Origin of the sequence: Desulfurivibrio nitratireducens, assembly GCF_044068515.1 — a bacterium.
Lineage (GTDB): Bacteria > Desulfobacterota > Desulfobulbia > Desulfobulbales > Desulfurivibrionaceae > Desulfurivibrio.
This window is the reverse complement of record NZ_JBIPKI010000005.1, coordinates 1-55,517: the sequence shown is the minus strand read 5'-3', so window position 1 is coordinate 55,517 and position 55,517 is coordinate 1. Positions and strand designations below refer to the sequence as shown.

Annotated in this window: 53 protein-coding genes and 1 pseudogene (1 of these 54 running past the window's edge); 16 read left to right on the top strand and 38 right to left on the bottom strand. The window is 63.4% G+C overall.

Features of this window, described 5'->3' with window-relative positions:
• The 13 genes from pdxA to ileS all read right to left on the bottom strand — a co-directional run.
• A protein-coding gene (gene pdxA, locus ACHHTY_RS03315; protein WP_395492638.1) for a 4-hydroxythreonine-4-phosphate dehydrogenase PdxA crosses the window boundary here: on the bottom strand, positions 1–785 show its 5' portion. The gene continues 292 nt to the left of window position 1, outside the view; only the first 785 of its 1,077 coding nucleotides appear in the window; the start codon lies at positions 783–785; its stop codon lies beyond the left edge, outside the window.
• 122 nt (positions 786–907) lie between these two features.
• Positions 908–1,270 carry a YraN family protein gene (locus ACHHTY_RS03310; RefSeq protein WP_395492637.1) on the bottom strand — a complete coding sequence of 121 codons (363 nt, stop codon included), beginning with the start codon at positions 1,268–1,270 and terminating at the stop codon, positions 908–910.
• Between the two features lie 2 nt (positions 1,271–1,272).
• Entirely contained in the window at positions 1,273–1,971 is a 699-nt protein-coding gene (locus ACHHTY_RS03305) for a ribonuclease HII (RefSeq protein ID WP_395492636.1), read from the bottom strand.
• A gap of 95 nt (positions 1,972–2,066) precedes the next feature.
• The gene (rplS, locus tag ACHHTY_RS03300) at positions 2,067–2,414 is read right to left on the bottom strand and encodes a 50S ribosomal protein L19 (protein ID WP_395492635.1); all 348 of its coding nucleotides are present in this window, start codon (positions 2,412–2,414) and stop codon (positions 2,067–2,069) included.
• A gap of 120 nt (positions 2,415–2,534) precedes the next feature.
• Entirely contained in the window at positions 2,535–3,146 is a 612-nt protein-coding gene (locus ACHHTY_RS03295) for an RNA methyltransferase (RefSeq protein WP_395492634.1), read from the bottom strand.
• The gene (gene trmD / locus ACHHTY_RS03290) at positions 3,143–3,949 is read right to left on the bottom strand and encodes a tRNA (guanosine(37)-N1)-methyltransferase TrmD (RefSeq protein ID WP_395492633.1); all 807 of its coding nucleotides are present in this window, start codon (positions 3,947–3,949) and stop codon (positions 3,143–3,145) included. Before trmD ends, ACHHTY_RS03295 begins: the two co-directional genes overlap by 4 nt.
• Before the next feature lie 168 nt (positions 3,950–4,117).
• Positions 4,118–4,666, bottom strand: a complete 549-nt coding sequence (gene rimM / locus ACHHTY_RS03285) for a ribosome maturation factor RimM (RefSeq protein ID WP_395492632.1) — start codon at positions 4,664–4,666, stop codon at positions 4,118–4,120.
• Between the two features lie 104 nt (positions 4,667–4,770).
• Positions 4,771–4,998, bottom strand: coding sequence for a KH domain-containing protein (locus tag ACHHTY_RS03280; RefSeq protein ID WP_395492631.1), 228 nt, complete (start codon positions 4,996–4,998; stop codon positions 4,771–4,773).
• A gap of 4 nt (positions 4,999–5,002) precedes the next feature.
• Positions 5,003–5,257: a 30S ribosomal protein S16 gene (rpsP, locus tag ACHHTY_RS03275; protein ID WP_395492630.1), complete on the bottom strand. Its 255-nt coding sequence runs from the start codon at positions 5,255–5,257 to the stop codon at positions 5,003–5,005.
• A gap of 114 nt (positions 5,258–5,371) precedes the next feature.
• Positions 5,372–6,739, bottom strand: coding sequence for a signal recognition particle protein (ffh, locus tag ACHHTY_RS03270; RefSeq protein ID WP_395492629.1), 1,368 nt, complete (start codon positions 6,737–6,739; stop codon positions 5,372–5,374).
• Between the two features lie 343 nt (positions 6,740–7,082).
• On the bottom strand, positions 7,083–8,027 hold the full coding sequence (gene fabD / locus ACHHTY_RS03265; protein ID WP_395492628.1) for an ACP S-malonyltransferase: 945 nt from the start codon (positions 8,025–8,027) through the stop codon (positions 7,083–7,085).
• Between the two features lie 135 nt (positions 8,028–8,162).
• Entirely contained in the window at positions 8,163–8,654 is a 492-nt protein-coding gene (lspA, locus tag ACHHTY_RS03260) for a signal peptidase II (protein ID WP_395492627.1), read from the bottom strand.
• Positions 8,651–11,488 (bottom strand): isoleucine--tRNA ligase, encoded by a 2,838-nt coding sequence (gene ileS / locus ACHHTY_RS03255; protein ID WP_395492626.1) that lies wholly within the window; start codon positions 11,486–11,488, stop codon positions 8,651–8,653. The genes lspA and ileS overlap by 4 nt, the downstream gene beginning before the upstream one ends.
• Positions 11,489–11,815: 327 nt before the next feature.
• Here ileS and ACHHTY_RS03250 point away from each other — a divergent pair, with 327 nt between their 5' ends.
• The 5 genes from ACHHTY_RS03250 to ACHHTY_RS03230 all read left to right on the top strand — a co-directional run bounded on the left by ACHHTY_RS03250 (position 11,816) and on the right by ACHHTY_RS03230 (position 17,459).
• Positions 11,816–12,574 carry an ATP-binding protein gene (locus ACHHTY_RS03250; protein WP_395492625.1) on the top strand — a complete coding sequence of 253 codons (759 nt, stop codon included), beginning with the start codon at positions 11,816–11,818 and terminating at the stop codon, positions 12,572–12,574.
• A 558-nt stretch (positions 12,575–13,132) separates the two neighbouring features.
• Positions 13,133–13,831: a cell division ATP-binding protein FtsE gene (locus ACHHTY_RS03245; RefSeq protein ID WP_395492624.1), complete on the top strand. Its 699-nt coding sequence runs from the start codon at positions 13,133–13,135 to the stop codon at positions 13,829–13,831.
• The gene (locus ACHHTY_RS03240) at positions 13,828–14,808 is read left to right on the top strand and encodes a cell division protein FtsX (protein ID WP_395492623.1); all 981 of its coding nucleotides are present in this window, start codon (positions 13,828–13,830) and stop codon (positions 14,806–14,808) included. The genes ACHHTY_RS03245 and ACHHTY_RS03240 overlap by 4 nt, the downstream gene beginning before the upstream one ends.
• An 82-nt stretch (positions 14,809–14,890) precedes the next feature.
• Entirely contained in the window at positions 14,891–16,054 is a 1,164-nt protein-coding gene (locus ACHHTY_RS03235; RefSeq protein WP_395492622.1) for a murein hydrolase activator EnvC family protein, read from the top strand.
• A gap of 82 nt (positions 16,055–16,136) precedes the next feature.
• The gene (locus ACHHTY_RS03230; protein ID WP_395492621.1) at positions 16,137–17,459 is read left to right on the top strand and encodes a S41 family peptidase; all 1,323 of its coding nucleotides are present in this window, start codon (positions 16,137–16,139) and stop codon (positions 17,457–17,459) included.
• A gap of 289 nt (positions 17,460–17,748) precedes the next feature.
• On the opposite strand, the gene ACHHTY_RS03225 is transcribed toward ACHHTY_RS03230, so the two are convergent.
• The 10 genes from ACHHTY_RS03225 to ACHHTY_RS03180 form a co-directional block, all read right to left on the bottom strand.
• Positions 17,749–18,330, bottom strand: a complete 582-nt coding sequence (locus ACHHTY_RS03225; protein ID WP_395492620.1) for a FumA C-terminus/TtdB family hydratase beta subunit — start codon at positions 18,328–18,330, stop codon at positions 17,749–17,751.
• Between the two features lie 250 nt (positions 18,331–18,580).
• Complete coding sequence (locus ACHHTY_RS03220) at positions 18,581–19,417, bottom strand: fumarate hydratase (protein WP_395492619.1); 837 nt, start codon at positions 19,415–19,417, stop codon at positions 18,581–18,583.
• Between the two features lie 94 nt (positions 19,418–19,511).
• Positions 19,512–20,330 carry a 3-methyl-2-oxobutanoate hydroxymethyltransferase gene (panB, locus tag ACHHTY_RS03215; RefSeq protein WP_395492618.1) on the bottom strand — a complete coding sequence of 273 codons (819 nt, stop codon included), beginning with the start codon at positions 20,328–20,330 and terminating at the stop codon, positions 19,512–19,514.
• A complete protein-coding gene (gene ruvB, locus ACHHTY_RS03210; RefSeq protein ID WP_395492617.1) occupies positions 20,327–21,406 on the bottom strand; it encodes a Holliday junction branch migration DNA helicase RuvB in 1,080 nt (359 codons plus the stop codon). The genes panB and ruvB overlap by 4 nt, the downstream gene beginning before the upstream one ends.
• Before the next feature lie 61 nt (positions 21,407–21,467).
• On the bottom strand, positions 21,468–22,103 hold the full coding sequence (gene ruvA, locus ACHHTY_RS03205) for a Holliday junction branch migration protein RuvA (protein WP_395492616.1): 636 nt from the start codon (positions 22,101–22,103) through the stop codon (positions 21,468–21,470).
• Positions 22,100–22,648, bottom strand: a complete 549-nt coding sequence (ruvC, locus tag ACHHTY_RS03200) for a crossover junction endodeoxyribonuclease RuvC (protein ID WP_395492663.1) — start codon at positions 22,646–22,648, stop codon at positions 22,100–22,102. Before ruvC ends, ruvA begins: the two co-directional genes overlap by 4 nt.
• Entirely contained in the window at positions 22,645–23,394 is a 750-nt protein-coding gene (locus ACHHTY_RS03195; protein WP_395492615.1) for a YebC/PmpR family DNA-binding transcriptional regulator, read from the bottom strand. The genes ruvC and ACHHTY_RS03195 overlap by 4 nt, the downstream gene beginning before the upstream one ends.
• Positions 23,395–23,552: 158 nt before the next feature.
• Complete coding sequence (locus ACHHTY_RS03190) at positions 23,553–24,146, bottom strand: RlmE family RNA methyltransferase (RefSeq protein ID WP_395492614.1); 594 nt, start codon at positions 24,144–24,146, stop codon at positions 23,553–23,555.
• A 462-nt stretch (positions 24,147–24,608) separates the two neighbouring features.
• Entirely contained in the window at positions 24,609–25,469 is an 861-nt protein-coding gene (gene rsmI / locus ACHHTY_RS03185; protein ID WP_395492613.1) for a 16S rRNA (cytidine(1402)-2'-O)-methyltransferase, read from the bottom strand.
• Between the two features lie 44 nt (positions 25,470–25,513).
• Positions 25,514–26,323, bottom strand: a complete 810-nt coding sequence (locus ACHHTY_RS03180) for an ATP-binding protein (protein ID WP_395492612.1) — start codon at positions 26,321–26,323, stop codon at positions 25,514–25,516.
• Positions 26,324–26,684: 361 nt separating this feature from the next.
• Here ACHHTY_RS03180 and ACHHTY_RS03175 point away from each other — a divergent pair, with 361 nt between their 5' ends.
• The 4 genes from ACHHTY_RS03175 (at position 26,685) to cmoB (ending at position 30,320) form a co-directional block, all read left to right on the top strand.
• Positions 26,685–27,884, top strand: coding sequence for a TraB/GumN family protein (locus ACHHTY_RS03175; protein WP_395492611.1), 1,200 nt, complete (start codon positions 26,685–26,687; stop codon positions 27,882–27,884).
• 91 nt (positions 27,885–27,975) lie between these two features.
• Positions 27,976–28,443, top strand: coding sequence for a YhbY family RNA-binding protein (locus ACHHTY_RS03170; RefSeq protein ID WP_395492610.1), 468 nt, complete (start codon positions 27,976–27,978; stop codon positions 28,441–28,443).
• Between the two features lie 69 nt (positions 28,444–28,512).
• The gene (gene cmoA, locus ACHHTY_RS03165; RefSeq protein WP_395492609.1) at positions 28,513–29,235 is read left to right on the top strand and encodes a carboxy-S-adenosyl-L-methionine synthase CmoA; all 723 of its coding nucleotides are present in this window, start codon (positions 28,513–28,515) and stop codon (positions 29,233–29,235) included.
• Between the two features lie 110 nt (positions 29,236–29,345).
• Positions 29,346–30,320: a tRNA 5-methoxyuridine(34)/uridine 5-oxyacetic acid(34) synthase CmoB gene (gene cmoB / locus ACHHTY_RS03160; protein ID WP_395492608.1), complete on the top strand. Its 975-nt coding sequence runs from the start codon at positions 29,346–29,348 to the stop codon at positions 30,318–30,320.
• Between the two features lie 102 nt (positions 30,321–30,422).
• Here cmoB and ACHHTY_RS03155 read toward each other — a convergent pair whose 3' ends face one another.
• The 3 genes from ACHHTY_RS03155 to ACHHTY_RS03145 all read right to left on the bottom strand — a co-directional run bounded on the left by ACHHTY_RS03155 (position 30,423) and on the right by ACHHTY_RS03145 (position 33,251).
• Positions 30,423–32,150 carry a Na/Pi cotransporter family protein gene (locus ACHHTY_RS03155; protein ID WP_395492607.1) on the bottom strand — a complete coding sequence of 576 codons (1,728 nt, stop codon included), beginning with the start codon at positions 32,148–32,150 and terminating at the stop codon, positions 30,423–30,425.
• Positions 32,151–32,286: 136 nt separating this feature from the next.
• A complete protein-coding gene (locus ACHHTY_RS03150; protein WP_395492606.1) occupies positions 32,287–32,910 on the bottom strand; it encodes a nitrite reductase in 624 nt (207 codons plus the stop codon).
• Between the two features lie 92 nt (positions 32,911–33,002).
• On the bottom strand, positions 33,003–33,251 hold the full coding sequence (locus tag ACHHTY_RS03145) for a hypothetical protein (protein ID WP_395492605.1): 249 nt from the start codon (positions 33,249–33,251) through the stop codon (positions 33,003–33,005).
• Between the two features lie 95 nt (positions 33,252–33,346).
• Between ACHHTY_RS03145 and ACHHTY_RS03140 the strand changes: the two genes are divergently transcribed.
• Entirely contained in the window at positions 33,347–33,766 is a 420-nt protein-coding gene (locus ACHHTY_RS03140) for a hypothetical protein (RefSeq protein WP_395492604.1), read from the top strand.
• 139 nt (positions 33,767–33,905) lie between these two features.
• Here ACHHTY_RS03140 and speA read toward each other — a convergent pair whose 3' ends face one another.
• The gene (speA, locus tag ACHHTY_RS03135) at positions 33,906–35,831 is read right to left on the bottom strand and encodes a biosynthetic arginine decarboxylase (protein ID WP_395492603.1); all 1,926 of its coding nucleotides are present in this window, start codon (positions 35,829–35,831) and stop codon (positions 33,906–33,908) included.
• Positions 35,832–36,122: 291 nt separating this feature from the next.
• On the opposite strand from speA, the gene rhlB reads away from it, so the two are divergent.
• Positions 36,123–37,700, top strand: a complete 1,578-nt coding sequence (rhlB, locus tag ACHHTY_RS03130; protein ID WP_395492601.1) for an ATP-dependent RNA helicase RhlB — start codon at positions 36,123–36,125, stop codon at positions 37,698–37,700.
• Between the two features lie 15 nt (positions 37,701–37,715).
• Here the strand turns inward: rhlB and ACHHTY_RS03125 are convergent, their stop codons facing one another.
• Positions 37,716–38,342 carry a phosphoesterase gene (locus ACHHTY_RS03125; protein WP_395492600.1) on the bottom strand — a complete coding sequence of 209 codons (627 nt, stop codon included), beginning with the start codon at positions 38,340–38,342 and terminating at the stop codon, positions 37,716–37,718.
• A gap of 384 nt (positions 38,343–38,726) precedes the next feature.
• Between ACHHTY_RS03125 and ACHHTY_RS03120 the strand changes: the two genes are divergently transcribed.
• From ACHHTY_RS03120 to ACHHTY_RS03105, 4 genes are read left to right on the top strand one after another with little or no spacing between them, the layout of a single operon-like run.
• Complete coding sequence (locus ACHHTY_RS03120) at positions 38,727–39,287, top strand: hypothetical protein (protein ID WP_395492599.1); 561 nt, start codon at positions 38,727–38,729, stop codon at positions 39,285–39,287.
• Between the two features lie 13 nt (positions 39,288–39,300).
• Positions 39,301–40,551: an exonuclease SbcCD subunit D C-terminal domain-containing protein gene (locus ACHHTY_RS03115; protein ID WP_395492662.1), complete on the top strand. Its 1,251-nt coding sequence runs from the start codon at positions 39,301–39,303 to the stop codon at positions 40,549–40,551.
• A 12-nt stretch (positions 40,552–40,563) separates the two neighbouring features.
• Positions 40,564–43,896: an AAA family ATPase gene (locus ACHHTY_RS03110; RefSeq protein ID WP_395492598.1), complete on the top strand. Its 3,333-nt coding sequence runs from the start codon at positions 40,564–40,566 to the stop codon at positions 43,894–43,896.
• Positions 43,897–43,944: 48 nt separating this feature from the next.
• Complete coding sequence (locus ACHHTY_RS03105) at positions 43,945–44,799, top strand: deoxyribonuclease IV (protein ID WP_395492597.1); 855 nt, start codon at positions 43,945–43,947, stop codon at positions 44,797–44,799.
• A gap of 37 nt (positions 44,800–44,836) precedes the next feature.
• Here the strand turns inward: ACHHTY_RS03105 and ACHHTY_RS03100 are convergent, their stop codons facing one another.
• From ACHHTY_RS03100 to ACHHTY_RS03060, 9 genes are all read right to left on the bottom strand, one after another.
• Positions 44,837–45,292, bottom strand: coding sequence for a YHS domain-containing (seleno)protein (locus ACHHTY_RS03100; RefSeq protein ID WP_395492596.1), 456 nt, complete (start codon positions 45,290–45,292; stop codon positions 44,837–44,839).
• 109 nt (positions 45,293–45,401) lie between these two features.
• Positions 45,402–45,830, bottom strand: coding sequence for a CBS domain-containing protein (locus ACHHTY_RS03095; protein ID WP_395492595.1), 429 nt, complete (start codon positions 45,828–45,830; stop codon positions 45,402–45,404).
• Between the two features lie 90 nt (positions 45,831–45,920).
• The gene (locus tag ACHHTY_RS03090) at positions 45,921–46,862 is read right to left on the bottom strand and encodes a 1-phosphofructokinase family hexose kinase (RefSeq protein ID WP_395492594.1); all 942 of its coding nucleotides are present in this window, start codon (positions 46,860–46,862) and stop codon (positions 45,921–45,923) included.
• 57 nt (positions 46,863–46,919) lie between these two features.
• Complete coding sequence (gene polX / locus ACHHTY_RS03085) at positions 46,920–48,647, bottom strand: DNA polymerase/3'-5' exonuclease PolX (protein ID WP_395492593.1); 1,728 nt, start codon at positions 48,645–48,647, stop codon at positions 46,920–46,922.
• A 20-nt stretch (positions 48,648–48,667) separates the two neighbouring features.
• The gene (locus ACHHTY_RS03080) at positions 48,668–49,174 is read right to left on the bottom strand and encodes a sll1863 family stress response protein (protein WP_395492592.1); all 507 of its coding nucleotides are present in this window, start codon (positions 49,172–49,174) and stop codon (positions 48,668–48,670) included.
• A gap of 72 nt (positions 49,175–49,246) precedes the next feature.
• Positions 49,247–50,137, bottom strand: a complete 891-nt coding sequence (locus ACHHTY_RS03075) for a sugar phosphate isomerase/epimerase family protein (RefSeq protein ID WP_395492591.1) — start codon at positions 50,135–50,137, stop codon at positions 49,247–49,249.
• Positions 50,134–51,531, bottom strand: a complete 1,398-nt coding sequence (locus ACHHTY_RS03070; RefSeq protein ID WP_395492590.1) for a hypothetical protein — start codon at positions 51,529–51,531, stop codon at positions 50,134–50,136. Before ACHHTY_RS03070 ends, ACHHTY_RS03075 begins: the two co-directional genes overlap by 4 nt.
• 79 nt (positions 51,532–51,610) lie before the next feature.
• Positions 51,611–51,880, bottom strand: coding sequence for a hypothetical protein (locus ACHHTY_RS03065; protein ID WP_395492589.1), 270 nt, complete (start codon positions 51,878–51,880; stop codon positions 51,611–51,613).
• Between the two features lie 479 nt (positions 51,881–52,359).
• The gene (locus ACHHTY_RS03060; RefSeq protein ID WP_395492588.1) at positions 52,360–53,676 is read right to left on the bottom strand and encodes a ferredoxin reductase family protein; all 1,317 of its coding nucleotides are present in this window, start codon (positions 53,674–53,676) and stop codon (positions 52,360–52,362) included.
• Positions 53,677–53,944: 268 nt separating this feature from the next.
• Here ACHHTY_RS03060 and amrS point away from each other — a divergent pair, with 268 nt between their 5' ends.
• Complete coding sequence (amrS, locus tag ACHHTY_RS03055; RefSeq protein WP_395492587.1) at positions 53,945–54,958, top strand: AmmeMemoRadiSam system radical SAM enzyme; 1,014 nt, start codon at positions 53,945–53,947, stop codon at positions 54,956–54,958.
• Between the two features lie 61 nt (positions 54,959–55,019).
• Here the strand turns inward: amrS and ACHHTY_RS03050 are convergent.
• Positions 55,020–55,517: pseudogene (locus ACHHTY_RS03050) on the bottom strand (hypothetical protein); the annotation flags it as partial.

Sequence of the window (55,517 nt, the reverse complement as noted above, 5' to 3'; positions counted from 1 at the left end):
GGCGGCCAGGGACCAGTGAGCGCCAGATCATCCCCGGCCTCCGCCGCCACCCGGGCAATGGCCGGGGCGATTATCTGTTTCTCCTCGTGGCCGAACATGCCCCCCTCCCCGGCATGGGGATTCAGGGCGGCCACGGCGATCCGGGGCCGGGCCAGGGCGAAATCGCGGCGCAAGGCCGCGGCGGTCAGCCGAATAACCTGTTCTACCGCCCCGGCGTCGAGGGCGGCGACCACCTCGCCCAGGGGCCGGTGGATAGTAACCAAAGTTACCCGCAGCCGCTCTCCGGCCATCATCATGGCATATTCAGGGCTGTTGCACAAGGCGGCAAGCATTTCGGTATGGCCGGGATAATGATAGCCCCCGGCGTTGAGCATCTCCTTGCCGATGGGACAGGTCGTCATGGCCGCCAGCTCCCCGGCCTGCACCAAAGCCACCGCCTCGGCGATATAGCTCCCCATGGCCCGGCCGCCGGCCACAGTCGGCCGGCCCGGTTGGGGCAGAGGTTCCAGGGCGGACAGGGGCAGAACGTTGAGTTCCGCCGGGTCAGGAATCGTCCCGGGCTGCCAGGGCTTTAATCTCACGTGCTGCCCCAGGCGGCGGGCGGCGGCGGCCAGCACCCCGATATCCCCCAGCACCACCAGGCGCCAGCCTGCCACTCCAGACTCCGGGGCCGCCAACGCACCGGCCCCGGCCAAAATTTCGTCGTGCAGGCGCAGGATGATTTCCGGGCCGATCCCCGCCGGGCAGCCCATGGTGATTCCGATTATCCGCGGCTTGCTGGTCATCAAGGTAATTCCACCGGTTGGGAGTCGGCGCCGCCGGAAATCATGCCGAGGGCCGAACCCCCTGAGGGGCTTGTGGTTTGGGCCTTGCTGCCCAAAACAGTTTAAGGGTTTCGACCTGGCTGTCAGAGCTCAAAGGCATTTTTGATGTGCTCGACGGCCGGTTTGCCGCCGGCGAAGGATACCGCCACCACGTCAAAACGGGCCGCCGCCCGGCCGGCGCTTTCCCGCAGCAGGTATTCACTGGCCGCCAGGGCAATTTTGGCCTGTTTCTGCCGGGTCACCGCCTCTAGCGGAGAACCGTAGGCATCGCTGCTGCGGGTCTTGACCTCGACAAAGACCAGCTCGTCCCGGTGCTGGGCCACGATATCGAGTTCGGCCGCCCGGGTGCGATAATTGCGGGCCAGGATGCGATAACCGGCTGCTGCGAGATGGGCGCAGGCCAGTTCCTCGCCCCGCCGCCCCAGACCCTGCCGCTGGCGGGTCATCCTTAACGGCCCTGCCGGCAGTGGTTGACCGGCTTGAAACTTAGCCGGTGAATGGGGCAAGGACCATGCTCCCGCAACAGGCGGAGGTGTTCGGCGGTGCCGTAGCCCTGGTGGCGGATGAAATTATACTGGGGATATTGAAGATGATACTCTGCCATGATCCGGTCCCGCCGCACCTTGGCGACGATGGAAGCGGCGGCGATGGAAGCGCTGCGGGAATCACCCTTGACCAGGGCCTGCTGGGGCAGGGCCAGGGGAACCTGAAACTTGCCGTCCACCAGCAAAAAATCGGGCAGGCAACCGCCGGCCCCGGCGGCCAGGGTTTCCACCGCCTTCTTCATCGCCAGCAGGGAAGCCTGGAGGATATTGAGCCGGTCAATTTCGGCCGCCGACACCACCCCCAGGCCCAGATAAACTCCGGCCAGGGCGGAAATTTCCGCCGCCAGCTCCCGGCGCCGGCGGGGAGCAAGCTGCTTGGAGTCCCGCAAGCGGCTGACGTCGCAGGCCCGGGGCAGGATAACGCAGGCGGCCACCACCGGCCCGGCCAGGGGCCCGCGCCCGGCCTCGTCAGTTCCGGCCACCAAGCGGTAACCCTGCTTCCACAAAGAGCGCTCGAAGGCCAGGGCATCGGAAACCGCCCCGGCCGCCAGGAGAACTTTCCCCCCGCCCGGCCGCCTGCCTTTGCTGGTACAACCTTTCACCAACGCCAGTAACCCGCGGATTTACGAGTTTTAAAGGACTGCCGGCCGGCGGCGGCCAAGCTGAGCACCGCTGCCGGTCGCCGGCCGTTCAGCTGCTAATTGAGGTCGCGTTCACGAATCCTGGCCGCCTTGCCCCGCAGGTTGCGGAGGTAGTAGAGCCGTGAACGGCGCACCCGGCCGTGGCTGACCAGTTCGATCTTCTCCACTTGGGGCGAGTGCAGGGCGAAGGTCTTTTCGACCCCGACTCCGTGGGATACTTTGCGGACGGTAACGCTGGCCCCCATGGTGCCGCGCCGGCGCCGGATTACCACGCCCTGGAAAACCTGGAGCCGCTCCTTGGTGCCTTCAATGATCCGAAAATGGACCTTGACGGAATCGCCGGGCCGGAACTCCGGGTGATCGTGGCGCATCTGTTCCTGTTCAATCTGGGCAATCGCGTTCATTACTGTTCCTCTTTATCAGGTTCAAGGTTCAAGGGACAAGGTGCAAATTTTATGGAGTAAAACTATCTAAAGCCTGGAGGCCGGGCCGGACCTTCGGGTCGTCCGGCCCCCGGCCGGTCCTCAGCGACAAAGGCGGTCGAGGGTTATGGCGGCGGCGGCGCGGACCGGCAAGTGGTTGTAATCGCCACCACCGCTGATCGGCGGCAGGAAGGCATCCACCCCCGCCAGGGCCGCCGGAGCCAGCCCCCAGGCCGTACCCAGCAGTATCAGGGCGGGCTTACCCACCGCCAGTTGCTGCCGGGCCTGGCCATAATCCATCCTGGCGGCCTGGTCCCTGGCGCTGGTCGCCAAAATCAGCGGCCGCTGGGCCCGGGCCGCGGAAACCTGCTCATAAAGGGCGGCCAAATCCGGCACCACCCTTACCAGTTCCAGGGCGGTCTTGCGGGCCGGGTTAAGTTTTCCACCCCGGCCGGTAAGCCAGTGAGCCAGCAGTTCGGCCACCAGGCGCTGCTGATCCTCGTACGGCGTAACCAGATAATACCGCCTGACACCGTAGGTGCGGGCGGTTCTGGCGATATCATGAATATCCAGATTGGTGACCGCCGAACCGATCACCTCGCCCTGCCGGTTCAGCACCGGATAGTGGACCAGGGCGACATCCAGTAAAGCTCCCGTCTGCGCCCCGGCGGAAACCTCCACCGCTTCGTCGTTCCCGCCTGCTCCGGTCATCATTTCTCCTCCGGGCCGGCTGTCGGCGCTGCCGGCGCCGGTCGGAGCGGGTTCACCCGCTGGGCCACCGGCAGCAAACCATGACGGGCCAACAGTTTGCGTTCCGCCGGGCTGAAGTCGGCCGCCGCCAGTAATTCCGGCCGCCGTTCCATGGTCCGCCGCACCGCCTCGCAAAACCGCCAGGCGGCAATGGCGGCATGATCGCCGGAAAGCAGGATCTCCGGCACCGCCATGCCCTCAAAAACCCGGGGCCGGGTGTATTGGGGGTATTTCAGGCCGCCCCGGCTGCCCGGACTGAAAGTATCATTCTCGGCCGAATCACCGCAGCCCAAGACCCCGGGCAGCAGGCGAATCAGGCAATCTAGCAGGACCAGGGCCGCCGGTTCGCCGCCGGTGAGAATATAATCTCCGATGGAGACTTCCCGGTCGACATAGGCGGCCCGGAAACGTTCATCAACCCCTTCGTAACGGCCGCAGACCAGAATCAGCTGCTCCTCACCGGCCAGGTCGGCGGCAATTTCCTGGTTCAGGGTCCGGCCCTGGGGGCTGAGCAGGACCACCCGGGCCGCCGGCGCCGCCGCCCGGACATGACGCACGGCCGCGGCCAAAGGTTCGGGCTTCATCACCATGCCCTCCCCGCCCCCGAAGGGCCGGTCATCGGTCATGGCGTGCCGATCCTCGGCAAAGTCCCGGATATTATGAATGTTGACGCTGACCAGGCCATCCTGCAGCGCCCGCCGGATCATCCCTTCGGCGAGGGGGGAACCGAAAAAATCCGGTAAAATCGTCAGAATATCAAAACGCACCGTAATCCGTTTCCCGGCTCCTTTTCCCGGTCGCCCGAGCAGGAACCATCATTACCTTCAGCCAACCGTAAACGTGCGACAGGGCGGCAGATTCAGACCAGCAGCTCCCAAAAATCCCTCGGGTTCCCGTTGGGGAGCAATCGCCCGCAGATGCGGGACTCTCCACCCCTACAAATCCAGGAGGCCGGGGGGCGGGGTCAGCCGCAACCAGGCCGCCTCCGCGGCCGCTCCGCCTTGGATGGTCATAAATTCTTCATGGGCCGGCACCAGGTACTCACGGCCCGCCTCGTCAACGATCACCAGGATCGGCCGGGCCCCTGTGAGCAGGAAGTCCCGCACCGTGCCGATTTCCCGGCCATCGCTGGTGCGGGCCGGCAAGCCGTCCAGCTGATGCCAGTATATCTCATCGGCCGCCAGCGGCGGCAGGTCAGCCAGGGCCACCGCCACCACCAGGCCGCGCAAAGCCTCGGCCCCGCCCCGGTCATCGACTCCGGCCAGCCGGGCAATGACGGCCTCGGCCCGGGCCCGGGCGGCCAGCAGATGATAAGAACGCGCCCGGCCGGAAGCATCGAGGAGAAAGAGCTCGCTGTCCGCCGGAAAATCACCGCCGCCGGCAAAGGGAATAATCTTTAATTCTCCCTTAACCCCTTGGGGTTTGACGATTTTGCCGATCTCCACCAGGTCGCCCCGCCGGGCTCCGGTAAATCGAATCCGCATCTTAACCGCCCATCGGGCCCGAGGAGTAAATGTCCGGCGGAACCACGGATTTGCCCGAGCGTCTCAGCGGGGCCATAAGCCCTGCTGCCGCCGGAATTTTGCCGCTACTCCATGATTTCCAGGCGCACCTTGCGCTGCTCGGGAGCAACAGCGTTGAGCAAAACCCGCATGGCTCTAGCCGTCCGGCCCTGGCGACCGATCACCTTGCCCAGATCTTCCTTGGCCACCCGCAGCTCCAGCACCAGGGCATCATCATGCTCGGCGGCGGAAACCGTTACCGCATCAGGACGATCCACCAGGCCCCGGGCAACGAAGGCAACCAGATCCTGCATCGTCTTATTCCGCCGCGGCCGGAGCCTGGGCGCCCTTCAGCAGGCTGCGCACCGTATCGGTGGGCTTGGCCCCCCGGGAGAGCCAGTCGGCAACCCGGTCCTGCTTGACCACTACCGCCGCCGGCTTCTGCATGGGGTCATAGGTGCCGACCACTTCCAGAAAACGGCCATCGCGCTTGGCCTCGGAATCCGCCACCACGATCCGGTAAAAGGGCTTCTTTTTCCTGCCCATGCGGGTCAGGCGAATGCGTACTGCCATTTGTGCCTCCTTGATTGTTGGGCTCAAACGATCTCCGCCCGCGGCTGCGGGCACCGGTGATCGTTTGCGGGAAACTCTTCCCTTTTCTTCGCAACGGTTAAATTAAAAAATGATCTAGCGGAACAATCCCTTGGGTCTTTTGCGTTTCTTCTTGCCGCCGGGCACCAGGCCGCCGAGACCGCCGGGCTTGCCGCGGAACTTCTTCATCATCTTGAGCATCTCGGTGTAGCTCTTGATCACCTTGTTGACATCCTGAACCTGGGTGCCGCTGCCTCTGGCGATGCGCTGCCGGCGGGAAGCATTGATGATCGCGTGGTTGCGCCGTTCCTTGGCGGTCATCGAATTGATCACCGCCTCCACCTTGGCCAATTCCCGTTCGTCGGGCTTGGGCGCGTTCTGGAGTTGCTTGAAGCGGTTCATGCCGGGGATCATCCCCATGATCTGCTCCAGGCTGCCCATCTTGCGGACCTGTTTGATCTGGTCGAGAAAATCCTCCAAAGTAAAGCCGTCCTGGCGGATCTTCTGGGCCAGGTCATCGGCCTTTTCCTTGTCGATGGCCGCTTCGGCTTTTTCGATCAGGGTCAGGACATCGCCCATACCCAGAATCCGCGAGGCCATCCGGTCGGGATGAAAAACCTCCAAGGCGTCCAGGCCCTCGCCCAGGCCGACGAACTTGATCGGTCGGCCGGTGGCCTTCTTGATCGACAGGGCGGCGCCGCCGCGGGCATCACCATCGAGCTTGGTCAGAACCACCCCGCTCAGGCTGAGGTCCTGGTGAAATTTTTCCGCCACCGCTACGGCGTCCTGGCCGGTCATGGCGTCGGCGACCAGGAGAATTTCGGCCGGCTGGAGGGCGGACTTTATCCGGCCCAGTTCCTCCATCAGATCATGGTCGACATGGAGGCGCCCGGCGGTATCGATAATCAGGGTATCACAGCCCTTTTCCCCGGCCCGCCAGACCGCCTGGCGGCAGATTTCCACCGGATCCTGCGCGGTCTGGGACGGATGGACCGGCAGGCCCAGCTCGCCGGCCAGCACCGTCAACTGCTCGATGGCGGCGGGCCGGTAAACATCGGCCGGCACCAGGTAAGGCTTCTTGCCCTCCTTTTGCAGCCGGCGGGCCAGCTTGCCGCTGGAGGTGGTCTTGCCCGAGCCCTGGAGGCCGACCATCATGATCACCACCGGCTTGCGGCCGCCGAAATCGAGATCGACGCTGCTGCCGCCCAGCAGTTCCACCAGTTCCTGGTGAACGATCTTGATGACCTGCTGACCGGGGGCCAGGCTTTTCAGAACCTCCCGGCCCACCGCCTTCTCGGAGACGGCGGCAATGAAATCCTTGACCACCCGGAAGTTGACATCGGCCTCGAGCAGGGCCAGCCGCACCTCCCGGAGGGCCTCCTGGATATTCTCCTCGCTCAGGGTGCCATGGCCGCGCAGCTTCTTGAAAACTTCCTGCAGGCGATCGGAAAGACTATCAAACATAGCTAAAGGTAAAAACTCCCCTAAAACGCCAAAAAGCCGGCGATGGTAACAGAGAAAAACGGTTTAACTGCCGCCGCCGCGAACCATGCGCCACAATCGCTTCAACGGCGGCTCAACAGGCAGGTTCCCCGCAACGCGGGACCCACTCCCCGGAAACGGGCAAACATACTTGGAAGCAAGGGCGATGTCAAGCACCTAAACGTTGACCGGCGCCCCTCCCGGGACGAGCAGCGCCCGCGGGACAGCGCGGCAGAACCGGCAGGCTGTAAACCCGGTTCCCGTCGGCGGTTGCGTTCACCTTGCCTGCCCGGGCCTGGAGGTTTGCCAGGACTTGCCTGGCCGACTACAGAGCTTGGCGGCAAGCGGCCAGGGTAGCGGGGCTGTCGACCTGGAGAATGGCGCAATCGTAGTCGGCGGGGATGATTTTCCTGACCAGGCCGCTTAGAACCGTCTTGGGTCCGACCTCGATGAAAGTCCGCACATCTTCGGCCATCAGGCGCTGGACGATTTCATACCAGCGGACGGTGGCCGCAATCTGGCGGGCCATGATTTCCCTGATCCGGGCGGGGTCGGGTTCCGGGGCGGCGGTGACGTTGAACAGAATCGGGGTCCGGGGGGCGGCCACCGGCACTGCGGCCAGGGCCTGGGTAAAGTCGGTCACTGCCCCGCGGATCAGTTCGCTGTGCCAGGCCCCGCTGACTTTCAAAGGGATCGCTTTGCCCCCCTGTTCCTTGGCCAGGGCCGCCGCTGCCGCCACCGCCGGAGCCTCCCCGGAAATGACGATCTGGGCGGCTGAATTATGGTTGGCGATGGCCAGGCGGCCCTGGGCCGTCGCGCCGGCTACGATCTCTCGCACCGTCTCGATATCCAGCTTGACCAGCGCCGCCATGGCGCCGGGATTGGCCGCCGCCTCCCGCTCCATCAGGCTGCCGCGCCGGGTAACCAGCCTAATCGTATCGTCAAAGCTCAGGACTCCGGCGGCGGCCAGGGCGGCGTATTCGCCCAGGCTGTGACCGACGAAAAAATCGGCCTTGATCCCGGCCCGGTCCACCGCCTGCCAGCAGATCAGGTTGATCGCGGTCAGGGCCGGCTGCAGATGGAGGGTCCGGGTCAGTTCCTCTTCCGGGCCTTCCAGGCAGAGGCGGGCCAGCGGCAGGCCGCTGATCTCGGCGGCCCTGGTCAAGAAGTCGCGGGCTTCGCCATGCTCGGCCAGAAAATCCTGGCCCATGCCGACATACTGCGAACCCTGGCCGGGAAACATGATCGCGGTTTTAGCGCCTTTATGCATAGCAACCTCCCGCCTCGAGCGGATTGAGCCCGGCTTTGGCCGGGCGCCTCAGCCGGGGCAATTCAGGCAAATTAATTAAATTAGCACGATATTGCGACTCCGGGACTGGTGCCGGCTGATTTTTTCCGGCCACGCCTACTTGCTGCCGCTGCGCCAGGAGGCCAGCAAAAAGAGCAGTACCCCCGCGGTGATGGCGCTGTCGGCCACATTGAAGGCGGGCCAGTGGTAAGCCCCCCAGTAGAAATCGAGAAAGTCGGTGACCTCCCCGGCCAGGATCCGGTCGACCAGATTGCCCACCGCCCCGGAGGCGATCAGGGCCAGGGCGTAAACATAGAGGCGGCCCTGGTGCCGGACGTGGCGATAGAGCAAGGTCAACAGCACCAGGGCCAGCAGGGCCGCCGCGATGAAGAAAAGGCGGCGCCAGGCGGTGCTTTCCCCGGCCAGCAGACCGAAGGCGGCGCCGGTGTTGGTGTAATATACCAGGCTAAAAAAGCCGGGGATGATCTCCCGGCTTTCATAAAGGGCAAAATTGGCCCGGATCCACCACTTGCTCAACTGGTCAAAAAATAAAAGCGCCCAGAAAAGCGTCAGGGGTCCGGCCAAACCGGGCAAAGATCCGGCTTTCATCGAATCGCCTCGCGGCAGCGGTGGCAGATCCCGGGATGTTCCCGGTCGTTGCCGACGCTTTCCGCCCGCATCCAGCAACGCTGACATTTCTCGCCGGCGGCCGGCCGGACCAGAACCCGCAGGCCGGCGATCTCCTCGCCTTCATAGGCGGCTTCCGCCGCTTCAGCGGCCAGCCGCATGGCTGAAACGATGGTAACCGTCTGCAGGGTTTCCCAGTTGGCGGCGATGAACTGACCCCATTCACCACCGGCGGCTATCACCACCTCGGCATCGAGGGAGTGGCCGATCACCTTGTCGCGGCGGGCGATCTCCAGAGCCCGGGTCAACTCGGAACGAACCAGCAGAATCCGCTCCCATTTGGCCAGCAGCTCCTGGTCGGCCAGCCGTTCCGGCCGGGCCGGCGGGAACCGGGCCAGGAAAACCTCGGGCTCCCGTTCGGGATCGGCGGGCAGATAATCCCAGGCCTCGGCGGCCAGAAAGGAGAGTACCGGCGCCATCAGGCGCAGCAGGCCGGCGCAGATTTCATGCATGACCGCCTGGGCGGCCCGGCGCTGGGGATGATCCGCCGGCATGGTGTAGAGCCGGTCCTTGACGATATCGAGATACAGGGCGCTCAGGCTAACGGTGCAGAAGTTGTAGAGCCCGTGATAAACCTGGTGGAACTCGAATTTTTCGTAACCGACCAGGGTCCGCTCCTTGAGCTGTTCAAAGCGGGCGAGAATCCAGCGATCCAACTCGTCCATTTCCGCTTCGGCCAGCGCCCGGGGGGCGGTGGGATCAAAGTCGTGGAGGTTGCCCAGCAAAAAGCGGACGGTGTTGCGGATCTTGCGATAGGCATCGGCCAGTTGCTTGAGAATATTGTCCGAGATCCGGATGTCGTCGCGATAATCCTCGGAAGCCGCCCAGAGCCGCAGAATTTCGGCCCCGTGGCGCTTGATGATTTCATCGGGAGCGATGACATTGCCCACGCTCTTGGACATTTTCTTGCCCTTGCCATCCACCACGAAGCCGTGGGTCAGCACCGCCCGGTAGGGGGCCTCCCCCCTGGTGCCCACCGCCGCCAGCAGGGCGCTCTGAAACCAGCCCCGGTGCTGATCGCTGCCTTCGAGGTAAAGGTCGGCCGGGTTGCGCAATGGGGGGCTTTCCTCCAGCACCGCGGCATAGCTGACCCCGGAGTCGAACCAGACATCGAGGATGTCCTCTTCCTTGACCAGCTCGGTCGAACCGCAGCGGCAACGGGCTTCGGGTCCGATAAAATCGCTGAGATCACGGCTGAACCAGGCATCGGCCCCTTCCTCGATAAAGATTGCGGTGATCCGGGCGGCGATTTTGGCGTCGTTGAGAATCCGGCCGCAATCCCGGCACCAGACCGCGGTGATCGGCACGCCCCAGGCCCGCTGGCGGGAAAGGCACCAATCGGGCCGGCCGGCCACCATGCCGTGAATCCGCTCCCGGCCCCAGCGGGGAATCCAATCCACCCCGTCGATGGCATCCAGGGCTTTTTCCCGCAGGGTGGTGTTCTCGCCGCCGATTTGGGCCGGGATATCCATCCCGATAAACCACTGCTCGGTGGCCCGGAACATCACCGGCTTCTTGCAGCGCCAGCAATGGGGATAACTGTGGGTCAGTTTTTTCTCCCCCAAAAGGGCCCCGCTCTGGCGCAGGTCGGCGATGATCCGCTTGTTGCCCTGCAAAATGAACATCCCCGCGTAAGGTCCGGCTTCGGCGGTGAAATGGCCGCGGTCGTCCACCGGCGAGAGTACCGGCAGGTTGTACTTGAGGCCGCTGAGATAATCCTCCCGGCCGTGCCCGGGGGCGGTATGGACGCAGCCGCTGCCGGTTTCCAGGGTCACGTAATCGGCGGCGATGATCAGGGACTCCCGCTCCAGGAAGGGATGACGGCAACTTTGCCCCAACAGGTCCGAAGCCGGGAAGCGCGCCAGCTGACGCTGGCCGCTCAGGCCGCATGCGGCCGCAACCTGTTCCACCAGTTCGGCGGCCATGATCAGAACTTCCCCGTCAAGCTCAACGGCGGCGTACTCCAGATCGGGATGCAGGGCCACCGCCACGTTGGCTGGCAGGGTCCAGGGAGTCGTGGTCCAAATGACTACCGCAGCCGGCAGAGAACCGTCGGCCAGCCCGCTCAGGACCGGATAAAGACTCCCCAAGGCAGTCGCCGCCGCCTCAGTCAGGGGGAATTTGACGTAGATCGAAGGCGAGGCATGGTCGGCATATTCGACCTCCGCCTCGGCCAGGGCGGTATTGCAGGAGGCGCACCAGTGGACGGGTTTGCGGCTGCGGCTGACCAGCCCCCCCAGAAGAAAGCTGTTGAATTCGCGGGCGATGGCCGCTTCATACCGGTAATCGATGGTCAGATAAGGGTTGCCCCAGTCTCCCAGAACCCCGAGCCGCTGGAACTCCTCCCGCTGCACGGCCACCCATTCAGCGGCATAACGGCGGCAGGCCTCGCGGAAGGCCAGCTTGCCCACCGCGGCCTTTTGCTCGCCCATTTCCTTGTCGACATTCAACTCGATGGGCAAGCCGTGGCAATCCCAGCCCGGCACGTATGGGCAGTTGAAGCCGGCCATCCGCTTGGACTTGAGGATGATATCCTTGAGAATCTTGTTGAGGGCGTGGCCCATGTGGAGGTGGCCGTTGGCATAGGGAGGGCCGTCATGGAGAATGTAAACTGGCCGGCCGACCCCGGCCCGCTCCAGCGCCCCGTAGAGATCTTGCTCTTGCCATTTTTGCAGCAGTTCCGGTTCCCGCTGGGCGAGGTTGGCCTTCATCGGAAAGTCGGTCTGGGGCAGGTTGAGGGTGGAGCGGTAATCCATATCAGCAAACTCCGGTTAGGCTTTCACTTGCAGGTTGCGCCGTCCGGGTCGGCGGACAACGAACTCAAATATTCGGGCATGGAGTGTTTGGGGCCCTGGCAGAGCCGGTAGCGCAGCGGGCAAGCCCGGATTTCGCAACCGGAAAAACTGTCTGCATTCCCCTGGTTTGCGCCGGTCTCCAAAGCCGACGGACAAAATAACCATGATCCGCCGGGCAAAATCGGATAAAATACCAGTTCGCCTCCAGTTTGCAAGGTAAAGAAGCAAGCCGGCCCCAGCGCAAGGCGCCGGCCAGCGGGATCATTTGAACGTACGGAGAAAAAAGCAATGCCTAAAATTATCGCCATGGCGGGCAAGGGCGGGGTCGGCAAGACCACGATCACCGCCTTGCTCCTCAATTACCTCTTGGCCGCGCAGAAGACCCCGGTCCTGGCGGTGGACGCCGACGCCAACGCCAACCTCAACGAATTGCTGGCCCTGCCGGTCCAACTGACCATCGGCCAGATCCGCAAGGAAATGAAGGGCGAGTTGCCTCCCCACATCACCCGCGACCAGTACATGGAGATGAAGGTCCACCAGGCCCTGGTGGAAGCCCGGGGGTTCGACCTGCTGACCATGGGCCAACCCGACGGGCCGGGCTGCTACTGTTCGGCCAACCAGTTCCTGGCCATGACCATGGACCATCTGGCCGGCAATTACCGCTACATCCTGGTGGACAACGAGGCGGGCATGGAGCACCTGAGCCGGATGAACCTGCGGGTCATCGACCTGCTGCTGGTGGTTTCCGATCCTTCGGCCCGGGGCATCATGACCGCCGAGAGGATCGCCGCCCTGACCGAACCCCTGGGAATTCAGCCGGGCAAGAAATGCCTGCTGATCAATCGGGCCCCGGCCGACCCCGAACCGGCTCTGCAAAACAAGATCGCCGAAGCCACCAGCCGCAGCGGCCTGGAGTTGGGCGGCCTGTTGCCCCAAAGCGCCACCCTTGCCGCCCACGAACTAGCCGGGCGCTCCTATCTGGACCTGGATGGAGGCGAGCCCGCCCTGGCCGCGGCCTTTGCCGTTTTTGACCGCATTCTGCCCTGAACTCCCGGCCGGATTCCATTCCTACAACAGGACGCCCAGCCCCGGCTGATCGCCGGATAACCTGGTTGGCACCGGCTTTCCCGGCCAATGCCGGCGGAGAGCCGGCAAACTCCTGCCGAATCAAGCCCCTGGGGACATTTAAAGCTCTCCGCCTGACCGCTTCCCGCTCCATTATCCCGGGTCGGCCGGCCCAAACACTCAAGATCCCTGTTCTTCCGGCAACTTAAAGATTTGCCCGGCCGGCGCCGGTGCCGGCCGGAAACGGCATATCTATCGAATATCAGCGGAATATCGGCGAAAAAAGTGTTATTTTTTTCGCGACTGGTTTATTGTTGGCCCAGGTTGCCGAACCTGATCGCCCGTCGCCGAACCAGCAAGTGTCCCTTCTGGTTAATCGCGTCCGTCAATTGTTGGGGCATCGTGGTTCCTCGCAAGGCGCGCAAAACGAAGGCATAGCAGGGTTATGGCGAGTTTTGCGCAACGCCGCGAGGGGCTGCGAGGGCCGACAAGTGGCGGACGCGATTAACCAGAAGGGACACCAGGATCGTTAAAGTACTCATGGCAAACTTAGCCCCGCCCACCGCCACCATGGTTGAGTGCATCAAGCTGGGGAAGATTTACCCCCCCGACGTGGAGGCGGTCCAGGAAGTTTCCCTGGCCGCGGCCCGGGGGGAGATTCTCTTTGTCACCGGCAACAGCGGGGCGGGTAAAAGCACCCTGCTCAAGCTTATCTGCCGCCAGGAAATACCCGATGCCGGCATGGTGATCATCGGAGGCCGCGATATCGCCCGGCTCGGCGCCGCCCAACTCCAGCGCCTGCGCCGGCGGATCGGCGTCGCCTACCAGGATTTCCGGCTTCTGCCCCAACTCAGCGTTTTGCGCAACGTGGCCCTGGCCATGGAGATCGACTACCGGCCGGAAAGAAAAATCCGCCGCCGGGTCGAGGAACTGCTGGCCAAACTGGATCTGGCGGACAAGCTGGAACGTCCGGTAAGCGAGCTTTCCCGGGGTGAACAGCAACGGGTGGCCATCGCCCGGGCGGCGGCCAATTCACCTGCCCTGCTGCTGGCCGATGAGCCCACCGGCAACCTGGATGAAGAGTCCGCGGCCCTGGTCCTGGCCCTGTTTGGCGAACTGGCGGCGGCCGGCGGGACGGTAATCGCCGCCACCCACGACGAAAGACTCTATCGCGCCGACGGCCACCGGGTCCTCCACCTGGATCGGGGCCGGCTGGTCGCGACTGTAGGTGCGAGATGAACAGCCGGACCGGTTCCTCCCGGGCGCCCAAAAGAAAACTCGCCAAGAATCCCGCCCGGCGGATGAAGAAAAAGGACCAGGTGGGCTTCTCCTCTTTCCTGGCCGGAATCCTGCGCCAAACCGGCCGCAACCTGGCCCGCACCTGGACCACCCAACTCATGACCTTGTTGACCGTCATGCTTTCGGTGCTGATTTTCGCCTTCTTTCTCCTGATCCATCTCAACACCATCGCCGCCGGAGCCCGCCTGGGCGAAGAGCTCCGCTTGACGGTCTACCTGGCCGAGGAGATCAATCCCGCGCTGCAACCCCGGATCGAGGAACGGATCCGCCAGTTCGGGGCCATCGCTTCGGTCCGCTTCGTTTCCCGCCAGCAGAGTTTCGAGCGCTTTGCCGCCCGGCTCGGCGAAGAACGCGACATCCTCGACGACCTCGGCCCGGACGTCCTGCCGCCGGCCATCGAAGTGATTCCCCAACCCGGCCTGCTGGGCCTGGGCGATCTCGAGCAGCTGGCCGCCTACCTGACCACCCTGCCCGACGCGGTTCGGGTGCAGTACGGCCGGGAATGGCTGCAGCGCTTCAACAACTTCAACCATTTGCTGCGGGTGGTGGTGCTGTTCAGCGCCACTCTGCTGACCCTAAATCTGATCTTCGTCATTTCCCACACCATCCGCCTGACCGTGGCGGCCCGGCGCGAAGAGCTGGAAATAATGCGCTTGCTGGGGGCTGACCAAAGCTTCATCCGCACGCCCTTCCTGGCCGAGGGCCTGCTCCAGGGCGGCCTGGGCTCGGCCCTGGGTTTGGGCGCCCTGATGCTCCTCTTTCACTGGGCCGCCGGCCAGTTCGGCGGCACCGGGATGCTGGGCCTTTTCACCTTGGAGTTTCTGTCCTGGCCCCTGCTGCTGCTGATCATCGGCGCCGGGACTTTCCTCTGCACCGCCAGCAGCCTGGTGGTCATCAACAAGTCGTTGCGGATCTGAGATGAACCCCGGCCGGCGCCCAGATCAAATGCTCTCCGCTCCCGAATCCGCTCGGTCCAAGGGGGGGGGAATCCGGTCCCGGGTGGTTGGCCTGTCCTTGCCGCTGCTGCTGCTCTCTCTGCTGGCCGGGCTCCTGCTCCCGGGCCCCGGCCCTGCCCGGGCTGAAACCGCCGCCAGCGAACTGGAACAGCAAATCGAACAACTGCGCCGCGGGATCAGTGAACAGGAAAGCCTGATCGGCACCGTCAGCCGGCGGGAAGAAAGCCTGTTGACCGAGCTGGCCCGGCTCGACCTGGAGGTCGCCGGCCAGCGCCAACTGCTGGACGCCATGCAACTCCACCTGGAACATAAACAGCAGCAGCTGGCGGTCAAACAGGAGGAGCTGGACCGAGTCCTGGAGATCCGCAACCAGGCCAGGGATCATCTCCGCCGGCGGCTGGCGGCCACCCACCAGATGGGTTCCGTCGGCCTGCTCAATATCCTCTTCACCGCCGACAGCCTGCCGGATCTGCTCGAATTGCAGGATAGCCTGCAAGCCGTCCTCGACCACGACCGGCAAACCATCAGCCGCTACCGGGAGCAAATCCGGCAACTCGAGGAAGCGCGCCTGACCCTGGAATCCGAAGAGGCCGAACTGCTGGCGGCCCAAGACGCGGCCCAGGCCCAGGAGCTGCGCCTGGCGGCCAGCCGCGAGGAGCGAGCCGCCTTTCTCAATCGGGTGCGGACTGAGAAACAGATGTACCAGCAGGCCCTGCGGGAAATTGAAGCCGCCTCCCAGCGGGTGACCGCCGCCCTGGCCGCCCAAAGCACCGGGCAAAGGCAGAACCCCGGCGGATCCGGCAGCTTCACCGCCCAGCGGGGCCGGCTCGCCCTGCCCGCTGCCGGGACCATCATCACCGGTTTCGGCCAGGCCGTAACCGGCCGCTTCGGCTCCAGCGAACAAAGTCGGGGCATCACCGTCAAAACCGAGCCCGGCGCCGAAGTACAAGCCTTTTTCGCCGGCAGCGTGGTCTACGCCGGGGTTATGGAAGGCTACAGCGGCCTGATCATTATCGATCACGGCGAGCGCTATTTCAGCCTGATTGCCCGCTTGGCGGAAATCGCGGTGGCGGTTGGAGACCGGGTGCAAAGCGGAGAATTTATCGGGCTGGCCGGCTTGGACCCGGAGGGAACAGCGGGCCAGCTCTACCTGGAGATCCGCCGCGGGGTCGAAGCCGTCGACCCTCTCCCCTGGTTTGACTTATAATTAATTGTCCATTCGGCCTGAACGTGCTATAATTATTAATGTCTTCAACCTTTTTACCTCATTCTGCTCTCGAGACTTTTTCATGAAAAATCCCTCCAAGCTGTTGACCAGACTTACCCTGCCCTTTCTCGGCGTAATTTTCGTCCTCACCCTGGTGGCCTGGCAGTTGCCGGACAGCCGGGCCGCCAAGTCCGAGGAAACCTACCGCCATCTGGAAACCTTTGCCAACGTTCTGCATATCATTCAGCAGAACTACGTGGAGGAGGTCGACGCCGAGGAAGCCATCCTGGGGGCGATTCGCGGGATGCTCAACTCCCTGGATCCCCATTCTTCCTTTCTGCGGGCGGACGATTTCAAGGAACTCCAGATGGAGACCAAGGGCACCTTCACCGGCATCGGCATTGAAATCTCGATCCGGGACGGCATGCTGACCGTGGTTTCCCCCATCGAAGGGACTCCGGCCTTCAAGCAGGGCCTGCGGGCGGGAGACCGGATTATCCGGATCGACGGCGAGTCCACCAAGGATATCTCCCTGATGGACGCGGTCAAAAAACTGCGGGGCCCCAAGGGCACCGAAGTCACCGTTTCCATCCATCGCGAAGGCTGGTCGGAATTTCGGGACATCGCCATTATCCGTGATGTCATCCCGATCCACAGCGTCAAGGCCCGGCAATTGGAGCCGGGTTTTGCCCATGTCCGGATCAGCAACTTCCAGGCCAAAACCACCCGGGATTTTCGCGCCGCCATCACCGAACTGCAGAAGGAAGGGGAGATCAAGGGCCTGATCCTCGATCTGCGCAACAACCCCGGCGGCCTCCTGGACCAGGCGGTGCAACTGACCGACGTATTTCTCGACCAGGGGATAATCGTTTCCACCAAGGGCCGGATCCGGGAACAGAACCTGGTATTCGAGGCCCGCCACAACAACGGCACCGATTACCACTTTCCCATCGTGGTCTTGGTCAACGAGGGCAGCGCCAGCGCCTCGGAAATCGTGGCCGGAGCCCTGCAGGATCACAAGCGGGCCCTGATCATCGGCGCCCCGACCTTCGGCAAGGGCTCGGTCCAGACCATCATCCCGCTCAACGACGGAGCCGGTCTGCGGTTGACCACGGCCCGCTACTACACGCCCAGCGGGGTTTCCATCCAGGCCAAAGGCATCGCCCCCGATGTCGAGGTGCATAACGAAGAAATCGCTCTGCCCGGGCCGGCCGAAAACGACCGCCCGCCCCATATGGTGATCAGGGAGCGGGATCTGCGCCAGCACATTGACAACGACGCCGGTAAAGAGGCGCCGGACGGCGTTGGGGAAAAGAACAACGAGTTGCGGGAAGAGCTTGCCCGCGACCGCCAGCTGCAGACCGCCCTGACGCTGCTCAAGGGCCTGGAAGTCTTTTCCCGCTAGTTAAAGGGGCAGCAGCACCGCATCTGCGGGCGATCAGCCCCCGCGGCATACTGGAGTATAGCCGCGGGGGCTGCTTGCCCACATCTGCGGCACTGCTGCCCCTTTAACTCCGATTACTCGGCAGATTGGCCTTTTTTGGGGGGCCAGGATCTTTCTGCTGACCCAGTTCAGTTCTCCAGCCAATCGTTCCCGGCAAAATAGTGACCGACAGCGGGGATCAAAGCACCGCATCTTGCGGCGGTCAGAGCCGGCAATTATTGCAACGCTGGCTTGCTGGTTCTGATCGCGCCTAGATCCGGTGCTGCTGCACCATCTCGTAGTAGTCGTTGCCGGCCAGGTCGTTGATCACCACCGCCGGGAATCCTTCCACTTCGAAGCGGAACATGGCCTCGGCGCCGGCATCGGCGAAGGCCACCACTTCACTTTTCTTGATGCAGCCCGACAACAGGGCCCCGGCCCCGCCAATGGTGGCGAAATAGACTGCTCCGTGCTGGAGCATCGCCTGCCTGACCTCCGCCGAGCGGGCTCCCTTGCCCATGGTGGCGGCCATTCCCAGGGCCAGCAACCGGGGTGTGTAGGCATCCATCCGGTAGCTGGTGGTGGGGCCGGCCGCGCCAATAACCCGGCCCGGGGGAGCCGGGGTCGGCCCGACGTAATAGAGCAGCTGCCCGGCCAAATCCACCGGCAAAGGCCGGCCCTCGTCGAGCAGGGCGCAGAGACGGCGGTGGGTCTGATCGCGCCCGGTGTAAATGGTCCCGGTCAGGCTGACCAGTTCCCCGGCCTTGAGGGAGGCCAGCTCACCTTGGGCAAAAGGAACCGCGATTTTACGTAATTGACTAAAGAACCGCGACTGGGCTAACGGACTGGACATAACCGACACTCCCGCAACTTTTAAATTGGCTCCGTAAAAAGCCGCGCCGCCGCCAAACCCCGCGACCGGCCCCTCATCATCATTTCCATTTTGCCCCCACCACCCCCAAGGTAATCAAGCTTAAGCAAACTGCCAATCACCCGGCAAACGCCCGGGAGTGCCGCAGGTTGCGGCAAGCGGGCAGGCGCCGCATAGTTCGCTATGCAAGCCGGCCCGATCGCCGCAAGATGCGGTGCTCCCGGGCGTTTGCCTATAGGGTGAGTTCTTTGTGGCGATGGGCATGACACTGGATATTCACCGCCACCGGCAGACTGGCGATATGGGTGGGGAACAGCTCGAGGTGCACCGCCAGGGCGGTGTTGTTGCCGCCAAAGCCGTGGACCCCACTCCCCTGTTCATTTATTTCGGCCAGAATCTCCGCCTCGAGATCGGCGGCATCGCGCCGGGAGTGGGGTTGGCCCAGGGGCCGGCAGAGGGCTTTCTTGGCCAGGTAGGCCGCTTTTTCAAAGGTGCCGCCCACTCCTACGCCGACGGTGACCGGCGGGCAGGGGTTGGAGCCGGCCGCCACCACCCTTTCCACCACGTAGCGGATAATCCCCGGCTTGCCCGCCGACGGCGGCAGCATGGCCAGGGCGCTCATGTTCTCACTGCCGCAACCCTTGGGCAGAAAGCGCAGAGTCAGCCGGTCTCCGGCCACCAGTTCCAGGTGAACCACCGCCGGGGTGTTGTCGTTGGTGTTGACCCGGGTCAGGGGATCACAGACCGAATTGCGCAGAAAGCCGTCCTTATAGCCCTGGCGGACCCCTTCTTCCACGGCGGCCAGCAGATCGCCGGCCACCGTCACTTCCCGGCCGAGTTCGACAAAAACCACGGTAATCCCCGTATCCTGGCAAACCGGCAGCTTTTCCCGGCTGGCGATATCGGTGTTGCTCAACAACAACTCCAGGACATTGCGGCTCAACTCCGAACTTTCCCGGTCCCTGGCCGCCACCAGGGCCTCGAGAATATCCGGCTCCAGGTCGCAGGCCGCCGCCATCGCCAATTCCCGCACCGCGGCGGTAACTTTTTCCCCGCTGATTATTCTCATAATGAAACCGTTCCATTTGTTTGCTGATTAATCAATGAGACAACCGTTCCAAACTGCACCACAGGGTCCCGCTGGCCGGCCCGGACCAAGGGCCTTATTCATCCAGGGGGCCGAAAGAGTGTTCCGCGGCCGGAAAGGTGCCCTTTTCTACCTCCCGGCGAAAAGCGGCCAGGGCCGCGCCGGCCTCGCCGGCCAAAGAGGCGTACTGCTTGGCGAACTTGGGCACAAAACGGGTAAAAAGACCGAGCAGGTCGTGGGTAACCAGGACCTGGCCGTCACAGTGGGGCCCGGCCCCGATGCCGATGGTGGGAATACTCAGCTCGGCGCTGATCCGCCGGGCCAGCAGGGCCGGCACGCATTCCAGCACCAGGGCGCAGGCCCCGGCGGAAGCCAGGGCCTGGGCGTCATGGGCCAGCTTGGCCGCCGACTCGGCATCCCGGCCCTGCACCTTGAAGCCTCCCAATTGGCCGGCGGTCTGGGGAGTCAGGCCGATATGACCGATCACCGGGATTCCGGCCCGGACCACGGCGGCCAGGATCGGGGCGATTTCCGCCCCGCCTTCCATCTTGACCGCGGCGCAACCGGCCTCCTTGAGAAAACGGCCGGCGTTGCGGATGGCCTCCCTTGCCTCGACCTGGTAAGAGAGAAAGGGCAGATCCCCCACCAGCAGAGTCTGCTTTACTCCCCGCCGGACCGCCTTGGCATGATGAATCATTTCAGCCATGGTCACCGGCACGGTGGAATCGTAGCCCAGGGCCACCATGCCCAGGGAGTCCCCGACCAGGATCAGATCGACGCCGGCTTGCTCGACCAGGGCCCCGAAGGCGGCATCATGGGCGGTGAGCATGGTGATTTTCTCACGGCGTTCCTTCTTGACCGCAAGGTCACGGACGGTTTTGACGGTGGTAGTCATGATTGTCTGTCCTTGGCTGGTGCCAACGGCGGGGTGTCGGCAAAAAGTCCCGGCCCCCCGGTCGCCTCCCGGCAATCGGGAGCAAAACTCCGGCCGAAGTGCTGGTAGGCGGCCCGGGTAACCATGCGCCCCCGGGGGGTGCGGACCAGGAAACCGATCTGGATCAGGAAGGGTTCGTAGACATCCTCGAGGGTGGTTTTTTCCTCGCAGACCATGGTGGCCAGGGTTTCCAGGCCGATGGGCCCGCCCCGGAACTTGTCGATCAGGGCCAGCAGAATCCGCCGATCCATTTCATCGAAACCGAGCTGATCAATTCCCAGCATGTTCAAGGCGGCGTCGGCCACCTGGCCAGTGATCCGACCCTGGGCCTTGACCTCGGCGAAATCCCGCAGGCGGCGCAGCAGCCGGTTGGCGATCCGGGGGGTGCCCCGGGAGCGGCGTCCGATTTCCAGGGCGCCGGCATCATCCAGGGGGACCCCGAGCAGGCCGGCGGAACGATGGACAATGGCCACCAGCTCTTCGGGGGCATAAAAATCGAGCCGCAGGGCCATGCCGAAGCGATCCCGGAGCGGCGGGGTCAACAGGCCGGTACGGGTGGTGGCCCCCACCAGGGTGAAACGGGGCAGCGACATCTTGACGCTGCGGGCTCCCGGACCATGGCCAATCACCAGGTCCAGCTCGAAATCCTCCATGGCCGGGTAAAGGATCTCTTCCACCACGTGATTGAGCCGGTGAATTTCATCGATGAACAGGACATCGCCTTCCTGAAGACTGGTGAGAATGGCGGCGAGATCTCCCGGCCGCTCGATCACCGGCCCGGAGGTCACCCGAATGCCGGCCCCCATTTCGTTGGCGATCACGTAGGCCAGGGTGGTTTTGCCCAGGCCGGGAAAACCGTGAAATAGGGTATGATCCAGGCATTCGCCCCGGCCCTTGGCGGCGGCAATGGCGATGTTCAGGTTCTCCTTGAGCTGCTCCTGGCCGATATACTGGCTGAGCAACTTGGGCCGCAGGGCGGCATCGAAAAGATCCTCCGGGGCGGGGGCGGGACTGACGATCCGTTCTTCCTGGTTCATGACAAAGGTTCACCAAGGTTGCCCCGGCGGCCGGCGGCCGGCGGGACGGCGGGTTCAGCTTTCATGCCAATGACCTCAAGGCCTGGCGCAGCAACTCTTCCACCGGCAAATCGGCGGCCGCTCCCGAACCGCGGCCGGGCCGCAGCCCCTCCAGGGCGGCCCGGGCCTTAACGGCCGGATAACCGAGATTGACCAGGGCCGAAAAGGCGTCCCGGAAAGACTGTTCGGCAAAATCGGCCGAAGCCCGGGCCCCGGCCGGCGCCCCCGCCCCCCCGCTGTCGCCGGCGGCCAGGAAGAATTCCATTTTATCCTTCAGTTCCAGGCAGAGCCGTTCCGCCGTTTTTTTGCCGACGCCCGGCAGTTTTTTGAGAAAAAAGATGTCATCGGCGACCAGGGCCCGGCTCAGGGCGGCGGGCGCGGCCCCGGCCAGGATATTCATGGCCACCCGCGGCCCCACCCCGGAAACGCCGAGGAGCAGTTGAAACATCCGTTTTTCGGCGTCATCGGGAAAACCGTAAAGGCTGAAGGAATCCTCGCGAACCACGGTTTGCACATGCAGAAAAAGCTCCTCGCCGACGGCCGGCAGGCGATCGTGACGGGAGGCGGGGAAAAAGACCTCGTACCCCACCCCCCCGACCGCAATGACCAGGCTGTCGGCGGCCCGCTGGACCAGTTTGCCCTGCAAAGAAGCTATCACGGTTTATCGCCTTTGGTTGGCTCTCTTGGCGCCGGCGGCTCCGCCCCGGCCACCGGCAACTGCCAGCTCTCGCGGTGGTTGGCGCCGCAAACCGCCACGGCCAGGGCGTCGGCGGCATCGGCGGAAGGGCTGGCGGCCAGGTTCAACAGGGCCCGGACCATCCGCTGGACCTGGTCCTTGGGGGCCCGCCCGTAACCGGCCACCGCCTGTTTTACCATCAGCGGACTGAATTCGGCCAGGGGCAGGCCATGCTGGCCGGCCGCGAGGAGGATTACCCCCCGGGCATGGCCCAGCTTGAGGGCCGCCCGGGGATTGGTGGCCACAAAGACATCTTCAACCGCCATCCGATCGGGACGATGGAGGGCGATCACTTCACTCAACCCCAGGTACAGGTGGTAGATCCGGGCCGCCAGACTGCCGTACCGCTCCAGCCGCAGCACCCCGCAGGCCACGAAACGCAACCGCGCTCCGTCCTGCTCGATCACCCCGTAACCGGTGATCCGGGAACCGGGATCAACCCCGAGGATGCGGCCGGCCCCATTCAGGAGATCGCCTCCATGATGGAGTCGGGGATGTCGAAGTTGGCATGGACCTTCTGGACATCGTCATTATCTTCCAGGGTTTCCAGCAGCCTCAGCAACTGGGCGGCGGTTTTCTGGTCGCTGACCTCCACCGTGTTCTTGGGGATCATGGTAATGGAAGCCTCGAGAAAAACAATCCCCTTTTCCTGCAAGGCCTCGCTGACGGTGTTGAAATCGTCGGGGTCGGTATGAATCTGGTAGGTGTCGTCCTCGATGGTCACATCCTCGGCCCCGGCCTCGATGGCCGCGTCCATCATTTCCTCTTCCGAAAGCGCGGCCTGATCAACGACGATCAGTCCTTTGCGGTCAAACATCCAGGAAACGCAGTTGGTTTCTCCCATATTGCCGCCGGACTTGTTGAAGGCATGACGGACATCGGCCACGGTGCGGACCCGGTTGTCGGTCATGCATTCCACCATCACCGCCACCCCGCCGGGCCCGTAGCCCTCGTAGGTGATCTCCTCGTAGGACACCCCTTCCAGTTCGCCGGATCCCTTCTTGATGCCCCGTTCGATATTGTCCTTGGGCATATTCACCGCCTTGGCGGCGGCCACGGCCGACCGCAAGCGGGGATTGCCGTCGATATCCCCGCCGCCCAGGCGGGCGGCCACGATGATTTCCTTGATCAACTTGGTGAAAATCTTGCCGCGCTTGGCATCCGCCGCTCCCTTGCGGTGCTTGATATTGGCCCACTTGGAATGTCCCGCCATACTTTTATAAACCCCTTAATTTAGATTGCCGCTGAGAATTTACGTCGCAAAATCAAAATCCCCCGGCCGCCGGCAGGCGACCGGGTTCGAAACCATGGCTGGTCTGGTAAGCCGGCGCCGCCGCTTCAGAGCCGCAACCGGGGAGAGCCCCGCGGGTTTCAACCCTGGAAACCCTGACCCAGCAGAAAAACCTCCCGGCTTTCGGAGCGGGAACTCTTGGGCTTGAAGACTCGGGCCTTGGCAAAGCGCAGGCGGGCCTCCTCGACCAATTCCTTGAAATCCTCCCCCTCGAAAACCTTGCAGTAAAAATTGCCCCCGGGCCGCAAGAGAGTTTCGGCGATCTCCAGCACCGTCCGGGCCAGGCGCAGGGAGTGCTGCTGGTCGGCCCAGCGGTTGCCGGTGGTCCGGGGCGCCATATCGCTGACGATGGCGTCATAAAGGGGGCAGATGCTCCGCACCCGGGTCTGCACCGTTTCCTTGGTGATGTCCCCGAGGACAAAATGAAAGGGCGCCCCGCCGCGTACCTGGATCGGACCGGGATTGAGATCCACCCCCACCACCAGGCCCCGGGGCCCGATCACCCGGGCGGCATAAAGGCTCCAGCTCCCCGGCTGGCAGCCCAGGTCCAGCACCCGATCGCCGGCTTTCAGGAGCTTGAATTTCTGCTGGGCCTCCTCCAACTTGTAAACCGAGCGCGCCGGGTAGCCGGCTTTCTTGGCTTTATGAAAATAATGATCCTGAACCTGTTTCATCCGCCCGCCCATCCTCGGCAAAGAAAAAAACGGCCCGCCTGGCCCTGCGCGGAGACGGCAAACGGCAAACCGAGAAAAGCACTCAATTTAGCCGGAACCACCCAAATTGACAAGAAGAAACCCGGCGCCAGTCCAGCCCCAACCGCCAAGCCAAAGGGGCGGCAGAGGGCAGATTGGCGCAAGCAGGTCCCAAGGCTGTACCCAGGTATGCCGCCGGACCTGATCGCGGCAAGGTGTTCCTGCCCCATCCAGGTAAACGGGCAGGAGGGGGGCAGATTGGCGCAAGCAGGTCCCAAGGCTATACCCAAGTATGCCGCCGGACCTGATCGCGTCAAGGTGCTCCTGCCCCATCCAGGTAAACGGGCAGGAGGGGGGCAGATTGGCGCAAGCAGGTCCCAAGGCTATACCCAAGTATGCCGCCGGACCTGATCGCGTCAAGATGCCCCCCTCCTGCCCGTTTACCTACCAGAGGTCGAGGAGACGGCGATAGACTTGGGCCCGCGGCAGCTCAAGCTCCAGGGCAATCTGGCGGGCCGCGTCCTTCAGCGACAGTCCGGCCCGGTCACGGTACCAGGTGGCCAGTTCGGCAAAATCCTGGCCGCCGGGCCGTGATTGGGCCAGCTCGGCACCGCCATCCCGGCCGGCCAGCAGCAACACGAATTCCCCCTTGATGGCCGCCCGTTCCTTGAAAAGCGCCAGCAGGTCGGCCAGATCGGCCGCCAATATCTCCTCGTGGACCTTGGTCAGCTCCCGGGCCAGCACCGCCGGCCGGTTGCCCAGCAGAGCCAGGCAATCGGCCAGGCTTTTCAGCAATCGATGGGGGGATTCATAGAAGACCAAGGGGCGAGGTTCGGCGGCCAGGGCCTGCAGGAGCTTGCGCCGCTCCCCGGCCCGGGCCGGCAGAAAACCCAGGAAAAGATGGGCCGCCGCCGTTTGCCCGGCGACACTGAGGAGGGCGGCCAGGGCCGAAGGGCCGGGAATCGGCACCACGGCAAAACCCGCCGCCCGGGCCCGGTTGACCAGCAACGCCCCCGGATCGGCAATCCCCGGAGTGCCGGCGTCGGAAACCAGGGCCACCGCCCGGCCTTCCCGCAAGCGGGCCAGGATTTCCTCGGCCCGTTGGGCCTCCTTTTCCCGGTAGTAACTGATACAAGAGGTCTTGATCGCGAAGTGATTGAGCAGTTTTCTGGTGCGCCGGGTATCCTCGGCGGCGATCAGGTCGACCTCCCGCAGCACTCGCAAGGCCCGCAGGGTGATGTCCTCCAGGTTGCCGATGGGGGTGGCCACGACATACAGGGTGCCCCCGCCAATATCACTTTCCATCCCGCCCTTCCTCAGTGATTGCCGGCCATGCCGCGGAGCCGGGCTCAGCCGGCGGGCAGACGCAGTTTAAAAACGCCCCCGGCTCCTGCCAGGCAGGAGATCTCGCCTCCGAGCTCCCCGGCCAGTTTGCGGGCCAGGAAAAGACCCAGGCCCAGGTGCTCAGGGCGGGTGGTATAAAACGGGGCGAAAATCCTTTCCCGATCGCCCTGGGCCACCCCGGGGCCGTTATCCCTGAGCACCAGTTCCACTCCCGCCTCGTTGGCAATGGTGGTCGCGGTGATCGCGGCATCTTCCCGGCCCCGCACCGCCTCCAGGGCGTTTTCCAGCAGCCGGTGGACTATTTCATGAAACAGGGCCAGGTTGCCTTGCAGGGAAGGCTGATCCTCGGCCAATTCAAGCTGCTTGGCCACCTTGTGCTTAAAAAAAGAATCGGCGCAGAGAAATTCGATTTCCGCCCGCAACACATCGTTCAAGGTCCAGCTCTCGCCTGAGGCCGGGGTTAAGGCCGGGGTCAGAACAACCCGGCGCATAATCCCCCGTCCCTGGTTGATTTTTTCGGTGAACTGCCCCAGGCTGTCCCTTTGGCCCCCCAGCAGGGCTTCAAGCTCCGCCAGCAGGGCGGCAAGCTCGGCGGATTCGGCCCGCCTGGCCTGTTCAAAAAGCTCGGCGGCTCGGGCCAGCATCATCCCCTCCATCTCGCCATGAAATGTGGCCACCTGCAAAACGCCGTTAAGGTTGTGGATCGTCCCCCGGAACAGCCGGCCCAGGGCGGCATCATGCGACGAGACCAGCAAGGCCTCCTCCCACTGACTACTCCGGCCGGATTGAGCCGACTCTCCTCCCTCTGCCACCATCGCCACCTCCCGGCGGGGCCGGATCACCGCCCCGCTGCCAACCTGCTTGCACCGCGATAGCCCACCATAGCGGGAAATCTCCGCCTTGACAAGGCGCCGGCGCCCCAAGGGAAATTTCCGGCAAAGTAAGACCAATTTCCCCGGGACCCGGGGATAAGCGGAGCGGCCGCGGAGAGGACGGCTTGGCCGTAACCATGGGCCACGGCTCCGCCGGAACGGAGGCCAAAACAGCGCCAGAGTGAAAATAGATTGAACAAACGGTGGTTTTTCGGTAAAAGGGGCATGCCGCCAACCACCGGCTCCGGCCCCCCAGGGGCGGCGAAACGACTTCGCCCCGGTTCATTCTCAGCAGGAACGCTCCGTGTCACAACCCCCAGCCACTGCCGCCAGCGCCGATCTTCACCCCGATGTCAGTCTGATTCAGCTCTCGGGAAGGGAAATTTACCTGGTCGGCACCGCCCACGTTTCCCGGGAATCGGCCGAACTGGTGGGCCGGATCATCGCTGAACAGTTGCCCGACGCGGTCTGCCTTGAACTGGATGAAAAACGCTACGATTCCCTGGCTCACCGAAAAAGCTGGGAGTTGCTGGACCTCAAGGAAATTCTCCGCCGGCGCCAGCTTGCCACTCTGCTGATCAATCTGCTGCTGGCCTCCTACCAGAAAAAGCTGGGCGACAAACTGGGCGTCCGGCCGGGCAGCGAACTGCTGGCCGCGGCCCAAAAAGCCGAGGAACTGAAAATTCCCGTGGCCCTCTGTGACCGGGATGTGCGGATCACCATGCGCCGGGCCTGGCGGGCCACCCCCTGGCACCGCAAGCTGATGCTGCTCGCCACCCTGCTGGCCGGAATGTTCGATCGCAGCGAAATCAGCGAAGAAAGCCTGCGGGAATTGCGCAACACCGACCTGCTCTCCGAACTCCTGGCCCAGTTGGGCCGAGAGTTGCCGGAGCTCAAACAGGTGCTGATCGATGAACGTGACACCTTTCTGGCGGAAAGAATCAAGCAAACTCCCGGGACCAAACTGGTGGCGGTGGTCGGGGCGGGCCACGTGGCCGGGATCAAGACCGCCCTGCAAGACGACCGCCGTCAGCAAATGGCCGCCATCAGTCAAATCCCGCCGGCTTCGGCGGCCTGGAAGATCATGGCCTGGGTGGTTCCGGTGGTTATCCTCGGCTCCCTGGCCTATATCGCCATCAGCAAGGGCATGACGGTGGCCGGGCAGAACCTGCTCTACTGGATTCTGGCCAACGGCATCCCCGCCTCCCTGGGCGCGGCCCTGGCCCTGGCCCATCCCCTGACCATCGCCGGGGCCTTCGTCGCCGCCCCGATCACCAGCCTGACCCCGGTCATCGGCGCCGGTTACGTCACCGCCTTTCTGCAGGCCATGCTCCGCCCGCCCCTGGTCATGGAGTTCGAGCGGGTCCTCGACGATATGAACAGCCTGGGCGGCTGGTGGCGCAACCGCTTGCTCCGGGTCTTTCTGGCCTTTATACTGCCGGCCCTGGGCAGCATGCTCGGCACCTGGATCGGCGGCTACGAAATTATTTCCAACCTTTTTTAGCTTTTGCTGCCGGTATCACCCCGGCCCCGGCGATTTCGCCATGCTCCGCCCGCCAGCCCATCAAGCTGCCGGCTAACCCATGGACAAACCAATGAACGAAAATTCCAAGCCTCCCCGGAACAGCGCCGCCCTTTATCTGCGAGGTTCGCAAGCCCGAGAAATGCGGGCCCGCGGCCATCATCTCGACCCCACGGTAATGCTTGGCCGGGAAGGACTTACCCCGGCGGTGCTGGCCGCCCTGGAAGCGGTGCTGGCCGCAAATGAACTGGTCAAGGTCAAAATCCAGGAGGGCTACCCGGAGGACAAGACCACGGCGGCGGAAGGCCTGGCGGCGGCCAGCAAAAGCAAAATCGTCCAACTCATCGGCCGAACCATGCTGCTTTACCGGGAAAAACCGCTCCCTACGGGGGCAAAACAGGAAACGGCTCGGCCCGCCCGGGGAGCCAGGGCCGCCAAGGGGCGGAGCCGCGGCCCGGCCCGCAGCGGATCGGCCAACCGCGGCAAAGCCCCGGCCGGCAAGAAAGTCGGCAAAATTCGCTCCCAGACCCGCCGCCATTGATTTAACCTGGCGGTGGCCGGGCTTTTTCCCGCTCAAGCTTAACCAGCCAGGGAGCAGGAAGATTCGAGAATGAGCAAAGACCAACTATTCAGCAACGGCAAGGTAACCGCCGACTTCCGCTTCACCGAAGAGGTGGCGGAGGTCTTTGACGACATGCTGGCCCGTTCGATCCCCAACTACCAGCAGGTCATCGAAATGAGCGCCCTGTTGCTCGACCGCCTGCTGGCGCCGGGCGACCGGCTCTATGATTACGGCTGCTCCACCGGCAACACCCTGCTCCACCTGGCCCGGCGCCTCACCACCCCTGATCTGCGCCTGATCGGGGTGGACAATTCCCCGGCCATGATCGCCAAGGCCCGGCGCAAGGCGGCCGGTTATGCTCCCGGGGCCCAGCTCGAATTCATCGAAGCGGATATCAGCACCTTCCCCTGCGCCAACGCGGGAGCGATTATGCTCAATTATACCTTGCAGTTTCTCCGTCCCCTGGTCCGGCCCCAGTTCGTCGCCCGCCTCCACCGGGCCCTGCGCCCCGGCGGCCTCGTGCTGATCAGTGAAAAAATCATCTCCCACGACCCTGAGCTCAATCGCCGCTTCATCGATTTTTATCTCGACTTCAAGCGAACCCGGGGCTATTCGGAAATTGAAATCAGCCAGAAGCGCGAAGCCCTGGAAAACGTCCTGATTCCCTTTTCGCTGGCGGAAAACCGCCAGTTGCTGGCAGAGGCCGGTTTCAAGCGGGTGGAAACCTTCTTCCAGTGGTTCAACTTCGCATCCTTCGTAGCCATCAAGTAAACCGGCCTTGATCGAGAGGCCAAGCCCCGGCCCGCCGGCGGCTCCGGCTTTGCCTTGCTCGGCAGCTCCACAAGCCCGCGGGCCATCACCCCCACCGACCGAGTACCATAATGGACATGCAGCATGATTACCTGGCCCTGCTGCCCGGGGCCCGGCACGAGCAGATCAGGAGCCTGCGAGCCGAGCAGGCCCGTCGGCTGGCCCGGCCCAAAAAGGGCTTTCTCCGTTTCCAGGAGCCATGGCGGGATATCTGCGCCCTGCCCGGGGCCGCCCACACCGATTTTGGCGGGGATGCCGTGGTGATCGGCCGCGCCGCGGAACTGGCGCCGGGGCAGGCAGCCACCCTGGACCGGGCCCTGCGGGCCTTCATGCCCTGGCGCAAGGGCCCTTTTTCGGTGTTCGGGATTGAAATCGACGCCGAGTGGCAAAGCTTTCGCAAGTGGGACCGCCTGCTCCCGGGTCTGCCCAACCTCAAGCACAAGGTGGTGGCCGACATCGGTTGCAACAACGGCTATTACATGTTCCGGATGCTGCCCCACGAGCCGGCCGCCGTAATCGGCTTCGAGCCGATGCTGCAGCATTATTACTGCTTTAAAGCCCTTAACCGCCTGGCCGGCCAGGACCGGCTCTTCATCGAACCCCTGGGGGTGGAGCAGATCGGCCTCTATCCGGCCTGTTTCGACGTAATTTTTCTGATGGGGGTCATTTACCACCGCAGTTCACCCCTGACCATGCTGCAGGAGGTGCGGGAAGCGCTGGCCCCCGGCGGGGCGCTGGTTCTGGAATCCCAGACCATCCCGGGCGCCGAAACCCTGGCCCTGTTCCCGGAGCGCACCTTCGCCAAGGCCCCCGGGGTTTATTTCGTCCCCACCGCCCCCTGCCTGGTCAACTGGCTGCAGCGCACCGGCTTCCGGAATGTGGAACTGCTCAGCCAGGTTCCCACCACCGCCGCCGAACAGCGCCGCACCGAGTGGATGACCTTCGAATCCTACCTCGACTTCATCGACCCGCTAAACCCCCAACTGACCGTGGAGGGTTACCCCGCCCCTCTGCGGGTGATCGTGCGGGCGGAAAAACCTAAGTGAACAGGGGGGGTTGGGGAGAGGTCGCGCTTGGGACGATCAGCTCCGCGGCCCCCTGAACCGCGGGAGCCGCTGGCTGATCGCTGCTGGAGTTGGGTGGGGCTTTTAGAGGCTGGTGACGGTTCTCATCTTGCCGCCGGCCAGGGCCTCGTTGACGTTGATGATGTGGTCACCCACCTTTTCCAGGCGGTTGAGCAGGTCCAGGTACATTACCCCGATCCGGGGCGAGTAGACGCCTTGCTCCAGGCGGCCGTAATGACGGTTGCGCAGGCAGTCGCGCAGGTTGTTGATCCCGTTTTCAATCGAGATGGCCTTCTTCATGTCCACCTTAACCGTTGTATCACGGAGGTTCCGGGTCATGAAGGCCAGGGCGTCATGGACGGTGCGCAGCATCTCGTAAAGTTCGTCCATGACATCTTCCGGCACCCGCAGTTCATCCTGCAAGATTCGTTCGTAGGTTTTTGACATTTCGTAATAAATGTCACCCATCCGCTCCAGGTCATGCAACATGTTCTGCATATGGCGGAGGCGGTCGATGGACGGCAGGGAAAGATTGGCGTTTTCGAGAATCTTGACCAGGTATTCGGCGATTTCCAGTTCCAGCTGATCGGTAATCCGTTCCCGCTGTTCGATTTTTTCCAGAAATTTTTTCTGCTTCTGCGGGTCCTTGAATAGCAGGCCGGTAAAGGCGTAATGCATTTTGACGATCAGGGCGGCAAAGTGCTGTATCTCGCGCTGGGCCTGTTCCAGTGACAACTCCGCCGATGACATCAGGCCGGTATGGATGTAGCGCAGGTGAAACCCTTCCCGCTCGCCGGGTTTTTCGGGCTGGATTTTCTCCACCAGCTTAACCAGCTGAGGCACAAAGGCGTAAATCAGCATTACGTTGATGACATTGAAGGAGGTATGAAACAGCGACAGGGCCAGGGTGGCGTTGGTGCGGGCGGCGGGATCATCACCGAGAACCGAGACCCCGCTGCCGGAGGCGACCTGCATCACCCAGTCTATCCCCAGCAAAAACGGGGCCATCACCAGCAGCATCCAGCAGACCCCGATGACATTGAATAAAAAGTGGAAACGGGCAGCCCGCTTGGCCTGGACGTTACCGACCAGGGCTGCGATATTGGCGGTTACGGTGGTGCCGATATTTTCACCCAGCACCATGGCGGCGGCAATGGGAAAAGTGATCCAGCCCTGGGCCAGCATGACCAGGGTGATGGCGGTGGCCGCCGAAGAGGACTGGGTCAGCAGGGTCAGGATGGTCCCGATCAGGACGAAGAGCAGGGTGGAAGCAAAGCCGTAGTCGGTGAAGGTGTCCAGAAAGGCGAACATCTCCGGGTTATCGTTGATGCTGGGCACCGAACCCTTGATGAAGTCCAGACCGATAAAGAGGATGCCGAAGCCGACCATGGCCTCGGCCGTGTTGCGCAGCTTCTGGTTGCGCACAAAGAGGAAAGGAAAAAAAACCCCGATCATGGCGATGGCGATCGGGGTGATTTGGAATTTGAAGCCGAAAACGGCAACCATCCAGGCGGTGACCGTGGTGCCGATATTGGCGCCCATGATCACCCCGGTGGACTCGATGAAGGTGAGCAGGCCGGCATTGACAAAACCCACCACCATGACGGTGGTGGTGGTGGAGGACTGGGTGATGGCGGTGGTACCGAAACCGGTGGTGATCCCCATCAGCCGGTTACGGGTCATGCCTTTGAGGATGGCCCGCAACTTGCCGCCGGCCACCTTCTGCAAGCCGTCGCTGAACACCTTCATCCCGAAGATGAAGATCCCCAGCGAACCGGCCAGCTGGAGAAAATCAAAAAAAGAGTAGGACATGGACCCTCACAAGGATTAGTCCACTGCCGGCAGGCAAGCCGACGGCGTTTTAGCTGAAATCCAACCGTAAACTGACGGGATGCCCGCTTTTACTACAGGAGCAAAGCAAAGGTCAACCGAAAACGAAAAAGCCGGATCAGACTTCGGGAAACGGGAAATCCGGTTCGCCCAGCAAGCGGGCCATCCGTTGTTTTTTCGGGGTTTTGCGGTCGTGATAGGCCAGCAGAGTCTCGACAATCCGGATCACCGTTTCGGCGTCCGCTTCCCGGGCGACGCGGCGCCCGACCACGGGGTTGGGGCCGCCCTTGCCGCCGGCGTAAACATCGAAACCCTTTTTGGTGCCCATGATCCCGATGTCGGTGGTTTTCACCCCGGGGCAACAGAAAGGACAGCCGGAAATGGCGATTTTGATCTTGGGCTTGAATGGGCCGCGATCCTTGAAATGTTCAAGCAGCCGGCGGGAAAGTTCCTCGGGCTCCTGCACGCCGGCGGAACAGTCCCGCCGGCCAATGCAGACCCGAGGCGTGGGGAATTTGCCCGGCCCCTTGAAATCCACCCCCAAGGGGGCCAATTCGGACCGGGCCTGGGCCAGCTGCTCCTCGCTCAACCCCATCAGCCGCAGGTTCTGGAGAGTTGAGAGATAAACCTCGAGCCCGTAGCGCTCGGCCAGTTCGTAGGCCTTGGCCATCACCGGCAGGGGCAGACGCCCGGCCGGCAATAATATTGTAAGTCTTTCCTGCTTGTTTGCCACCCTGGACATCACCCCCCCACTGCTTTTTCAACTGACGACATGAACCGAAATCATTAAGTCCAAATATACCTTAAGTGACCGGAGAAAAATCAAGAAAACCTTTATTTTTCTTTCTCTTTCGTTTTTTTTTCTGTATCTATGCAGATAAGAGAGTTCGTGCCTTCCCGCCGTTCACCGGCAAGCTTCTGCGAGCCGACCAGCGGCCCGATCCCGGACAGGCCGGGGCTGGCCCGAAGGCAGCCCTGCCCGGCGCTTGATTTTTGCGGGCCAGGGTTGTCGACGTCGCAAAAAGCGGCGACGACGACGGGACACACATCGTAATTCGTTTTTTTGCTATTGCCGACCAACACCTTTGGCGGTTTTTTGGGAAGTTGTTTTAATGGGCCTCGTTATTACCAGCCGCATCGGCTAACCGGGCTGAACCAGCCAGCAGACAGGGAAGATAATGGGCAGTCAGACCAGACCTTTCAACGATAAAACCGCCGGCGCCATCGATCGTAAGCGGGAGCGGGAGCGCCAGAACATGCTGCAGGCTCTTTACCGCAACGCCCCCGAACTGGCCACCAAGCTGGTCCAGCGCCTGCTCGACAAGCATATTATCGAGACCACCTCCCCCGAGGCCATCCGCGAGGCCTTCACCAACCTCTTCCATAAAATGCCGGAAATGGAAGAATTCGACATCCAGTACAAGACCGCCCCCCTGCGGGGCCTGGTCAACGACCCCAACTTCATCAGCCTCTATCTTACCCAGTACATCGCCGAAGACCTGCTGGAACACAGCAAGATTCAGGACGTTTTCGGCGACGACCTGGAAATCTACCAGGCGGTGGATTCGATCCTCGGCGCCATTCGCCCTCCCTCCTGAGCCAACCCCCCGCCCTCCTGCCGACCGTATAAGAACCGCCGCCCCTGTTGGCCGGCGACGTTGCCATTACCGGGACCGCCGAAAAGGTTCTTAGCGGCTGTGCCCCCCATAGGCCAGCGGCTTCGCCCCGTAGCCGGGTTCAGCGAAGGCGCAGGTAGGTATAGCCCTTGAGGCCGCCGTTGTATTCATTGAGCAGGCGCATGGCCTCGTTGGGCCGCAGGCGGTCTTCCTTGATGGCCAGATCGAACTGGCGCTTCATCTTGCGACCGAGATCGTTTTCGCTGTACTGGACCAGGGCCAGAACCTTTTCCATGGTGGTGCCGGCGATGGTCTCCTCGATGTAGTAGCCCCCCTCTTCGTCTTCGTCGAGAAAGACGTGGGCCTCGTTGACCCGGCCGAAAAGGTTGTGGATGTCGCCCATGATGTCCTGGTAGGCCCCGGTGAGAAAGATCCCCAGGTAATAGGGCTGGCCGTTGAGTTCATGCAGCGGCAGGGTATCCACCCCCTCTTCGTAGAGGTTGATGAACTTGGATACCACCCCGTCGGAATCACAGGTGATATCGGCCAGGGTGCCCCGCCGGCGGGGCTGTTCATCGAGCCGGTGCAGGGGCATGATCGGGAAAAGCTGGCCGAAGCCCCAATGGTCGAGCAATGACTGGAAGACGCTGAAGTTGCAGAGATACTGATCGCTGTACTTGCTCTCCAGCTCGACGATCTCATCGGGGATGTATTCCGCCCCCCGGAAAGATTCCAGCACCTTTACCCCCACCAGCCAGAAAATGCGTTCGACTTCGGCCTTGATCTCGAGATCCAGCAGGCCCAGTTCAAAGCGGGTCTGGGCCTCGCTCTTGTACTGCTGGGCGTCGTGGTAAGCCTCGAGCGGGTTGTTTTCGCTGATATTCAGATAGGCGTCCCAGGCGTCATCCACCAGCTTGTGGCGGACGGTGGGGGCCACCGCTTCTTCCTCCACCTGGGCCTTCTTGATGTTGCCGAAGGTCTCCACCACCAGCAGGGAGTGATGGGCGACCAGGGCCCGGCCCGACTCGCTGATCACCACCGGATGGGCGACCCCCTCGGCATCACAGACATCCATGATGTTGTAAATGACGTCGCGGGCGTATTCGTTGAGGGAGTAGTTGATCGACGAATGAAAAGTGGTCCGGCTGCCGTCGTAGTCCACCCCCAGGCCGCCGCCGACATCGAGGTATTCCAGACCCTGGTGGCCGTGCTTGCTGAGCTTGGCGAAGAACATCGCCCCTTCCCTCACCGCCTTCTTGATCGTCAGGATATCGGGCACCTGGGAGCCGATATGGAAATGGACCAATTTGAGGCAATGGGCCAGCCCGGCCTCCTTGAGGAGCTGGGAGGCCCGCATGATATCCATGGTGCTGAGGCCGAACTTGGCGTTCTCCCCCCCGCTCTTTTCCCACTTGCCCTTGCCGCCGCTCATCAGCCGGACTCGCAGGCCGATCAGGGGTTCGACCTTCATCTTCTTGACCGTGGCGATGATCTGGTTGATCTCCTCGACCTTCTCCACCACCAGGATCACCCGTTTGCCCAATTTGCGGCCGATCAGGGCAATGCGGATATAGTCCTGGTCCTTGTAGCCGTTGCAGACGATCAGGCTTTCCGGATCCTCGTGCAGGGCCAGGGCGGCGTGCAGTTCCGGCTTGGAACCAACCTCCAGGCCATGGTTGAAGAGGCGCCCGGCATCGAGGATTTCCTCGACTACTTCACGCAACTGGTTGACTTTAACGGGATAAACCCCCCGATATTCGTTGTGGTAGCCGGATTCGGCGATGGCCTCGGAAAAGGCCCGGTTGATCCGTTCCACCCGGTTGCGCAGCAGATCCTGGAAACGAATCAGCATGGGAAAGTGAAGCCCCTGCTCCCGGGCCTCGTTGGCCACGTCGACGATGGCGATGCTGGGCCCGTTTTCCTTCAGGGGCGCCACCGTGACCTGGCCGGCGTCATTGATGTCAAAATAACGCAAGCCCCAGCGGTGGATGCCGTAAAGCTCCCGGGCCTGTTCGATATCCCACTCTGTATCTTGTTGTTTTTCCATACTCTTACCTTGCTGTTGAGCGGCGCGGAAAAGAGGCAGCATACCGAATCGGGGCGAAAATTCAACACATCTTTAAAGAATGAACCGGCAGCGGTCACTTCGACCCTTCTTTTTTCCTGAGAAATCGACTAAAGTATCTGTTTCTCAAAAATGCACCGCGCCTGCTGGCCACTCCAGGCCCTATCACTATCAAGGGTATACATTCAGCCGTCCCGGCGGCGCCCGGCCTGACGCTCACCGCCAGCCCGGAGGCGGGACCGCGAAAAACCTGTAAAACCAAACGAGGACATCTTGATCAGCACCTTAATCAACCGCATCCGCCGTCACCTGGGCAGCGCCAAAAACGCCGTCCCTCCGACCGAAACGAGCGCCTCCGGCACCGCGATCCCGGAACTCGAAGGAGCAACCCCATCGACTGCGGAAATATCTGGCCAAGCCATTTCCCCGCCCCCCAAAAAGCGGCGCCGCAAGCGCAAGCCCGGCGGCGAGCAGCCCGGCAACCCGACCCCGGCTCCGGCCGCAATCACTTCCTGGAGCCCGGAAGATTTCCAGGTGGCTCCGGTGGAAGGCAAAACCCGCTTCCATGATCTCGACCTGGCCCCGGAACTGATGCGGGCCATCCATGCCCTGGGTTTCCAGTACTGCACCCCGATCCAGGCCGAGATTCTGCCCCCGACCCTGGCCGGTCATGACGCCTTCGGCAAGGCCCAGACCGGCACCGGCAAGAGCGCGGCCTTTCTGATCAGCATCATTACCCGCCTGCTCCGCGACCCGGACACCCGGGAACGTCCCCTGGCCCACCCCCGGGCCCTGGTCCTGGCCCCCACCCGCGAACTGGCGATCCAGATCCACCGGGACGCCGAAGATCTGGCCCGCTTCACCGGCCTGAACTGTGTCGCGGTCTTCGGCGGCACCGATTACGAAAAGCAGCGCCAGATCTTCACCAAAGCGCCGGTGGACATCCTGATCGCCACCCCCGGTCGCCTGCTCGATTTCGCCCGCCAGAAGGTGGTTATCCTCAACGAGGTGGCGGTGCTGGTCATCGACGAGGCCGACCGCCTGCTGGACATGGGCTTTATCCCCGATGTGCGCCGGATCATCCAACAGACCCCGGAAAAGAGCAATCGTCAGACCCTCTTTTTCTCCGCCACCCTGACCCCCCAGATCGGCAACCTGGCCGCCCAGTGGACCAGAGATCCGATCACGGTGGAAATAGAGCCGGAACAGGTGGCCTCCGACAGCGTCGAGCAGTTGGTTTACCTGGTCACCGCCAAGGAAAAAATGACCGTCCTCTACAACCTGGTCACCGGCAAGCAGTTGGAACGGGTGATCGTCTTCTGCAACCGCCGCGATGTCACCCGGCGGGTCCGGGATCGCCTCTATCGCCACGATATCTCCTGCGCCATGCTCTCCGGCGAGGTCAACCAGCAGCAGCGGATGAAGACCCTGGAAAACTTCAAGGAGGGCAGGATCCGGGTCCTGGTGGCCACCGACGTGGCCGGGCGGGGGCTCCATATCGAAGGCGTCAGCCACGTAATCAACTACAACCTGCCCGAGGACGCCGAGGACTACGTGCATCGCATCGGCCGGACCGGCCGGGCCGGGGCCAGCGGGATTTCGGTGAGTTTCGCCGACGAGGAGGAGTCCTTCTACCTGCCGGCCATCGAGGAATACATGGGCCGCAAACTCGCCTGCGTTTACCCCGACGACCAACTGCTCACCCCCCTGCCGCCGCCGGTGCACAAGGCCCCGCCGGTGGAAAAAGGGGCCGGCGGCGACAAGGCGGGCGGACGGTCGAGAAGCGCCAGTCGGGGTGGGCGACCGCCTTCCTCGCGCCGACCGGGCGGCCGTCCTCCCCGCCGCCGCTGACCGGACCGCCTGGGGTCAACCGCCTGATTCGGCCAGCGCCACCGCCAGCAGGGCCCACTGCTCGAAGCGCTCGCCGGCGGCCCGGATCTCGGCGGCCGACCACCAGCCTTGGGGGTGAATATCCTCCCCGTCGGCCCGGATGCCCAGAGCGCGACAAGCGCGCTCGGAATCCAGCCGTCCCAGGTGGACCGCCCCCAGATGAACCCGACCCACCGGCGAGGCATCATCGTTGATCCAGCCGAGAAAATCGCCGGCCACCGCCTCGGCGTTGACCAGTTCCTCGACCCGTTCCCGCCGCAGGGCGGCCTCGTAAGCAGCGGCGGAAAGCAGATCCCCGCCGGCATCCTCCCGGTTGATATGGCCGCCGAAGCCCACCGAAAGCCGACCGGCCAAGCGGCCCTCCCCGACCCCGCCGCCCCGCCGGTAGACAAAAAAACGCTGCCGGAAGGCAAAAAGCTGGTAAGGGATCAGCTGCTTGAAGGCGGGGTTTTCCTCGGCCCGGCTACGGGGCAGGAAATGCTGGGGCAAAACCAGGACCCGCTCGGGCTCCGGCCCGGCAAAACCCCCCTGGGGCAAAGCCCCGCCGAACAGCCCCTCCAGATCACGGCGCCGCAAACAAAAAACCTCTTCCTCAATCTTCATCCTGCCTCCTCGGGCTCGACTGACCATCACGCCAAAAAACTTGATCCTGCCAACCATACCCTGAACCTTCACGCCCCGCCAACCTGAATTACTCCCAGGAGCCATCAAGGTTACGGGTCTTTTGCCGAATTCAAGGCAGGATAAGAATAACCACAGAGAACCCAGAGAACACAGAGAAAATCTTGAGCCGGAGCGGCTGATTAATCTTAGGCTTCTCCGTGTTCTCTGGGTCCTCTGTGGTTATAAAACTCTTAATAAGCTTAATAAACCGCGACGGCTCCAGGCCCCCCTTGCCATGATGCCAGCCGACCGGCAGCAAATATTCTCTCCCCGGGCCGGCCAACCTGTGATATTTTTAAACTTTTCGCAAGCAAGGAGGAAATTATGATCAGCGAGCTTTTCGCCCGCCCGGGCCCGGCCAACAGCGCGGCAACCCTGGCGGTGCTGCAGGGCGGGATCACCCGCTGCGGGGTCAACCAGGTGGTGGTGGCTTCAACCTGGGGGGATACCGGCCTGGCCGCCGCCCGGTTGCTTAAGGGCTCCGGGGTCAACCTGGTGGTGGTGACCCACAATGTCGGCTTCCAGGAACCGGGCAGCCGGGAGATGAGCGCCGCCACCCGGGCCGAGATCGAGGCTCTGGGCGGCCGGGTCTGCACCGGCACCATGCCCTTCCGCAATATCGGCACCGCCATCCGGGCCAAGCAGCATTATTCCCAGCAGGACACCATCGCCAACACCCTGCGTCTTTGCGGCCAGGGGATCAAGGTCTGCGTCGAGATCGTGATGATGGCCGCCGATGCCGGGCTGATCAGTACGGAAGACGTCCTGGCGGTGGCCGGCACCGGCCGGGGGGCCGACACCGTGGCCTGGATCGCGCCCCAGTCATCCAACCGCCTCTTCGATCTCAAGATCCGCGCCATTCTGGCCAAACCCTCCCACTGGTAAGAGATTGCAAAAGCTGAAAATCCTCCATACCTCGGACTGGCATCTCAGTCGAACCCTTTACGGCCGCAAACGCTACCGGGAATTTGCCGCCTTGCTGGACTGGCTGGCCGCCACCATCAACGAGGAGCAAGTCGATGTCCTGCTGATCGCCGGCGATGTCTTCGACACCCCGGCCCCCAGCAACCGGGCCCAGGCCCTCTATTACCGCTTTCTCTGCCGGATCGCCGCCTCCCCCTGCCGTCACGTGGTGGTCATCGCCGGCAACCATGACTCGCCCTCGTTTCTCAACGCCCCCCGGGAGCTGTTGCGGGCGCTCGATGTCCATGTGCTCGGGGCCGCCACCGCGGAGCGGGCCGACGAGGTGCTGCTGCTCCGCGACCGCCGGGGGCAGCCTGAACTGATCGTCTGCGCGGTGCCCTACCTGCGGGACCGCGACCTGCGGCTGGCCGAGGCCGATGAGAGCCTGGAGGACAAGGAGCACAAACTGCTGGCCGGCATCCGCGATCATTATGCCGAAGTGGCGGCCATCGCGGAGCAAGCAGGCCGCGCCGGCGCCCGGGAGGCGGGGGCCACGGCGAGCCGGATTCCCCTGGTCGCCATGGGGCACCTTTTCGCCTCCGGGGGCCAGACGGTGGAAGGCGACGGGGTGCGGGAGCTTTATATCGGCTCTCTGGCCCATGTCCCGGCGGGCCTGTTGCCGGAGAGCTTCGACTACCTGGCCCTGGGCCACCTCCATGTACCCCAGCAGCTTGGCGGTTCCCCAACCAGGCGCTACAGCGGTTCACCCCTGCCCCTGGGCTTCGGCGAAGCGGGCCGGCCGAAAAGCGTTTGCCTGGTCGAAATGGCCGCCGGCGCCACCACGGTCCAACTGCGGCCGGTGCCGGTTTTCCAGCGCCTGGAACGGGTGGCGGGCGACTGGGAGACGATCGCGGCCCGTCTCGGCGAGCTGGTCGCCGAGCAGGATTCGGTCTGGCTGGAAATCGTCTATGAAGGCGAGGAGGTGATCGCCGATCTGCGCCGGCGCCTGGAGGCCGCCGTTGCCGATAGCGGCCTGGAAATCCTGCGGATCAGGAACAACCGGATCATCGAACGGGTACTCAGCCGCAACCGGGCCGATGAAACCCTGGATGATCTCGAGGTGGATGAGGTTTTCAGCCGCTGCCTGGCGGCCCACCGGGTGCCGGAGCCCCAGCGGCCGGAACTGTTTCGGGCCTACCGGGAAGCCGTCGCCTCGCTCCTGAGCGAAGACCGGCGGGCGGAATAGGGATAAGGAATCATGCGAATCCTGCAGGTGCGCTTCAAGAATCTCAACTCCCTGGTCGGCGAGTGGCAAATCGACCTGACCCACCCGGATTTCAGCGCCGACGGTATCTTCGCCATCACCGGCCCCACCGGAGCCGGCAAGACCACCATTCTCGACGCCATCTGCCTGGCCCTGTATGGCCGCACTCCCCGCCTGGCCCGGATCAACCAGGGCGGCAACGAGATCATGTCCCGCCAGACCGGAGAATGTTTCGCCCAGGTGACCTTCGCCACCCAGGCCGGCCGGTTCCGCTGCCACTGGAGCCAGCACCGGGCCCGGAAAAAGCCCGACGGCGAACTGCAGGCGCCCAAACATGAAATCGCCGCCGCCGCTTCGGGCCGCATCATCGCCAGCAAGCTGCGGGAAGTCGCCGCCGCCGTTGAAACCACCACCGGCATGGATTTCGACCGCTTCACCCGGTCCATGCTCCTGGCCCAGGGGGGCTTCGCCGCTTTTCTCCAGGCCGCCCCCGATGAACGGGCGCCGATCCTCGAACAAATCACCGGCACCGAAATCTACAGCCGGATTTCCATTCGGATCTTTGAGCGCCGGGGAGCGGAACGCAAGAAGCTCGAAGCCCTGGAAGCCGAACTGGCCGGCCTGCGCCTGCTGAGCGCCGAGGAGGAGGAGCAACTGCAGACCGGCCTGGCCGAAAAAACCAACCGGGAAGTCGAGCTCAACCAACGGATCAAAACCGCCAGCGACGCCCTGAGCTGGCTCGACGCCATGACCCGGCTTGAGCAGGAGCTGGCCCGGATCGCCACCCAAAAAGAGGAACTGCTCAGCCGCCGGCAGACCTTGGCCCCGGACCTTGCCAAGCTGGAACGGGCCGACCGGGCCCTGGAGCTGAGCGGCGAATATGGCGCCCTGGCCGCCCTGCGCCAAGCCCAGCAAGCGGACCGGCAAAACCTGGCCGCCGCCCGCCAGGCCCTGCCCGCCCGGGAAGCGGCCCTGAAGCAGGCCGGCTCGGACCTTGAGCGGGCCCGGACAAACCTGGCCGGCCGCAAGGCGGCCCAGAAAGAGGCCCTGCCGCTGATCCGCCAGGCCCGCGAACTTGATATCAAGATCGCCGAAAAGGACCGGCCGCTTAAAGCCGGTACCGAAGAGATCGGCGCCCGGGAAAAAACCCTGGCCGAGCTGAAAAAGCGGCGCACCGAAGCCGCGCGGCTTCTCGCCGGCGAGCAGCAGGCCCTGGCCCAATGCCGGCAACAGCAGCTAAAGGCCCGGGCCGACGAGGGCCTGGTCGAGCACCTGGCCGGCATTGAGGCCCGATGCACGGCGCTCGGAGAAGTGGAGCAGCAACTTAGCGGCAAAAAGGCGGAACTGGCGGCAGCCGAAAAGCTGGCCCGGGAGACCAGGCAGGATCTCCACCAGCGGGACAACGACCTGCGGATCCGGCAAAAACAGCTCGCGACCCAGCAAAAGGCCTTGGCCCGTAAGCGGCAAGAACTCGAACGACTGCTGGCCGGCCGGGCTCTGCCCGCCTGGCGCCGCCGGCTGCTGGACCTGCGGGAAAAAGTGCTGGGCCAGGAAAAATTCAGCGCCGCGACCCAGTCCCTGGCCCAAGCCCGCGGCCAACTGGGAGACCAGGAACCCTGCCCGCTCTGCGGAGCCCGGGAACATCCCTTCACCAGCGGGAACATCCCGGCCCCCGACCCTGAACTCAATGGCGAACTTACCCAGGTGACCAACCTGGTCCAGGCCGCCGAAGAACTGGAAAGCGAGCTGACCCGGCTGGGTGAAGCGCTGGCCCAAAGCCAGGCCGCCGCCAGCCGGGTTGAATGGGAGAGCCAGGCCGCCGGCCACCGGCACGATTCGGCCACCCGAACCCTGACCAGGTTGGAGCGGGAAGCCACCGAGCTGGCCAACCGGCTCCGGCAGCGGCAGGACGAGCTGTTGGTCGAGGTGGCCCCTTACGGCATCCGGGAACTTACCCCGGCTAACCGGGAGCGGGTCCGGGACCAGCTGAGCGCCCGCCGCCGCCAATGGCTGGACCGGCAAAAGGAAACTGCGGCCCTGGAGGGACGAATTGCCGCCTGGCAACTGCGGGTTGGCCATCAAGATGAAGAGCTTGCCCGGACCACGGCCGAATTGCAAAGGCTACGCCAATCACTGGCCGCCCTCCAGGCCGAACGGGACCAATTGGCCCGGGAGCGTCTCCAGCTCTGCGCCGAGCAGGATCCGGACCGGGTAGAGGAACGCCTGGCCACCGCCCTTGAGAGGGCGGAGCAGGATATCGCCGCCGCCCGCCAGGTTCTTGAAACCGCCGCCCGGGAACGGGACCAGCTCCTAAGCCGGGGCAAGGAGCTGGAACAGGCCCTGGCCGACCGGAGCGCTCTCCTCCAGCCGGCCGAAACGGCCTGGCGGGCCCGTTTGGCCGCCGCCGGCTTTGGCGCTGAAACGGACTATCGGGAGGCCTGCCTGCCGGAAGAACAGCGCCAGCAATTGCGCCGGCAGGCCCAACAACAGGCCAGCGCGGAAAGCATCCTGGCCGCCGCGGAACATGACCAGACCGCCCAACTGGCCGTTCAACGGGCCAGAAAGCTCAGCGAGTTGCCCCGCGCCGAGCTGGAGCGGCAACAGGACCAGGGCCGGCAAAGCCTGCGGCAACTCCAGCAGGAGATCGGCGCCATCGGCCAGCAGTTGCGGGACAACCAGCGCTTGCGCGAACGGCAGCGGGAGCGCCTTCAGGCCCTGGTCGCCCAGCAGCGGGAATGCGAACGCTGGAACCTGCTGCATGAGCTGATCGGCTCGGCCGACGGCAAAAAATACCGCAATTTCGCCCAGGGCCTTACCTTTGAAATGATGATCGGCCATGCCAATCGCCAGCTGCAAAAAATGACCGATCGCTACCTGTTGCTGCGCGACGAGGGTCAGCCCCTGGAACTTAACGTGATCGACAACTACCAGGCGGGGGAAATCCGCTCGACCAAGAACCTCTCCGGCGGCGAGAGTTTTATCGTCAGCCTGGCCCTGGCCCTGGGCCTTTCCCGGATGGCCAGCCGCAACGTCCGGGTGGACTCCCTGTTCCTCGACGAGGGTTTCGGCACCCTGGACGACGATGCCCTGGAAACCGCCCTGGAAACCTTGGCCGGCCTGCGCCAGGACGGCAAGCTGATCGGGGTGATTTCCCACGTCCCGGCCCTTAAGGAGCGCATCGCCACCCGGATCCGGGTCATCCCCCAAACGGGGGGACGCAGCATTATCAGCGGGCCGGGCTGCGGGCGCGTCGCTGCCCAAACCACCGCCGCGACAAGCGCCGATCCCCCGCATAATAACAGCCCGGCGCCCGGTTCAGCTACCTAATGGAAAACAACCGGCCAAGGCCAGGGAAAACCTTCAGGAGGAAAAAGCATGCCTTTGCTGGGAGCGCACATGTCGGTGGCCGGCGGCCTCCACCATGCCTTTGACCATCTTAGCAAGGTGGGAGGCGAAGCCCTGCAGATCTTTACCCGCAACCAGCGGCAGTGGCAGGCGGCCCCGGTCAGCGAGGAGGAGGCCGCCGCGTTCCGGGCGGCCTGGCAGGCGGCCGGAGAGCCGCCGGTGGCCGCCCATAACTCTTACCTGATCAACCTGGCCGGCAACAAACCGGAAACCGAGGAGCGCTCCATCGCGGCCCTGGTCGCCGAGCTGGAACGTTGCCGGATCCTGGAGATCCCCTGGCTGATCATGCATCCCGGCTCTCACCTGGGCCAGGGGACGAAGGCGGGCCTTGCCCGGTGCAGCCGCAACCTCGACACCGTTTTGGAGGAGGCCGGCAAGGCCAACCGGGTGACGATCCTGCTGGAAAACACCGCCGGTCAGGGCACCAACCTGGGCCGCAGCTTCGAGGAACTGGCGGCAATTATCGCCGCTTGCCGGCAGCCGCAACGCTTCGGGATCTGTTTCGATACCTGCCACGCCTTCGCCGCCGGCTACGACCTCCGCACCCCGCAAGCCTACCGGAAAACCTTCGCGGAGCTGGACCGGATCATCGGCCTGGAGCGGCTCCATTTTTTCCATCTCAACGACGCCCTGAAACCTCTGGGCAGCCGGGTGGACCGCCATACCCACATCGGCCAGGGCGAAATCGGCCGGGCAGGCTTTGGCCTGCTGATGAACGACCCCCGTTTCCGCCGCCATCCCATGGTGCTGGAAACCGACAAAGGCCCGGACCTCCGCGAGGATATTGAAAACCTGGCGGTCCTGCGCGGCCTGATGACCAGCTGACCCCGCGCCGCCCGGATGTTTTGCCTTCGGGGAAGAACTACTTGCCCAGCAGTTGGGGCCAGTTGCGATCGGCTTTTTCAATATGCCCCGCCCGATCCTGGTTCCAGATTTCCTGAATCTCCCGGTCCCGGTTGAGATAAAGTTTGCCCTCAACAATGGCCCAGCTTTCCGGGTCGCTGTCTGCCGTGGACCCACGGCTAACGGCCAGGGCTCAGTAGCCGCCATACTGGGGAGCATATCTGGCCGGATTTTCCTGGAACATGGCCAGGTGTTCCTGGCTGGAAAAATGCCATTTGGCCCCCTGCCATTCATGCACCAGTTCCGGCTGCCCTTTTACCGGGCTGCCGATGGTGAAATAAGCCACCGGGTCATAGCCCCTGAGGGCCACTCCATCGGCATCGACATTGACCGGGCTTATGGAGCCGGCGCCAGCAACCACAATAAAAATCCAGGTCCAGCTCAAAAAAATCGCACTGCCCAACAGCTTTTTCATGGTGTCCTCCTCTTGGTTCGGTTGCGGCCGTAATTGGCCTGCTTTAACGGCGGATGCTCAAACTGCGGGCGGAGCCGGCAGCTATGCCGCGGTGGGGCGCATATCGCGATCACGACCGATCCGGTTCCAGCAGCCGGCGGAAGAGATCCAGGGCTGAAACCACCGCCACGGGTTTATCGTCTTCGCCCGCAACCACCAGGTTGCGAATGCCGCCCTGCTTCATAACATCCAGGGCCAATTTCACGCTGTGGCCGGAAGCAAGTTGAACACAGGGAATTTTGGCCGACTTGCCGGTAATCAGTTGACAGCCGGTCATGATGTCGGCTACCTGCTTGCCGTCAAGATCTTCCTGACCGCCAATGCTGGTTACAATATCCATATCGGTCACCACTCCCGCCACCTCGCCGTCCCGCCGCACAACAAGGGCCGAGAGCCGGTGGTCGGTCATGATCTGCATGGCGACCCGCAGGGTATCGGTCGGGGCAACCCCGGGGACGTCCCAGTTGACGGCATTTTTGACATCGTCTTTGAATCCCATGGCTTTCCTCCTTTCTGCAAGGGTTAGATTACAGATATCAACCAGATTCGACGGTGGGCACGATGGGCGACAACTCGGCCTGAAGGATCATTAAAGCCGCTCCACCCGGATCTGATCCAGCAGCCGTTGCACATCCTCACGCTGACAAAGGGCGGTGGCCACGGTGGAGACGGCGGCGGTGCCGGCGGCCAGGCCGAGCAGGGCGGCCTCCTCGAGGGTTGCTCCTCGCGCCAGCCCCAGAGTGAGGCCGCCGACGGTGCTGTCCCCGGCCCCCACAGCACTTTTGACCTCCACCGGAGGCACTCGCAGGAGCAACCGCAGATCCTTGCCGACGACCAAAGCGCCCTCGCCACCCAGGCTGATCACCACCACCTCGGCCGCGCCCCGGTCGATCAGCTCACCGGCGAAGACCAGCCGGGCCTCCGTGTCCGGCAGATCGCGCCCGGCCAGGATCTGGGCCTCCCGGAGATTGGGTTTGACCAGAAAAACCCCTTCGTCCAGGGCCGCCTGCAACGGGGCCCCGGAACTGTCAAGGATCAGCCGGGCCCCGGCCGCGCTCACCCGGCCGGCCAACCGGCCCATGAAGGAGGCCGGCAGCCCCGGCGGCATACTGCCCGACACCACGACCAGGCCCGGCCCGGAAAGAGCCCGCTCGATGCTCTCCAGGGCTCGCTCACCATCCGCGGCCCCGAACTCCGGGCCCGGCAGGACGAAGCGATACTGGTCGCCGCTCACCTCCTCGGTGACACTGACCGACAAGCGGGTCATGCCCGGGCCCTCCATGAAGGTGAAGGCGATATCCTCGCTCCGCAGCAGATCCTGGCACATGCTGCCCAAGCTGCCGCCCAGAACCGTCCAGGCCTTGCTGTGACCGCCCAATTCGGCGATCACCCGCGACACGTTGAGCCCGCCTCCCCCGGGATCAAAGCGGGGCGCCGAGCAACGGAGCTTCGGGCCGGCCGTCAGTTTTTCGGTGGCGGTGGCAAGATCCAAGGCGGGATTAAGGGTAACGGTGAGAATATCCTGGGCCATATCTTACTCCTGGCGGAACAAAAGGGAGCCGGACAACAGCGCGGCATCCCTCTGGGGTTATCTTCGCAAGAGTTGCAGCAACTCTGCAACCGGGCGGGTATTGAGGACATCATCCCGGCTCAACCAGCCCCGGCGAGCCTGATCAAGGCCGTACTTGATGTTGGCCAACCCGGCAACCGAGTGGGCGTCGGTGGAAATGGCGACCTTGACTCCCATTTCTTTAGCCAGGCGACAATGATGATCGGTCAAGTCAAGGCGATCGGGATTGGCGTTCAGTTCGAGAAAACAGCCCCGCTCCCGGGCGGCTGCCATGACTTGCTCCATGTCCACCCCGTAGGGGGCCCGCTCGTTGATCAGCCGCCCGGTGGGATGGCCGATGATCCGGCAATGGGGGTTATCCATGGCCCGGATCATCCGTTCGGTCTGCCGGGCCGCCGGCAGATTGAAGCCGGAATGGATCGAGCAGACGGTGAGGTCGAGCTTTTTGAGCACCGTGTCAGGCAGGTCCAGGGAACCGTCGCTGAGGATATCCACCTCGATGCCCTTAATGATCCGAAAGCCCGGATATTCATCGGCAAGTTGATCGATTTCGTCCAGCTGTTGTTCCAGTCTCCGGCGGTCGAAACCATGGGCCACCGCGATGGCCCGGCTGTGTTCGGTGATGGCCAGATATTCGTAACCCAGCTCACGGGCCGCCGCGACCATTTCCCCCAGGGAGGCGCGGCCGTCGGTGGCCGTGGTATGGACATGGAGATCGCCCCGGATATCGTCGGCAACGATGAGCTCGGGCAGCCGGCCGCTCCGGGCCGCCTCGATTTCCCCCTGGTTTTCGCGCAGTTCCGGCTCGATGAAAGGGAGTCCGATGGCGGCCAGCACCTCCTCCTCGCTGGCACCGGCCAGGCGCCGTTGCTGGTCCTCGCCCCCGAAGACACCGTACTCGTTGATCTTCAGCCCCTTTTGGACCGCGATCTTGCGCACCGCGACGTTATGCTCCTTGGAACCGGTGAAATGATGCAGGGCCGCCCCGTAGCACTCATCTGGCACGACCCGCAGATCGACCTGCAACCCGTCCCGCAGGCGCACCGTCGACTTGGTGTCGCCCCGGCCGATCACCGCGGCGACATCCTCGTAGGCGACCATCCGCTCCATCACCGGGCTGGCCGGGCGGCAGGTCACCAGGATATCGAGATCACCCACCGTTTCCCGGCGCCGGCGATAGCTGCCGGCCGCCACCGCCCGCGTCACCCCCGGCACCGCGGCCAGATAGGCCAGCAAGGGTTCGGCCACCTGCTCGGCCCGGATGAGCTTGATCCTGCCCTGCTCCCGGTGGCGCCATTGCAGTTCCTCCAGTATTTTGTTTTCGGTTTTCTCCCCGAACCCTTTGAGTCGGCGAATTTTCTGCCCCCGGGCAGCGGCGGCCAGTTCGGCCAGATTGCTGATGCCGAGCTGGCGGTAGAGGATCGCCACTCGCTTGGGACCGAGCTGGGCCACCTGCAACAGGTCGGTCAACTCGGCCGGCAGCTCCCGGGTAAGCTCGTCGAGCATCCCGAGGCTTCCGGTGGCTACAATTTCGGCGATTTTTTCCGCCAGATCGTGACCGATCCCCGGCAACCGGGATAGATCTTCCTCCGCCGCCACCATCCCGGCCACACTCTGGGGCAGATCCGCTATGGTCCGGGCGGCGTTGCGGTAGGCCCTAATCCGGAAGGGATTGGCGGCGGCGATCTCCAGGAAGTCGGCAACCCGGTCGAAAATGGCGGCCACATCCGCGTTATGAATCGGCATGACCCTGGGCGCCCGGACCCTTAACGGGCCGGTTCCGGTTCCTTGGCAGCGCCGCTCTCCTCCTCGGCCTCAAACTCCCGGGTCGCTTTTTCCCAGGTCTCGGCCAACGATGTGTAGGCCTCCGAAAAACCCTTTTTCACCTGGTCCCAGACGGTAGCGGAGCCGCTGGCCAAACGATCGTACCATTCCGCCACCTTCTCCCGTTGCTCGCGCAGGGCCTCCAGGTTCTCACTGGCCTTCTCGCGGGCGGTTTTGCTCATCTTGTCCCAGTTATCCTGGATCCTGCCTTCGAGGGCTTTGATCCGGGCATCGAGATTGGCCAGGGCCTTTTTGGCTTTGGCCCTCGCCTCATCGCGCTGATCGGCGCCATAGCTCCTGAGCGCATCCAGCAGTTCACGGGTTTCTTCCTGCACATCTTCCCGGGTGGTTTTTTCGGGCTCCGTGGCCGCGAAACTTCCTCCGGCAAGGCCCCAAACAGCCACCAACACCGCCACGATGAGCAGATTCACCGCTTTTAGTCCTTTCATTGGTCACCTCCGTAAAGTTTGTTGTTTGTTTTCATATTTTAGATGAATCGGTATCCTTTAACAATTGCCGGCTCAGTCCGGCCGTCCCTCGGTCAGCATTTTAGGGCCGGCGGCGCCGGCCTCAAGATCCAGGCGCCGAAGCAGCCGCCGCAGGTAAAGCCGGGCCGCCTGGGCCTGCCGGAGCAGGCTGGCCGGTTTTTCGGCGCTGTCGCCATTGAGCTCCAGGATAATGCTGCCGGCAAATCCCGTCCGCTGCAAGTGACTCAACAGGCGCAACCAGTCGATCCGGCCCCGGCCCGGGGGAAGATGATCGTCGTACTGGCCGCCGTTGTCGCTGGCGTGGACCATTTTCAGCGAACCGGCCAGCACGGTGGTGATATGGTCCAACTCCCCGCTCAAAAAACCATGCCCGGTATCCAGGCAGGTACCGACCTCCTCCCCCCGGATGTCCCCCAGACTGCGCAGCAGGTTGCTGATAGCGCCGCAGAAGAGGTGCGGGAGCATGTTTTCCAGCACCAGGCGGAGATTAAGGGCCCGGCAGCGGGCGGCGATTTCATTGAGGGCCAGGATTCCGGCGCGCTGGCGGGCCATATTTTCTGCGGGCCCAAGATCCAGTTCCTTTTCCGGTCCGGGGTGCAGGACCAGGTAGCGCGCGTCAAGAATGGCGGCGGCCTCGGCGGCGCGCAGCATTTCCCCGATGCTGCGGCGCCGGTTGCCTTCATCGGGGGCGGTGATATCGAGATCCCCGGCGAAGGGGGCGTGGAAGGAATAGGCTTCCAGGCCCAGGGCTTCCAGGTGCCGGGCGATCCGCCGGACCTGATCCCGGTCTTGGTAGTCGAGGTGCTTTCGGTAGGAACAGATCTCCAGGATCGTGAAGCCGTGGGCCCTAATCGGCTCCAGGCATTCCATGATGCCGCGACGGTAAAAGCTGCCGGTGGACAGCCCCACGGGCCAATCGCTCATATTTCACTCCTGTTGAGCAGGGTTGTGCGCAAAAGCTCCAGGTCACAGCCGGCCCGCGGCTCCCGGCACAGCCCTTTTTCCCGGGCCGAAACGCAGTTAAAATCCTGGAGCCGATCAAGGCCGACGGCAATCAGACCGGCAAAGACCCGGGTATAGAAGTCGGCCCGGCTGGCCGCGTCATAAAGATACCAACTGCTGCCCCAGCCGTAATCTCTTTCGTACTTGGAGCGAATCAGGCCGGCGATATGGCGGGGGTGCCAGCCCAGGGCCAGCAGGGTGGTCACCACCTGGCGGATCTCGGCCGGCCGCAGCAGCAGATCGTTGGGGTGGTTGAGAATATGGCCCACGCAGGGCGGCAACTCCTCCCCGGTAAAAAGATCGTAGCCCGCCGACCATTGCTGGGGCGGATCATGTTCGGCGGCATAGAAGCGGCGATGAAATTCCGCCAGGGGCGAAGCGCGGTAGGCCGCCAACAGCCGGGCGGTGCCGGCGGTCTGAATCGGAATCCTGGTATCGGCAACGGCGGCCAGGTCGGCGGCCAGAGTGGCATCGCGCAGGGCGGCCACCGCCCGTTCCGGGCCGGCCCCGCCGGCGGGGACGGCGAACATGACCGGGATGCGATCCCGGGTTGCTTGATTCAAGATGCCGTATTTCTGCCAGGGCTTGAGATAGACGCTGAAGGGCAGCCGGATCATCCGCAAATGGAGGGGATCGGCGTATTCGCTGATATCCACCGAAACCATTTCCCGGCCCCGCTGCTGGGGACCGACGGTTACGGCGGTCAATTCCACCGGCAGCGGCGAGACCGCCGCCGCCCGCTCCTTGATCAGATGGGCCAGATATTCGATCACCAGGGCCAGGCCGGCAAAGGCCCGGCCCTGGTCCAGGCCCACCGGCTCGCCATAAGGCGGGTGCGGGCCCCGGTAGATTTCAGCCAGATGCGGCGGCAGGACGACCAGGTCCGCCAGGGCGCTGAAAACGGAGCTGGCCCGCGGCACCTGCCAGACGAAGTGATGCCCCCGGCCGCTCAGCAGGTGCAAGGGCCGCAGGCCGAAGTCGGCGAGCAGGGCGAGGACGGCATCGACCATCGGCTGCTGCACGGCGAAGGTGCGTTGGGCATCGAGATACGGTTCGGCGGGGAAGTCGAAATTGACGTATTCAAGATCGAGGTGAATTACCAGGTAATGGCGATCCCACAAGGAGCGCCCCACATCAAGGCCCTGGGCGAGGAACAGGTCGAGGGAGGTCGGAGGCTGGGGGCGGAAGTCCGCCGGAGTCGGCAGATCGCAACGGCTCAGATAGACGGCGGAGACCTGCTCCGGTGAGGAACCACCGAGAAATTCCAGCATCCGGCGGCGCACCGCCGGGATTTTATAGTAGCTGGCAATAATCATAGTTGTCTCCGGGAGACCGGGCCGCCCCGGGTCAGGAATTGCCGGGCCGGGACAACCGCCGCAGCGATCATCCTGGCGCTCAGGACGCGGGCTGATGACATCTGGTGCAGCTTTCATCGCTCCAGCCGGTGTGATTGCTGGGATAGGGGCTGGTTCCCCGCAGGCCGTGGCAGCGGCTGCACTCCTCCATGCCGGCGATCGGATGCGAAACCACCTGGACCGCCCGGGCCGCCCTCGAGTCAGGTTGTTCCAACAGTTCGGGCGCTTGCAGAAAAGCGAAAGCCGCGCTGGCTATCAGCACCAGGATCCCTACAATAATGGCCAGTTGGGTCGAATATAACTCCCGCATGCAGCAGACCTCCCTGATCGTTCAGCAAACCCAGAACCACTCTCCCGCCCCCGCCCCAATCCTGCCACCAATGCGCATATTGCGGCAAGCGAGGCGGCGACGCATACTTCGGCTATCTGAGCCGGCTCGATCGCCGCAAGATGCGCCCTGTATCCCGTCGGTAACCGGGCGGCAGAGGCGCATATTGCGGCAAGCGAGGCGGCGACGCATACTTCGGCTATGTGAGCCGGCTCGATCGTCGCAAGATGCGCCTCTGCAATTCCGTCGGTAACCGGGCGGCAGAGGCGCATATTGCGGCAAGCGAGGCGGCGACGCATACTTCGGCTATGTGAGCCGGCTCGATCGTCGCAAGATGCGCCCCCTGTAATCCCGTCGGTAACCGGGCGGCAGAGGCGCATATTGCGGCAAGCGAGACGGCGACGCATACTTCGGCTATGTGAGCCGGCTCGATCGTCGCAAGATGCGCCTCTGCCGCCCGGTTACACGAAGTTGAAGCTTTCGGAGTGGATATTCTCCGGCGGCAAACCCAGCTTGACCACCGCTTTTTGAATTGCTTTCTGCATCGGGGCGGGTCCGCAGATGAAATACTCCAGCTCCATTCGGTTTTCCGGCAGGTAGGCGGCCATCAGCTCAACGGTGACCCGGCCCTTTTCCCCGGTCCAGTCCGGCGGAGGATCATCCAGGACATGGACCAGCTTCAGCCGCAGCCGCTGCCGGAGGCTCTCCAGTTCTTCCCGGAAAGTGACGTCATCCCAACTATTGCTGCCATAGAGCAGCAGGACCGGCCGCCGGTCGCCCCGGTCGGCCATGGTCCGCAGAACGCTCATAACCGGGGTAATACCCACCCCGCCGGCGATAAAGCAGAACCCGGGGGCGTCCCGGCCTTCGATGGTAAAGGAGCCGTAGGGTCCGTCAAGATAGGCGCGGGTCCCCGGCCTGGTGGCCCCGATCCGGGAACTGAAGTCACCCAGTTCCTTGACGGTCAGCCGCAGGCTGCCCTGCTCCAAAGCGCTGGAGGCAAAGGAAAAAGGGTGCTCGGTAATGGCAAAAGGCGAGCGGCCCAGGGTCAGCCAGGCGAATTGACCGGCCTTGAAATCCATTCCGCCATGCCCGTCAGGACGCAAGCGCAGAGTCCAGGATCGGCCATGCTCCCGGGCCACCTCCTCCACGATATAAGGCCGCCGCAGCATCCGGCAGGACTTGATGATTCGGACATGGACCAGGGCCAGCAGCCAGGCTGCGGCCATGGCCATCCAGATTCCCCGCTTGACCGGGCCTTCGGTGTAGTAGTCGATCCCGATGATATGGAGCAGGGCCAACAGCACGGCCAGCACCGAGACATAGCCGTGAATCATCCGCCAGACCTCGTAGGGCAGGCCCAGCTTGAGGCGGTAAAGGGAAGTTATGATGATGACGATAAAGGCCCCGAAACTGATCAGCCCGGTAATCATCCAGACCGGCGCCGACGCCGGCGCCAACAGGAGAAAAAGGTCGGGGCTGGCGCTTAGCAGCACCGCCACATGGAGAAAAAGAAAAACAAAGGCGATCAGGGAGATATTGCGATGAAAATGGTAGACCACGTCAATCCCGTAGGGGGTGGTCAAATGCTGGAAGCGACCGGTAAGAAAAAACTGCAGGCCCATCATCGACAGGCCGGCAAAACCAAGGCCCACCGCGAACTCCCGCCAGAAGCCCCGGCCCGGCGGTGGTTCAATCAGCATGGCCAGCAACGGACCGGTGGCGATGATAAAATAAATCCCGAGCCAAAACGCGCTCCGCCAATGCCGCATGGTCATTTCGCTCGCTCATTCGATTGAATTTAAGGATAACGCAGGCAACTACTCTGATTGTCAGTATGCGCTAATTCAGAACAAAGGTCCAGAGGGATAAGGGATGCCGGGGCCGCCGGGCGAGCCCGACTCCCAGCCGGCCAAACCCGGCCGGCCATTTGACAGCAGCCAAGTGATTGTGCTGTAATAAAAAAACGTCACCGGCAAGGTTAGCCGGGATAGCTCAGGCAGAAGACTCCGCCCCCGATCGACCTCCTCGCGGGAGATTACAGCCATGCAAGAAGCCCTGTTTTATGACCAGGAAAAAGAGTTAAGCGTCCTCTGCCGGCTTTGCCACCATAACTGCCATATCAAGGAGGGCCGGCGCGGCATCTGCGGGGTCCGCGAAAACCGGCAGGGCAAGCTGTACAGCCTGGTTTACGGCCGGCTGGTTTCCGAGAATATCGATCCCATCGAAAAAAAACCGCTCTTTCATTTCCTGCCCGGCAGCAAATCTTATTCCATCTCCACGGTGGGCTGCAATTTCCGCTGCGCCCACTGCCAGAACTACCAGATCTCCCAGTATCCTCACGCCCACGAAGGCGAAATCATCGGCCGGGAGCGATCCCCCGAGGACGTGGTCAACGCCGCCCAGCAGGCCAACTGCCGCAGCATCAGCTACACCTATGTGGAGCCGACCATTTTTTACGAATTCGCTTACGACTGCGCGGTGCTGGCCCACCAGCGGGGGATCAAAAACGTCTTTGTCAGCAATGGCTACATGGGAGAGGAAGTTACCCGGCACCTGGCTCCGGTGCTGGATGGCATCAACATCGATATCAAGGCCTTCAGCGAAAAATTCTACCACCAGGTCTGCAAAGCCCGCCTGCAGCCGGTGCTGGATAATGTCCGGCTCATGCGCCGGCTCGGGGTCTGGGTGGAGGTAACCACCCTGATCATCCCCGGCTGGAACGACAGCGATGACGAACTGGGGCGGATTGCCGCCTTCATCAAGGAAGTCGATCCGGCCATCCCCTGGCACGTCACCGCCTTTTATCCCACCTACCAGATGCTCGACCGGCCGCCGACCCCGGTCGCCACCCTGCGCAAGGCCCGGAAAATCGGGCTGGCCGCCGGCCTGCGCCATGTCTATGAGGGCAACATCCCCGGCGAGGGCGGCGAAAGCACCTACTGTCCCGCCTGCAACGCCCTGCTCCTGGAACGCTTCGGCTTCAGCATCGGCCGGAACAATCTTGCCGACGGCCGTTGTCCTTCCTGCGGGGAGAAAATCGCGGGGGTCTGGGACTGATGGGAGACAGACGCCGGGATGGGATCAATGATCACGAAACGGGCAAGCAGCGAAAGGCTTCTCAAAACCGGTAGCGCAGACCCAGCAGGTAGAAATCCGACGCTCCCCGAACCCCGCCGAACAAGCCGAATACCCCGGATCGATGGTGAATGCGATAAACCAGTTCCACTCCCGCAAAGCGGGGGGGAGCCACAGCCAGCTCGAGAGCCAGGTAGTTCAGCAGATGCCTGCTCCGGCCGGCGTTTAAGTCCGCCTCGATTTGCGGACTTCTGGTGGCGTAGGACAGGCCATTGCCGGCCGCCACGGTGGTCGGCAAAAGATGATTCCACGGCAAGTTGTGATAGCGCACCAGGGCGGCGGCCGTGAATTCCTGGTAATCCTGGCGGACACCGCTGCGCCGATCCCGGTGCCAGGCCGCCGTCCCCTCGACTTCCCAGGAAAAATGCTGCCGCAACTCGCCCATCCCCCGGGACAATGCCAGGCCATGGAAGTAGTGGTCGTTAAAACTGCCGGGAATATTGAAGGTGGCCCGGCCGATGGTCCTGTCGGTATGAATGCC

What these genes read in the sequence shown, in the direction of transcription:
- ACHHTY_RS03310 (WP_395492637.1), bottom strand. Translation starts at nt 1,270, where the DNA reads ATGACCCGCCAGCGGCAGGGTCTGGGGCGGCGGGGCGAGGAACTGGCC.
- rplS (WP_395492635.1), bottom strand. Translation starts at nt 2,414, where the DNA reads ATGAACGCGATTGCCCAGATTGAACAGGAACAGATGCGCCACGATCAC.
- ACHHTY_RS03295 (WP_395492634.1), bottom strand. Translation starts at nt 3,146, where the DNA reads ATGATGACCGGAGCAGGCGGGAACGACGAAGCGGTGGAGGTTTCCGCC.
- rimM (WP_395492632.1), bottom strand. Translation starts at nt 4,666, where the DNA reads ATGCGGATTCGATTTACCGGAGCCCGGCGGGGCGACCTGGTGGAGATC.
- ACHHTY_RS03280 (WP_395492631.1), bottom strand. Translation starts at nt 4,998, where the DNA reads ATGCAGGATCTGGTTGCCTTCGTTGCCCGGGGCCTGGTGGATCGTCCT.
- rpsP (WP_395492630.1), bottom strand. Translation starts at nt 5,257, where the DNA reads ATGGCAGTACGCATTCGCCTGACCCGCATGGGCAGGAAAAAGAAGCCC.
- ffh (WP_395492629.1), bottom strand. Translation starts at nt 6,739, where the DNA reads ATGTTTGATAGTCTTTCCGATCGCCTGCAGGAAGTTTTCAAGAAGCTG.
- fabD (WP_395492628.1), bottom strand. Translation starts at nt 8,027, where the DNA reads ATGCATAAAGGCGCTAAAACCGCGATCATGTTTCCCGGCCAGGGTTCG.
- lspA (WP_395492627.1), bottom strand. Translation starts at nt 8,654, where the DNA reads ATGAAAGCCGGATCTTTGCCCGGTTTGGCCGGACCCCTGACGCTTTTC.
- ileS (WP_395492626.1), bottom strand. Translation starts at nt 11,488, where the DNA reads ATGGATTACCGCTCCACCCTCAACCTGCCCCAGACCGACTTTCCGATG.
- ACHHTY_RS03250 (WP_395492625.1), top strand. Translation starts at nt 11,816, where the DNA reads ATGCCTAAAATTATCGCCATGGCGGGCAAGGGCGGGGTCGGCAAGACC.
- ACHHTY_RS03245 (WP_395492624.1), top strand. Translation starts at nt 13,133, where the DNA reads ATGGCAAACTTAGCCCCGCCCACCGCCACCATGGTTGAGTGCATCAAG.
- ACHHTY_RS03240 (WP_395492623.1), top strand. Translation starts at nt 13,828, where the DNA reads ATGAACAGCCGGACCGGTTCCTCCCGGGCGCCCAAAAGAAAACTCGCC.
- ACHHTY_RS03230 (WP_395492621.1), top strand. Translation starts at nt 16,137, where the DNA reads ATGAAAAATCCCTCCAAGCTGTTGACCAGACTTACCCTGCCCTTTCTC.
- ACHHTY_RS03225 (WP_395492620.1), bottom strand. Translation starts at nt 18,330, where the DNA reads ATGTCCAGTCCGTTAGCCCAGTCGCGGTTCTTTAGTCAATTACGTAAA.
- ACHHTY_RS03220 (WP_395492619.1), bottom strand. Translation starts at nt 19,417, where the DNA reads ATGAGAATAATCAGCGGGGAAAAAGTTACCGCCGCGGTGCGGGAATTG.
- panB (WP_395492618.1), bottom strand. Translation starts at nt 20,330, where the DNA reads ATGACTACCACCGTCAAAACCGTCCGTGACCTTGCGGTCAAGAAGGAA.
- ruvB (WP_395492617.1), bottom strand. Translation starts at nt 21,406, where the DNA reads ATGAACCAGGAAGAACGGATCGTCAGTCCCGCCCCCGCCCCGGAGGAT.
- ACHHTY_RS03195 (WP_395492615.1), bottom strand. Translation starts at nt 23,394, where the DNA reads ATGGCGGGACATTCCAAGTGGGCCAATATCAAGCACCGCAAGGGAGCG.
- ACHHTY_RS03190 (WP_395492614.1), bottom strand. Translation starts at nt 24,146, where the DNA reads ATGAAACAGGTTCAGGATCATTATTTTCATAAAGCCAAGAAAGCCGGC.
- rsmI (WP_395492613.1), bottom strand. Translation starts at nt 25,469, where the DNA reads ATGGAAAGTGATATTGGCGGGGGCACCCTGTATGTCGTGGCCACCCCC.
- ACHHTY_RS03180 (WP_395492612.1), bottom strand. Translation starts at nt 26,323, where the DNA reads ATGGTGGCAGAGGGAGGAGAGTCGGCTCAATCCGGCCGGAGTAGTCAG.
- ACHHTY_RS03170 (WP_395492610.1), top strand. Translation starts at nt 27,976, where the DNA reads ATGAACGAAAATTCCAAGCCTCCCCGGAACAGCGCCGCCCTTTATCTG.
- cmoA (WP_395492609.1), top strand. Translation starts at nt 28,513, where the DNA reads ATGAGCAAAGACCAACTATTCAGCAACGGCAAGGTAACCGCCGACTTC.
- cmoB (WP_395492608.1), top strand. Translation starts at nt 29,346, where the DNA reads ATGGACATGCAGCATGATTACCTGGCCCTGCTGCCCGGGGCCCGGCAC.
- ACHHTY_RS03155 (WP_395492607.1), bottom strand. Translation starts at nt 32,150, where the DNA reads ATGTCCTACTCTTTTTTTGATTTTCTCCAGCTGGCCGGTTCGCTGGGG.
- ACHHTY_RS03150 (WP_395492606.1), bottom strand. Translation starts at nt 32,910, where the DNA reads ATGTCCAGGGTGGCAAACAAGCAGGAAAGACTTACAATATTATTGCCG.
- ACHHTY_RS03140 (WP_395492604.1), top strand. Translation starts at nt 33,347, where the DNA reads ATGGGCAGTCAGACCAGACCTTTCAACGATAAAACCGCCGGCGCCATC.
- speA (WP_395492603.1), bottom strand. Translation starts at nt 35,831, where the DNA reads ATGGAAAAACAACAAGATACAGAGTGGGATATCGAACAGGCCCGGGAG.
- ACHHTY_RS03125 (WP_395492600.1), bottom strand. Translation starts at nt 38,342, where the DNA reads ATGAAGATTGAGGAAGAGGTTTTTTGTTTGCGGCGCCGTGATCTGGAG.
- ACHHTY_RS03120 (WP_395492599.1), top strand. Translation starts at nt 38,727, where the DNA reads ATGATCAGCGAGCTTTTCGCCCGCCCGGGCCCGGCCAACAGCGCGGCA.
- ACHHTY_RS03110 (WP_395492598.1), top strand. Translation starts at nt 40,564, where the DNA reads ATGCGAATCCTGCAGGTGCGCTTCAAGAATCTCAACTCCCTGGTCGGC.
- ACHHTY_RS03105 (WP_395492597.1), top strand. Translation starts at nt 43,945, where the DNA reads ATGCCTTTGCTGGGAGCGCACATGTCGGTGGCCGGCGGCCTCCACCAT.
- ACHHTY_RS03095 (WP_395492595.1), bottom strand. Translation starts at nt 45,830, where the DNA reads ATGGGATTCAAAGACGATGTCAAAAATGCCGTCAACTGGGACGTCCCC.
- ACHHTY_RS03090 (WP_395492594.1), bottom strand. Translation starts at nt 46,862, where the DNA reads ATGGCCCAGGATATTCTCACCGTTACCCTTAATCCCGCCTTGGATCTT.
- polX (WP_395492593.1), bottom strand. Translation starts at nt 48,647, where the DNA reads ATGCCGATTCATAACGCGGATGTGGCCGCCATTTTCGACCGGGTTGCC.
- ACHHTY_RS03080 (WP_395492592.1), bottom strand. Translation starts at nt 49,174, where the DNA reads ATGAAAGGACTAAAAGCGGTGAATCTGCTCATCGTGGCGGTGTTGGTG.
- ACHHTY_RS03075 (WP_395492591.1), bottom strand. Translation starts at nt 50,137, where the DNA reads ATGAGCGATTGGCCCGTGGGGCTGTCCACCGGCAGCTTTTACCGTCGC.
- ACHHTY_RS03070 (WP_395492590.1), bottom strand. Translation starts at nt 51,531, where the DNA reads ATGATTATTGCCAGCTACTATAAAATCCCGGCGGTGCGCCGCCGGATG.
- ACHHTY_RS03065 (WP_395492589.1), bottom strand. Translation starts at nt 51,880, where the DNA reads ATGCGGGAGTTATATTCGACCCAACTGGCCATTATTGTAGGGATCCTG.
- ACHHTY_RS03060 (WP_395492588.1), bottom strand. Translation starts at nt 53,676, where the DNA reads ATGACCATGCGGCATTGGCGGAGCGCGTTTTGGCTCGGGATTTATTTT.
- amrS (WP_395492587.1), top strand. Translation starts at nt 53,945, where the DNA reads ATGCAAGAAGCCCTGTTTTATGACCAGGAAAAAGAGTTAAGCGTCCTC.